The 57,671-nt window shown below is 56.3% G+C and carries 45 protein-coding genes, 1 tRNA gene and 1 pseudogene (1 of these 47 running past the window's edge); 26 read left to right on the top strand and 21 right to left on the bottom strand.

Annotated elements, in window-relative coordinates:
• On the bottom strand, positions 1-2,866 hold the 5' portion of the coding sequence (locus A5774_RS08540) for a DEAD/DEAH box helicase (RefSeq protein ID WP_064834366.1). The gene continues 83 nt to the left of window position 1, outside the view; 2,866 of the gene's 2,949 nt are visible here — the first part of the coding sequence; its start codon is at positions 2,864-2,866; its stop codon lies off the left edge, out of view.
• Positions 2,867-3,119: 253 nt separating this feature from the next.
• Here A5774_RS08540 and A5774_RS08535 point away from each other — a divergent pair, with 253 nt between their 5' ends.
• Positions 3,120-3,803: a hypothetical protein gene (locus tag A5774_RS08535; RefSeq protein ID WP_064834365.1), complete on the top strand. Its 684-nt coding sequence runs from the start codon at positions 3,120-3,122 to the stop codon at positions 3,801-3,803.
• Positions 3,804-3,965: 162 nt separating this feature from the next.
• Here A5774_RS08535 and A5774_RS08530 read toward each other — a convergent pair whose 3' ends face one another.
• Positions 3,966-5,681 carry a DUF885 domain-containing protein gene (locus A5774_RS08530; protein WP_064834364.1) on the bottom strand — a complete coding sequence of 572 codons (1,716 nt, stop codon included), beginning with the start codon at positions 5,679-5,681 and terminating at the stop codon, positions 3,966-3,968.
• A 211-nt stretch (positions 5,682-5,892) separates the two neighbouring features.
• Here A5774_RS08530 and A5774_RS08525 point away from each other — a divergent pair, with 211 nt between their 5' ends.
• The gene (locus tag A5774_RS08525) at positions 5,893-7,140 is read left to right on the top strand and encodes an ROK family protein (protein ID WP_021352841.1); all 1,248 of its coding nucleotides are present in this window, start codon (positions 5,893-5,895) and stop codon (positions 7,138-7,140) included.
• A 56-nt stretch (positions 7,141-7,196) separates the two neighbouring features.
• Here A5774_RS08525 and A5774_RS08520 read toward each other — a convergent pair whose 3' ends face one another.
• From A5774_RS08520 to A5774_RS08510, 3 genes are read right to left on the bottom strand one after another with little or no spacing between them, the layout of a single operon-like run.
• Complete coding sequence (locus A5774_RS08520; protein ID WP_064834358.1) at positions 7,197-7,715, bottom strand: gamma carbonic anhydrase family protein; 519 nt, start codon at positions 7,713-7,715, stop codon at positions 7,197-7,199.
• Between the two features lie 39 nt (positions 7,716-7,754).
• Positions 7,755-8,375 carry an HAD family hydrolase gene (locus A5774_RS08515; protein ID WP_082936176.1) on the bottom strand — a complete coding sequence of 207 codons (621 nt, stop codon included), beginning with the start codon at positions 8,373-8,375 and terminating at the stop codon, positions 7,755-7,757.
• Between the two features lie 46 nt (positions 8,376-8,421).
• A complete protein-coding gene (locus A5774_RS08510; RefSeq protein ID WP_082936175.1) occupies positions 8,422-8,847 on the bottom strand; it encodes a hypothetical protein in 426 nt (141 codons plus the stop codon).
• 403 nt (positions 8,848-9,250) lie between these two features.
• On the opposite strand from A5774_RS08510, the gene A5774_RS08505 reads away from it, so the two are divergent.
• From A5774_RS08505 to A5774_RS08485, 5 genes are all read left to right on the top strand, one after another.
• Positions 9,251-11,161: an HtaA domain-containing protein gene (locus A5774_RS08505; protein ID WP_082936178.1), complete on the top strand. Its 1,911-nt coding sequence runs from the start codon at positions 9,251-9,253 to the stop codon at positions 11,159-11,161.
• A 153-nt stretch (positions 11,162-11,314) separates the two neighbouring features.
• A complete protein-coding gene (locus A5774_RS08500; protein ID WP_027018376.1) occupies positions 11,315-12,373 on the top strand; it encodes a hemin ABC transporter substrate-binding protein in 1,059 nt (352 codons plus the stop codon).
• Positions 12,354-13,484 carry an iron ABC transporter permease gene (locus A5774_RS08495; protein WP_023018601.1) on the top strand — a complete coding sequence of 377 codons (1,131 nt, stop codon included), beginning with the start codon at positions 12,354-12,356 and terminating at the stop codon, positions 13,482-13,484. The genes A5774_RS08500 and A5774_RS08495 overlap by 20 nt, the downstream gene beginning before the upstream one ends.
• Positions 13,484-14,299, top strand: coding sequence for a heme ABC transporter ATP-binding protein (locus A5774_RS08490; protein WP_064834352.1), 816 nt, complete (start codon positions 13,484-13,486; stop codon positions 14,297-14,299). The genes A5774_RS08495 and A5774_RS08490 overlap by 1 nt, the downstream gene beginning before the upstream one ends.
• Before the next feature lie 197 nt (positions 14,300-14,496).
• Positions 14,497-15,723 (top strand): HtaA domain-containing protein, encoded by a 1,227-nt coding sequence (locus A5774_RS08485; RefSeq protein WP_064834350.1) that lies wholly within the window; start codon positions 14,497-14,499, stop codon positions 15,721-15,723.
• 221 nt (positions 15,724-15,944) lie between these two features.
• On the opposite strand, the gene A5774_RS08480 is transcribed toward A5774_RS08485, so the two are convergent.
• From A5774_RS08480 to nrdI, 4 genes are all read right to left on the bottom strand, one after another.
• Positions 15,945-17,435, bottom strand: a complete 1,491-nt coding sequence (locus A5774_RS08480; RefSeq protein WP_156519597.1) for a hypothetical protein — start codon at positions 17,433-17,435, stop codon at positions 15,945-15,947.
• Between the two features lie 260 nt (positions 17,436-17,695).
• Positions 17,696-19,954 (bottom strand): HtaA domain-containing protein, encoded by a 2,259-nt coding sequence (locus A5774_RS08475; RefSeq protein WP_064834348.1) that lies wholly within the window; start codon positions 19,952-19,954, stop codon positions 17,696-17,698.
• 196 nt (positions 19,955-20,150) lie between these two features.
• Positions 20,151-21,155: a class 1b ribonucleoside-diphosphate reductase subunit beta gene (nrdF, locus tag A5774_RS08470; RefSeq protein WP_021352852.1), complete on the bottom strand. Its 1,005-nt coding sequence runs from the start codon at positions 21,153-21,155 to the stop codon at positions 20,151-20,153.
• 3 nt (positions 21,156-21,158) lie between these two features.
• Positions 21,159-21,617, bottom strand: a complete 459-nt coding sequence (gene nrdI, locus A5774_RS08465; RefSeq protein ID WP_021352853.1) for a class Ib ribonucleoside-diphosphate reductase assembly flavoprotein NrdI — start codon at positions 21,615-21,617, stop codon at positions 21,159-21,161.
• Between the two features lie 691 nt (positions 21,618-22,308).
• Here nrdI and A5774_RS08460 point away from each other — a divergent pair.
• Positions 22,309-23,553 (top strand): triacylglycerol lipase, encoded by a 1,245-nt coding sequence (locus A5774_RS08460; RefSeq protein WP_231892398.1) that lies wholly within the window; start codon positions 22,309-22,311, stop codon positions 23,551-23,553.
• A 66-nt stretch (positions 23,554-23,619) separates the two neighbouring features.
• On the opposite strand, the gene A5774_RS08455 is transcribed toward A5774_RS08460, so the two are convergent.
• The 3 genes from A5774_RS08455 to bioB all read right to left on the bottom strand — a co-directional run bounded on the left by A5774_RS08455 (position 23,620) and on the right by bioB (position 25,989).
• Positions 23,620-24,585 carry a Sir2 family NAD-dependent protein deacetylase gene (locus A5774_RS08455; RefSeq protein WP_156519596.1) on the bottom strand — a complete coding sequence of 322 codons (966 nt, stop codon included), beginning with the start codon at positions 24,583-24,585 and terminating at the stop codon, positions 23,620-23,622.
• An 87-nt stretch (positions 24,586-24,672) separates the two neighbouring features.
• Positions 24,673-24,921, bottom strand: a complete 249-nt coding sequence (locus A5774_RS08450) for a hypothetical protein (protein WP_369707187.1) — start codon at positions 24,919-24,921, stop codon at positions 24,673-24,675.
• Positions 24,922-25,008: 87 nt separating this feature from the next.
• Positions 25,009-25,989: a biotin synthase BioB gene (gene bioB, locus A5774_RS08445; protein WP_023018607.1), complete on the bottom strand. Its 981-nt coding sequence runs from the start codon at positions 25,987-25,989 to the stop codon at positions 25,009-25,011.
• Positions 25,990-26,109: 120 nt separating this feature from the next.
• On the opposite strand from bioB, the gene A5774_RS08440 reads away from it, so the two are divergent.
• The gene (locus tag A5774_RS08440; protein WP_082936173.1) at positions 26,110-26,889 is read left to right on the top strand and encodes a PaaI family thioesterase; all 780 of its coding nucleotides are present in this window, start codon (positions 26,110-26,112) and stop codon (positions 26,887-26,889) included.
• Positions 26,890-26,925: 36 nt separating this feature from the next.
• A complete protein-coding gene (locus A5774_RS08435; RefSeq protein WP_064834347.1) occupies positions 26,926-28,266 on the top strand; it encodes a M20/M25/M40 family metallo-hydrolase in 1,341 nt (446 codons plus the stop codon).
• Between the two features lie 7 nt (positions 28,267-28,273).
• On the opposite strand, the gene A5774_RS08430 is transcribed toward A5774_RS08435, so the two are convergent.
• From A5774_RS08430 to A5774_RS08415, 4 genes are all read right to left on the bottom strand, one after another.
• Positions 28,274-29,320 (bottom strand): iron ABC transporter permease, encoded by a 1,047-nt coding sequence (locus A5774_RS08430; protein ID WP_064834345.1) that lies wholly within the window; start codon positions 29,318-29,320, stop codon positions 28,274-28,276.
• A gap of 2 nt (positions 29,321-29,322) precedes the next feature.
• Positions 29,323-30,414, bottom strand: a complete 1,092-nt coding sequence (locus A5774_RS08425; protein WP_064834343.1) for a hemin ABC transporter substrate-binding protein — start codon at positions 30,412-30,414, stop codon at positions 29,323-29,325.
• 1 nt (position 30,415) lies between these two features.
• Entirely contained in the window at positions 30,416-31,099 is a 684-nt protein-coding gene (locus tag A5774_RS08420) for a heme oxygenase (biliverdin-producing) (RefSeq protein WP_064834341.1), read from the bottom strand.
• Positions 31,100-31,405: 306 nt separating this feature from the next.
• A tRNA-Leu gene (locus A5774_RS08415) sits at positions 31,406-31,490 on the bottom strand.
• Between the two features lie 305 nt (positions 31,491-31,795).
• On the opposite strand from A5774_RS08415, the gene A5774_RS08410 reads away from it, so the two are divergent.
• From A5774_RS08410 to A5774_RS08360, 11 genes are all read left to right on the top strand, one after another.
• Positions 31,796-32,701 (top strand): DUF3662 and FHA domain-containing protein, encoded by a 906-nt coding sequence (locus A5774_RS08410; protein ID WP_023018613.1) that lies wholly within the window; start codon positions 31,796-31,798, stop codon positions 32,699-32,701.
• 29 nt (positions 32,702-32,730) lie between these two features.
• Entirely contained in the window at positions 32,731-33,198 is a 468-nt protein-coding gene (locus A5774_RS08405; protein ID WP_023018614.1) for an FHA domain-containing protein, read from the top strand.
• The gene (locus tag A5774_RS08400) at positions 33,199-34,794 is read left to right on the top strand and encodes a PP2C family serine/threonine-protein phosphatase (protein WP_064834339.1); all 1,596 of its coding nucleotides are present in this window, start codon (positions 33,199-33,201) and stop codon (positions 34,792-34,794) included.
• Complete coding sequence (locus tag A5774_RS08395) at positions 34,795-36,303, top strand: FtsW/RodA/SpoVE family cell cycle protein (RefSeq protein ID WP_082936172.1); 1,509 nt, start codon at positions 34,795-34,797, stop codon at positions 36,301-36,303. It begins immediately after the preceding gene.
• Positions 36,300-37,727, top strand: a complete 1,428-nt coding sequence (locus tag A5774_RS08390; RefSeq protein WP_023018617.1) for a penicillin-binding transpeptidase domain-containing protein — start codon at positions 36,300-36,302, stop codon at positions 37,725-37,727. The genes A5774_RS08395 and A5774_RS08390 overlap by 4 nt, the downstream gene beginning before the upstream one ends.
• 3 nt (positions 37,728-37,730) lie before the next feature.
• On the top strand, positions 37,731-39,551 hold the full coding sequence (locus A5774_RS08385) for a serine/threonine-protein kinase (protein ID WP_021352474.1): 1,821 nt from the start codon (positions 37,731-37,733) through the stop codon (positions 39,549-39,551).
• Positions 39,552-39,553: 2 nt separating this feature from the next.
• Entirely contained in the window at positions 39,554-41,617 is a 2,064-nt protein-coding gene (gene pknB, locus A5774_RS08380) for a Stk1 family PASTA domain-containing Ser/Thr kinase (RefSeq protein WP_064834337.1), read from the top strand.
• 116 nt (positions 41,618-41,733) lie between these two features.
• Entirely contained in the window at positions 41,734-42,006 is a 273-nt protein-coding gene (gene crgA / locus A5774_RS08375; protein WP_064834335.1) for a cell division protein CrgA, read from the top strand.
• A 185-nt stretch (positions 42,007-42,191) separates the two neighbouring features.
• On the top strand, positions 42,192-42,575 hold the full coding sequence (locus A5774_RS08370) for a hypothetical protein (RefSeq protein WP_027018169.1): 384 nt from the start codon (positions 42,192-42,194) through the stop codon (positions 42,573-42,575).
• A 69-nt stretch (positions 42,576-42,644) separates the two neighbouring features.
• A complete protein-coding gene (locus A5774_RS08365; protein ID WP_064834333.1) occupies positions 42,645-43,169 on the top strand; it encodes an RNA polymerase sigma factor in 525 nt (174 codons plus the stop codon).
• Positions 43,169-44,356: a hypothetical protein gene (locus A5774_RS08360; protein ID WP_064834331.1), complete on the top strand. Its 1,188-nt coding sequence runs from the start codon at positions 43,169-43,171 to the stop codon at positions 44,354-44,356. The genes A5774_RS08365 and A5774_RS08360 overlap by 1 nt, the downstream gene beginning before the upstream one ends.
• A 690-nt stretch (positions 44,357-45,046) precedes the next feature.
• On the opposite strand, the gene A5774_RS08355 is transcribed toward A5774_RS08360, so the two are convergent.
• Positions 45,047-45,577 carry a peptidylprolyl isomerase gene (locus A5774_RS08355; RefSeq protein ID WP_023018627.1) on the bottom strand — a complete coding sequence of 177 codons (531 nt, stop codon included), beginning with the start codon at positions 45,575-45,577 and terminating at the stop codon, positions 45,047-45,049.
• Between the two features lie 172 nt (positions 45,578-45,749).
• Here A5774_RS08355 and A5774_RS08350 point away from each other — a divergent pair, with 172 nt between their 5' ends.
• Complete coding sequence (locus A5774_RS08350; RefSeq protein ID WP_197490277.1) at positions 45,750-46,844, top strand: YihY/virulence factor BrkB family protein; 1,095 nt, start codon at positions 45,750-45,752, stop codon at positions 46,842-46,844.
• 73 nt (positions 46,845-46,917) lie between these two features.
• On the opposite strand, the gene metE is transcribed toward A5774_RS08350, so the two are convergent.
• Both metE and A5774_RS08340 read right to left on the bottom strand, forming a co-directional pair.
• The gene (gene metE / locus A5774_RS08345) at positions 46,918-49,215 is read right to left on the bottom strand and encodes a 5-methyltetrahydropteroyltriglutamate--homocysteine S-methyltransferase (protein ID WP_064834327.1); all 2,298 of its coding nucleotides are present in this window, start codon (positions 49,213-49,215) and stop codon (positions 46,918-46,920) included.
• 127 nt (positions 49,216-49,342) lie between these two features.
• Positions 49,343-50,326 (bottom strand): methylenetetrahydrofolate reductase, encoded by a 984-nt coding sequence (locus A5774_RS08340; RefSeq protein ID WP_064834325.1) that lies wholly within the window; start codon positions 50,324-50,326, stop codon positions 49,343-49,345.
• A 332-nt stretch (positions 50,327-50,658) separates the two neighbouring features.
• Between A5774_RS08340 and A5774_RS08330 the strand changes: the two genes are divergently transcribed.
• The 3 genes from A5774_RS08330 (at position 50,659) to A5774_RS08320 (ending at position 53,267) form a co-directional block, all read left to right on the top strand.
• On the top strand, positions 50,659-51,624 hold the full coding sequence (locus tag A5774_RS08330) for a hypothetical protein (protein ID WP_064834321.1): 966 nt from the start codon (positions 50,659-50,661) through the stop codon (positions 51,622-51,624).
• Between the two features lie 254 nt (positions 51,625-51,878).
• A complete protein-coding gene (locus A5774_RS08325; RefSeq protein WP_021352486.1) occupies positions 51,879-52,115 on the top strand; it encodes a hypothetical protein in 237 nt (78 codons plus the stop codon).
• A 9-nt stretch (positions 52,116-52,124) separates the two neighbouring features.
• Positions 52,125-53,267, top strand: coding sequence for a glycosyltransferase family 4 protein (locus A5774_RS08320; RefSeq protein WP_064834319.1), 1,143 nt, complete (start codon positions 52,125-52,127; stop codon positions 53,265-53,267).
• 35 nt (positions 53,268-53,302) lie between these two features.
• Here A5774_RS08320 and A5774_RS08315 read toward each other — a convergent pair whose 3' ends face one another.
• Positions 53,303-54,529: an ATP-binding protein gene (locus tag A5774_RS08315; protein WP_231892396.1), complete on the bottom strand. Its 1,227-nt coding sequence runs from the start codon at positions 54,527-54,529 to the stop codon at positions 53,303-53,305.
• Positions 54,530-55,381: 852 nt separating this feature from the next.
• On the opposite strand from A5774_RS08315, the pseudogene A5774_RS08310 reads away from it, so the two are divergent.
• Positions 55,382-56,284: pseudogene (locus A5774_RS08310) on the top strand (IS3 family transposase); the annotation flags it as partial.
• An 86-nt stretch (positions 56,285-56,370) separates the two neighbouring features.
• On the opposite strand, the gene A5774_RS12010 reads toward A5774_RS08310, so the two are convergent.
• Positions 56,371-56,589, bottom strand: a complete 219-nt coding sequence (locus tag A5774_RS12010; protein ID WP_369815549.1) for a PLDc N-terminal domain-containing protein — start codon at positions 56,587-56,589, stop codon at positions 56,371-56,373.
• Positions 56,590-57,671: the final 1,082 nt, after the last annotated feature.

The following is a 57,671-nucleotide window of genomic DNA, read 5'->3' as shown; positions in this document are numbered from 1 at the left end:
CAACCAGAATGAGTGGGCGGATCAGCTCCCGATCCGGGGCGAGCGTAGCCACCAGGGCTTTTTCTTGGCCAATGACGGTGGCTGCCTGGCGCACCCGGGAAGAATTCTGCAAATTCTGCTTCTGCTGCTCCCAGTTATGCGCACGCTCCAGCCAATAGTCAATGTGCTGCTGAGCATGCTGGCGGGCACCATCCAACATCGGCTGCAACGTGCCAGTAGCAGTGGCAACCGACTGGGCAATGAGCTCGTGAGCGTTTTCCGGAACCCGCACATTGTCGGAGTTGATGGCATCGGTGGTCAGGCCGATCTCATGCAACCACGCAATGGGATCAGCAATGGTTTGGGCGAATAGGCCATCAGCCACGGTGACAAACGCCCGGGAGACCACCTGGCCACGCTTATTGGTCAACGTAGCCATCACCAGCACGGTCGGGCCGTCGACATCGCCTTCGATGGCAGTAATCTCACCCACGGTCAGTGACGTAAGCGCACGATCAGTAGCCCAATCCGTCACCGGGTGTAGCGGGCCCAAATAATGGGCTTTCGGCCAGGTGGAGCCATCATCACCCGTGCGGGCCTTCTCCAGCAGCTGCTCACCCAGCGCGCGAGTAGTAGCCAACTGAAACTTCTCGCGCACGCTGCGGGCAGTCAAGTAATCCTGTGGGAGGATACCCAGGCGGCGCTGCAGATCCGCCGGTGGGGTGAGCTCCGCGACGTCGTTATTGTGCAGGACGAAGCCGGTGCCGTTGTCATTGATGGGCTTTTCTGGCGCATCATGGAAGGCCTCCCGCAGCGCATCTTTCAGGTAGTCGATTTCCGAACGATACAAGCTGGCACGCTGCACAATGGTGCTGGTGGTCGTGTGGGCGTCAGCGTCGACAAGACTATCGAAAACAGCATCGGGGTTCTCGGAGCCGTCGGCAAGCCCAAGATCGAATCCAGCCAGCAACTGGTCCAACAGATCCGACTCATTCTCTGGCTCAGTATCCGTGATCTGCTCGGTGGATTTCACCACATCATCAAAACCAGCAGTGCGCTGCAAAACCTTGCGGATCTCTTCTTCCTCACCCGAGACCGAGTGCTTACCCATCAAAGACGCGACATCGCCGAGAGCACTGTGGGCCTCGTGTTCACGTTCAATGAGGCGCTGCAGAACGTGCAGCTCACCCACGTCGCCCCCCTTAGCTGGGTCCAGAAGCAATGCGGTGATCTGCGGCGGTTCAGTTTGGCCATAACGATCCACGCGGCCGTTACGCTGCTGAATGCGGATCAGCGACCACGGGATGTCGTAATGCACCATGTCATGGCACAAGGTATGCAGGTTCACGCCCTCAGAGGCAACATCACCCGTGACCAAGATGCGCAGTTTGGAATCGGTGCGTTTGAAATCATCGACCAAGCGCATCTGCTCTTGATCCGACAGGCCACCGTGCATGACCTCCACGGCTGCGGCAGGCATCTTGAGGTCTTTACGCAAGTTTTCCTGCAGCCAGTGCAACGTGGCCACACGCTCAGAAAAGACCACCACGCGGGTGTTTTTGCGGGGACCAACGCCGATTTCTTGCAGATAATTGACCAGCGCGGCGTACTTGTTGGAGTTCTGGCGGGTGATCTTATTGTTGAGCTCGCCGAGGCGCTCGAGGGCAGCGCGCTGCACGTGATCAGCTGGAGCCACATTTTTCAGGCGATTGGCAATAGTTTCCTGCAAAGCCGCTGGCGACGAAAGGAAGGCTTTTACCAGAGTCCACGGGAACAGCCGGTCTTTGGCCGGATTAGCGCCATGCTGCGGGTTAATCCAGTGTGAGTCAAGTTCGTGGGCCACAGCGTTTTCTTCGGCGGAAGCTTCCACCGGGACGTTTTTGGGCTCGGCGCGTTCTGCCCACTTAGTGCCCACAACGTTGGCGACTTCCTCGCTGTGACGGTGGCGTCGGATAATCAGGCGTTTAATGGCGTCGGTATCAAGCTCGCCAGCTGGGGAAACAGCAGTGGGATCAAGCAGGCGCAGGATCTCCTTGAACGATTCCGGATCACCATTGTGTGGCGTCGCCGAGGCCAGAAGCAGGGCTTCTGTAGTGGGTGCAAGGGTGCGAGCGAGTTCATTATTTTGCGTACCAACGTTAGTAGCGTTGTGAATCTCGTCCATCACCACCGCATCCCAACGGACTTTTTCCAACTGCGCACGATACTTCGGGCTTTTCAGCGTATCCATGGAAACGATAACCCGCGGAAAATACGTGAACGGGTTGCGGCTAGCAGGTAATTTCTGGCGAACCTTCTGGATACCATACGAGTCCAGGCGGACCAGCGGAATGGCGAAACGCGACCAGAGCTCCTGCTGGAATTGTTCCATGATGTGCTTCGGGGTAACCACGAGGATGCGCTCACCGCGGCCACGGCGGATAAGCTCGGCGAGGATCATGCCAATCTCCAGCGTCTTACCCAGGCCGACGGCATCGGCAATGAGCACGCGAGGGCGCAGGTTGTCGTCGGAAAGTGCCTTTTGTACCGCTGAGAGCTGATAGTCGAGCGGATCCATGAGCATCTCGCGGGCTACGGAAAGCTCTTTTTGATACAGCGGAATCGGGGTCTGGCGCAGGGTAGTCTCCAGCCAGAGGCGGCTGGTGCGAAAGCGTGGAGACTTGTCCGGCACCACCTCGACCCGGGAAGGGTCAACGACCTCGATGGTGTCGAGAGCGGTGTAAAAACTGGCGGTGGTATCACGCACAAACTCCGACAGACCACGGACTTTAAGCATATAGCCGTCGACGGACTGGGCGACGCCGGTGATCAGCCAGAGCTCATCGCGGACCTTGACGGTCAGGCCCGGCGCGAAAGAAGAATCCTGCTTATCCACTGCGGAGATCATAAGGACAGGATAGTGGGGGGCAAAAATACTACCGCCCACAGGGCCACGGGTGAAGACCAAAATTGGTTTTCGCGATTCAACTAGTTATTCTGAAAGCAATATGACAGGTTCGTTTCCCGGTCCGGGAATGCGAACCTTGGTCTCTTGATCGGAAATATAAGAATAAAGCATTAAAGAACTAAATCTGGGGGCGCGTCAAAATACTGTTGACTGCATTTATTCAAGAACAATACAACTATATTGAGGAGGGAAAATGGCAAATCAAATGCATCCTTCCTTAATTCGATTATATAAAAATGCGGCTGCACGGGATTCCTTCTTATACCTCGATGAATCGTACTCTGTCCCAGATGAGTATGAAAGCGGATCTTTTTATATTTTAACAGTAGTAAAGCTTACCTTTAATGACCTGACAGGAACTCGTAGAGTCCTTCGCGATATTGCAGGAAAGAATCACTGGCATACGACAGACGAACTTCGTACCTCCGAAGGTAAGGCCCGTACCATTGAAATGTTGAAACAATTTAATTCCTGGGGTGACACACACTTAATTTCTGTTGAGATTCCCCTCCATAACTCACGGGATCTCGAAAGAGCACGAGGAAATTGTCTACGCGCTCTCTTAACTCATGTTTATTTGAAGGACGATGATGAACCTCCCAAAGGGCTCATTTTTGAAAAACGTTTAAGAAATAAAGACGACGATCGAGATCGACGACTAATCAAGAAATTGAAAAATGAAAAAATTGTACCCCGTGATATTGGCACTGCCTGGGTAAGCCCAGCCGATGAATGTTTATTATGGACTCCAGATATAACGTACATGGCTTATCGTCGCCAGATTACACATAAAGAAATAAACGAAACTGGCAGCTACTTCAACGCGTATTTGGAAGAGTTCTCCACAATTATCCAGGCGCCACACTTCGACAGATAAAAAGGCCCGCACCTGCCAGTAGCTACAGTGCGGGCCGAGCCGAAGTTCATCTAATGATGAAGATCGGCTCCACATTCGCTATTATAGCACTCTGCTTCGGAATCGACCACCCGGCATTTTAGCTGCCTACGAAACAGCCAAACCCGGACAAACCCACCGAACCTAGTCCAGGATCTGCTCCCGCAGAATCGACATCGGGATCGAGCCATAGCTCAACGCCTCCGCGTGGAACTGCGGCACACTCATGCCCTGCGCCACCGCAGCATCGCGCAAATCCGACCACATGCGTTGACCCAACGCATACGACGGCGCCTGCCCCGGCCAACCCAGGTAGCGATCCAGTTCAAACGACAACGTGGCCTCATCTAACGCGCAATTATCACGCAAGAAGTTCTTGGCGTAGCACACATCCCAGTGCCCCGGACCGTCCGGCACCTTCTTGCCCAGGTGCACGCCGATATCCAGCACCACACGGGCCGCACGCAGACGCTGCGCATCCAACATGCCCAGGCGGAAGCCCGGATCATCCATATAGCCCAACTTCGCCATCAGCTGTTCGGCATACAACGCCCAGCCCTCACCATGACCGGAGTTCCAGCAGGCCACACGACGCCACAGGTTCAAGTTGTCCCGCTCCATCAGCGTCTGCCCCAACTGCAGGTGGTGGCCCGGCACGCCCTCGTGGTAGACCGTCGTCAATTCCTGCCAGGTGTGGAAGGTGGTGGTCTCCTTCGGCACCGACCACCACATGCGGCCCGGACGCGCGAAATCATCAGACGGTGGGGTGTAGAAAATACCACCAGTACCAGCCGGATCAATCTTGCACTCGATGGTGCGCACCGGCTCCGGAATATCAAACTCCGTGCCGTGCAACGCGGTAATTGCGGCGTCGGCCTTCTCCTGCATCCACTCAACCAACGCGTCGGTGCCACGCAAAAGGTACTTCGGATCCTGATTCAGCCGACGGAAAACCTCACGACAATCCGTCTCGTCGTCATAAATCTGCGCCGCAGTCTTGCGCTGCGCCTCGCTGATTTCTCGCAACTGCTCCAGGCCCCACTGGTAGGCCTCATCCAAATCCACGCTGTCGCCAACGAAAAGCCGCGAAAAACGCTCGTAGCGGTCACGGCCTACCCCATCACGGGAACTGGACTGCGGCACCACTTCCAGCGTCAACCAATCCGCAAACTCACCAAAAGCAGCCTTAGCGTCAACCACTTCCTGGCTATGCGGGTCCAGGCCCAGCCCCTCCAACAGCGAGCCTGGCTGCGCCAGATCCTCACACTGGTTCACCACGGCATCCACCTGGCGATACTTCGGCGAGTGCCCATGCGCGCAGGCGTCCTTCAGCGATTCGCGGTAACCATCCAAGCTGTTGCGCACCAAGCTCAACCGCGAGCGCAGATTATCCAGATCCTCGGTGGACTCATTGGGCATGAACACCAAGGTGTCGCGGATGGTCTGTACTGGCGAAGCGATATTGTTCAGCGCCGCCTCAGTCTCACCAGCATGGTGCAGATCCAACTCCAACAACAGCCGGTCGCGCAGCACGTTCGCGGTGACGTAATCGACTTCGTCGAAATCGTCGTCGTCATCCGACTCATCGGTGGCTTCGTCGAGTGCGTTGACGTCCTCGATCATCTCGCGGGTGCGATCAGCTACGGCCTCGTAATACTCAGGGGAGAAATCCTCCAGCTTGTCGTCGTAGCCCGCAATGCCCCACGCGGTGGCTTCGGTGGGGGAAAGTTCTGCTAAGTCATAGACAAAATTCTCGCAGGAAGCATCCAGCAAGGACGGCGGACGCGGCTCGGTGCGGTCCTTGGTCCACTGCTGCCCGGCGCGGTTTTCGCGCACGTCTGCGGTCGATTCGCTACTCATAGCAGGTGAGTCTAAACCCATTTGCCTGTAAGTTTCCACCCAGCCCGGTGTTAGTCGTCCCACCGTATACCGTCGGTTTTTACAACTGCCCCAGCAGTCACAGTAGCCACAGTAGTACCTGCTTGCCGACGTTTGCCCGGCCGCCACACACGCGGGTTTTTATGCAGGTCGTCGCCGGTACCGCCAGGGGTTCATAGTATTCTTAATAGCCATGGAGGAACCAGGAACAGCGACTGGAAAAGCAGCTGCCCACAGCAACGGCACACCGCCAGAGTCTTTCCAGCACCCCCAGGCATTCGGCCAGCCCACCACCCCTGCTGCAAAATGCCTGTATGTAATCCGCCAGAAGTCTGTGATTAGCCGGGCAGACCTGATTACCGCCACCGGTTTGTCTCAGCCGACGATCACACGCGCGATCACCACGTTGCTCAATGAAGGCTATGTGGTTGCTCGTGATGATCTCGCCCGTTCGCATGGCCGCGGTCGCCCAACGACACCGGTGGAGCTCGCGAAGCCGTTGTGGATGCTCGCCGGTATTGCGGTGGGCACGAAAGAAACTTTCCTGTCAGTGTTCGACATTCGCGGCCGTACCATCCGCGAGTCCACCATTGACACTCCCGTCGCCGAGCTGACCGAGAGCGACTTCATCCAGCACATCATGGCCGGGTTGCACCGTTTGGTCACCGGTTTGGAGCACACGTTGTTATCGGTGGGTGTGACCACCTCTGGCCAGGTCAGCCGCGACGGCGTGGTTAGCGCGCCAAACTTGGGTTGGGAGCAGGTCGACGTTGCTGCTTCCTTGCGTTATCAGTTCTCTGTGCCGGTTTCGGTGTCCTCGGCGGTGCCGGCGATCCTTGGTTCCGAGATGCAGGCTGGTGATTTGCTGGTTTCCGATGATTCCGAGCGCACGTTGGTGCTGTTCGCCGACGACTCCATCGGCGCAGCCTATACCAACCCTTCCGGCGTACACCCCATCGACGTGTTACCGCCGATCAGCAACACAGAGTTGGATATTTCTGCCGAAGCCCCGGAAAAAACCCTGATCACCCACTATATTCTACAACAGATTGCAGGCCTTTCCCCGGCCACGGAAAGTGCTTCTTCTGCGCCAGCCGAGTACTCCCCACAGACTCTTGCCGACGCCGTCGCCATCGCGGACTCGGACACCGCAGTGCGTAAAATCCTGGATGCCCGCGCCAGCGCACTAGCGAAACTCACGGTGGATCTGGTGAAAGAGCACAAGATTTCCACGGTGGTAGTGGCGGGCTCGGCCTTCGTGGATGATCCACTCGCTCCGAAGATCTTTGCCGCTACCGTCCGCGAGATCATGACTAAGGAGAAAGCCCCGAAGATGCGCATGGTGCCTACTCACGAAGAAGTCGTGCGCTCCATTACGCGTGCGGCGGCACTGGATCAGATGTTGCGTGAACCGCTGAAGCTGGTGCGCAGCGACGATTAGTCGTACGTGGGTTCAACAGGCTGCATGGGATCAGTGGGCTTAGTTGACTCAGTGGGCTAGCCGTTGAGTTCTTTGTGCGCGGCGGCGGTTTCCACGTATTTTGCTGCGTGCGGGATGAATGCCTGAGATTCTTCGTCGGAAAGCTCACGACGCACCTTCGCTGGCACCCCAGCGGCCAAGACTTTATCCCCGATTTCCGCGCCTTCCAGCACCACCGCCCCAGCAGCAATCAGCGCGCCGGCACCAATCACTGAGCGCGAAAGCAGCGCGGATTTCATGCCGATCAGCGTTCCATTGCCCACGTGCGCTCCATGCACGAGCGCCATGTGGCCGATGGTGACGTCGTCGCCAAGCACGCAATCGGCATCGGCGTCGACGTGCAACACCGAATTGTCCTGGATATTAGTGCGAGCGCCGACTTTGATGCGGTTGGAATCTGCGCGCAACACACAGCCATAAAACACAGAAGCCTGCGGACCAATTTCTACATCGCCGATCAAGGTGGCATTCGGGGCGACGAAAGCAGATTCGTGCACGCGCGGAGTTTTGCCATTAAAAGGAAGGATCAAAGCCATGCCACCATGCTAATGCGATAGTGCTTGCCGACGGCATGTTTAACGTGAAACTTGGTCCACCAATTCACACAGTTGCCCGACGCCCAAATACAGCCGGGCGCACATCCCAAGCTCCGCCGCAGCAGCCAGATGGCCCTCGTTCGTGCTGATAAACATGGTCTCGCGCACGCTGCCCCCGATCGCGTCGGCAGCAACTTCCAACATGCGTTCGTCGGGAAGCGCCACCCCGATATCGCAGGAGAGCACCAGGGCATCGAGCTCTGCGAACTGCGGGTGCTGGCTGCGCAAGTTCTGCGCCTGGCTCAATGGACAATTAGCGGTGCCACCAACGGACATGCCGGCGTCCAGCAGGCTATCGATGCAGCCCCACACCTCGGTATCCAGATGGTTGGACGGGTTGGTATCGGCGGCAATGGCCTCGGCAATATCGCAATCGTCCAGGCCTACGCGGGCGATCATTTGCTGCCAAAACCGCTGATCGCCCAGGTCACCGCTGAAATAGGCTGGGCGGAGACCTGCGAATACCTGCCAGAATTTCTGCGCTTGCTCCGAGGCCACGTCATAGATACCTGCAGCCTGCAGCAATGCTCGGTCGCGCGCGTCACGCGGGGTACGCACCAGCGTACCTGGCAAGTCCACCAGCAGTTTCATCTGTGCCATACCCGCCCAGTATAGAGCGGGAAGAATCCACGCGCCGTGGGGTTGGCTAGTGCATGGTGTCCGGTCCTGGGTTCTGCGAGTGCTGATTCACCGGCGCCCACTGCACGCCTTGTTCGCTGCGCAGGCGGCGGTTCCACACCGGGTTGGCACCAGGCATAAACCAGATCAGCACCCCGGAGATCGCGGCAATCAGCGCCCCGCCGAGCACAGAATAATCGTGTGGGATCCACCAGAATCCGGCCATCGTCATCGCGATGATCACCAGCCAAATCAATGGAATATAGAGGTTTAGATTCAGGCGACTGGCCGTGCGGTATTCACTCCAATCTTCAGCCGGGAAGCGATTTCTGGCTTCGGAGCGAATACGACGGGCCGTCTTTTGCGATAGCGCCACGACAGCAAACAGCAGCAGAGCCAAGCCAACGCCAGCGATGAGCAACTCCCCGTTCACGCAGCCATAGATCAACACCATGCAGGCAACAACTAAGGTTAATCTTTCCACACCAGTGAGGGGTAAACCATTAGTAGGATTCACATCCGGATAAAGACTGCGAAAAGAGCTGGCAGTGGGGGCATTCACGGGTTTTCTCCTGAATAAAATACAAAGACATGGCCAATTGGTTTTAGCCTAGCCTATTATTTCTTAGGTTTTCCAGGTATTCTACAGATGCACAAAATTCGGGAAGCTCTGCTAGAAGAATATCTGCAGGACAACCCCACATTTCACACAGTTTTACCGCCGCGTCTATTCACCACTGCCTGCGCGGAAATCCTGCCCGGAACCGCGCGGTACCTGAAAGACACCTGCATGAGTTTAGGAGTCCACAGTGTCTCAGCAGTCGACGTCTCGACTACGCACGCTTTCCCGCCGCGCTATAGCCAGTAGCTTTGCCTTATCTTTAGGCTCGCTCAGCGCGCTGGCTGTAGCATTCACCCCCACCGCTCATGCGGCAGAACAATGCAGTTTCAACTGGGGCATCAAGCAGTCCTACCGCAACTACATCCAGGGCCCAGTAGCGAAAGGCGGCTGGGGAGCAGACGGCATCGGTTTTAGCGGCAGCGAGACCGGCCCGGACGGTGCCTTCGTATTCTCCCCGAAAAAGACCGAGGCCAACGGCAACAGTGTCACCTTCAACTTCAACGGCACGCTAAAGTTCAATGGCCACGGACACCACGGCAAAACTAATATCGACCTGCTGGATATGACGCTTTCAGACTGGAAGGTTCGCGCCGAAGGCAACCGGGCAGACATCATCGTCGACTACGTTTCCTATGAATCCGACATGGTCGACACCAGCAAACGCGGCCCGCAAATCACCGGCGACGACGTCGCCATCGCCACCATCAACCTGAACACCCCGGTCGAATCCGGCGCCAGTGAGGTCAACCTGGCCGGCACCACCAACCTGACCGCCGAAGGTCAAAAGCTGTTCTTGGCCTATGACGCAGGCCAAGAAATGGATCCGACCTCCGGGGCCATTAAAACCGACGGTAGCTGCGATTCCGGTGGTAATTCTGGTGGCTCAGGTTCCGGTGGTAACAAGCGCACGCTAAACACCATCAAGGGCAATTTCACTGGTTTCAACAAAGAAATCATGTCCATGCTGCAAGAATCCAACGACACCCTGAACGCCTTCACCACGTTCATGGGCAACAGCCAGGCGTTCTTGGATGAATACGAGTCTTATCAGAAACGCTTCGGCGGCGGCTCCGGCACCAGCGGCACGGGGAACAACAGTGGCGGCACGACTTCCGGTGGCAGCAGATCGGGCGGCGGTAACTCGAATTCCGCTCAGTCTCAATCCGGTGGCGCTGGTGGCAACAGTGGCACCGGTGGTACGGGTGGCGGAACTACCTCTGGTGGTGGTGCCAACAATGCAGCTGGCGCTGGTGGAGGAACCGGCAACGTGGCTGGTGGCAACACGGGCGAAGCAGGCACAGGCGGTGCGGGCGAACAATGCCATGCCACCGGGGTCACCTCTTCCACCCTGGGTTGGGGTTTGAAGAAGTCTTTCCGCTCGTACATCACCGGTTCTATCGCCAAGGGATCCTGGACGCTGCAGGGTAGCGACTACGTCGACGGCCAGTACCGCTTCAGCGGTAACACCGGCAACGTAGATACTGGCGCGAAAACTGGCAGCATCCGGCACAACGGCGCGGTGCAATTCGATGGCCACCACGGCGTGCTGGATTTGAATGTCTCGAACCCAGAGGTCACGTTCAACGGCAACTCCGGCAAACTGCTTGCCGACGTCCGCTCGTCCACCATGGAAGGCGAAAAACTCAACTTCGGCCGCGTAGCGGTCGCAGATCTGCAGTTCGACTCGCTCAATGTGGATGCCAACAAGGCCAGTGGTAAAGCTCGAGTGTTCCTGACCGATACCGGTGCAAAGGCCTTCGCCGGTTTCTACGAGCCCGGCCTGGAATTGGATCCGCTGAACTTTGATGCCCAGCTCGGCGGTGCGGGCGACTGCTCTGCAGCCGGAGGCGCTTCTGGTTCTGGCACCGCGGGCGGTGCCGCTGGTTCCGGCGGTGCTGGGGGCACCGGCAAGGTCGCTGGTGGCGGTGGCACCGGTGACGTCGCAGGCGGTGCTGATAATCCGCTGTCTGGGGAAGGCCAGACCACCGGCTACGAAAACGGTTCCGGAAACTTCAAAATTAAATCCGCTGGCGCCAACAACTCTGGCCTGGGCGAAAACCCAAGCACCTACATTCTGTTGTTCTTAGCCGGCTTGATCGTCGCTGGTGGTTCCATGAGCCACCTGGTCATGCGCAACCCGGCCTAAGCCCCTCCCCGCGTCTATCCCACGCCTGTCCTGTGACTATCGCACGACTGCGCAACAACTCCCAATGACTCCCCAAGCTCCCATACCGCACCCCGAAAGGATAAGCCCGTGCTGACCACCACTCCTGTGCTGCCGAAAACCAGCGCCCGAAGCATGCTCACGGCGATCATACTGGCTGCCTCGCTCGTACTCACCGCCTGCGGCATCCAGGGAGAATACGCCCACACCGGCGATTCCCAGCTCCGCGAGCAACTACCCGCAGCAGGAGATCTCAACGATCCACGCTCATTCACCGGTGTCACCCACGTCGACGATTTCGAGGACGTCGTTCCGGTCGTGGACAACCCCGAACCACAACTACCGGTGGAGTTGACCGACGCTGACGGCTACGACGTCGTCGTCGAGGATGTCTCCCGCATCCTAGCGCTGGACTTGTACGGCACGTACACCAAAACCCTGACTGGCCTGGGCCTAGCGGACAATATCGTCGGCCGCACGGTCTCTTCCACGGAAGACATCATGGCGGATAAGCCCGTCGTCACCGAAGGTGGCCACAACATCAACGTCGAGGCTGTCCTGGAGCTACAGCCGTCGATCGTGATCGTGGATCACTCCATTGGCCCACGGGATGCTATCGATCAGATCCGCAATGCGGGTGTGACCACCGTGGTCATGGAGCCGACCCGCACCATTGATTCCATTGCAGAAGACATCACCACCCTGGGCGGAGTTGTCGGTTTGCCGGATGAGGCAGAGCAACTCGCCCAACGCAGCGTCGACGAGCTGGAAAAGGATCTCGCGGCCATTCAAGAGCTCGTCCCAGAAGATCCGATGCGCATCGCGTTTTTGTACGCCCGCGGCACAGCTGGCGTGTTCTTCATCATGGGTGAGGGCACCGGCGCGAAAGACCTCATCGAAGGCGTCGGCGGTATCGACCTAGCAACCGAGCACAACCTGTCCTATGTGGAACCAGCGAATGCGGAATCGCTCGCGAAGATCAACCCGGAACTCATCATCATGATGACCAAGGGGCTCGAATCCACCGGCGGCATCGAAGGCCTCATGGAACGGCCGGGTATCGCACAAACCATCGCCGGACAGAAACAACGTATTGTTACACTTCCCGACGGCCAATCCCTGGCCTTCGGCCCGATGACCGGACAAACCCTCTTGCGTCTAGCACAGGCGATTTATGACCCAGAACAGCAATAAGACCACCACTGCCCCGTCGGCTGCGCGTGCGGCCACGACGGCGCGCCACCGCCGAGAAAACCCCCGGGCACCCCAGCAACACCACGATGTCTTCGCTCAACGCCACCGTTTGCGTGTGGGCACCTTCGTCGCACTGATCGTGCTGCTGGTGGGTTCTGTGCTCTTGTCGACGGCGCTGGGCCAGTACTACCTGTCCTTGCCGGATCTGCTCAGCATTTTGACCTCCGGGCCACGTGCAGAAACTGATATTGCCGCCAGCGTGGTGTGGGACATTCGCCTGCCGCGAATCTTCCTAGGCTTTTTGGTCGGCGCCGCTTTAGGTGTAGCTGGCTGTTTAATGCAGGCGGTGTTCGCTAACCCACTGGCAGAGCCCAGCATCGTCGGCGTAACCTCAGGTGCCGGTGTCGGTGCGGCCCTGGTCATCGTGTTTGAGGTCAGTTTTTTAGGTACGTTCACCGTGCCTGCCGCAGCTTTTCTCACCTCACTGATCGTCACTGCAATCATTTATCGCCTGGCGCATAACCGTGGCAAAGTGGCCGTCGTCAACTTGATTTTGACCGGCATTGCCGTCAATGCGGTGTGTGGCGCCTTGATTTCTTTCATGGTGTATCTGGCGCCGACGACCAGCCGCGAGCAGATCATTTTCTGGCAGATGGGTTCGCTCAACGGTTCCCAGTGGAAGCATGTCTGGGTGGTTTTGCCGATCGTCGTCGTCGGTTTTGCCATCGCCTCGCGTTTGGGCGCCCAGCTTGATGTGTTGGCTTTGGGTGAAAAAGCTGCCGGGCACACGGGCATCAACGTCGCAGCATTGCGCATGGTCGCTATCGTCGCTTCGGCGGTGCTGACGGCTGCGGCGGTGTCTTTCGCCGGCCTGATTGGTTTCGTCGGTTTGATCGTGCCGCACGTGTTGCGCACCATTGTCGGCCCGGAAAATAAGATTCTGCTGCCAGCTTCGGCGCTGGCCGGTGCGTTGTTGATTGCGCTTGCCGACGTCGCCGCCCGGACCCTGATCCCGTTTGCGGATCTGCCGATCGGTATTTTCACCGCACTGGTTGGCGGGCCAACCTTCTTCATCCTCTTGCGTAGGATGATGCGGAAAGGATCTGTCTAGTGAGTATCGTCGAAATTTCTCAGCTAAGCGTAGAGGTTGGTCAGAAGACCCTGCTGCGCGATATCAGTGTGCACGCGGAAGCTGGGCAGGTCACCGGCCTGATTGGGCCGAATGGTGCGGGCAAGTCCACGCTATTGGCTGCGATGTGCGGCGATCTCGAGACGTCGACTGGCACCATCAGTTTGGCTGGCGTGAACCCAGCGCAGGCATCCCCGAAAGAGCTGGCGCTGATCCGTGCGGTGATGCTGCAGGATGTTTCGGTTTCTTTTGAGTTCTTAGTACGCGATGTGGTGGCTATGGGCCGTCGTCCATGGGCGAAAAAGGTGGAGCCACACGTCGACGAGCAGATCATCGATGCCGCGCTTGCAGCCACAGACACAGTGCATCTTGCTGGGCGCGATATTGCGACGCTTTCTGGTGGCGAGCGGGCCCGGGTGGCATTGGCGCGGGTGTTGGCGCAGCAGACACCGATCGTGTTTTTGGATGAACCGACGGCCGCACTGGACATCAGCCACCAGGAGCAGGTGTTGGCATTGGTGAAGAATTTGGCACGTGAGGCCAATATTGCGGTGTTTGTGGTCATGCATGATTTGAATGCGGCCGCGGCTTATTGCGATCGGATTATTTGTCTTGCCGACGGCGCCATCGCTGCTATGGGGGAGGTTTCTGAGGTATATACCGACGAGATTTTATCTTCTGTCTACCAGTGGCCGATCGAGGTGACCTCGCATAATGGACAATACTTGGTGAGCCCAGCACGCCAGTACCCTACCCCCGAGCAGGACGATTTGGTGCGGTTATTGGGTACCCGTTAAACGCTTGTCGACGGTAGGCGTGGCGCTGTGGCCAGCGCTTATCGTCGTTATGTATATGGACCGAAACCCTCAGCTACGGGCACCCTAAATTGATTACCCCCACAAGTCACACCTTACCTAAACACTCTATTGTGAACCTCCCCTAAATCTTTTAAACTTTTCCTTGTCTAAATTGGTCATTTCTTCGAGGAGAATACATGAAGAATAAATTTTCCCTGGGAGCTTCCCTCTGTGTTGGTCTAGCAGTCATCGGCGGCGCTCTGACGCCAGCAGCCTATGCCCAGGATGCCCAGGGTAACGCCGCTAATACCTGCCAGAACCCAGGCGTTGAAATCGTTGACGGTAAAATTCATTGGGGCATTAAAGAATCCTTCCGTAACTACATCAACGGGCCGATCGCTAGAGGTTCTTGGACCGCTGCAGGCGCAGTCGAACAAGACAGCACCGAGAAACAAGCTCAACGCCAAAAAGATTTTCAGTTCCACTTTGACGTGGACCCACAGGCTTCCAAAATCGAGCTCGACAACGCTGGCAACGTTGCTAATTCCGAGATTCGGACCAAAGATTCCACTCTAACCTTCGAAGGCCACCATGGCGCTTTGTACACGCAGATGAAATCGCCTTATGTGAAAACCGAAGGAACAACGGTGAAGCCAGGCACAGGTTACGTCGGTTATTACGTTGAAGGCAAAAGCATGACCGAATACAAGCCGGAAGATCGCATCGAGGCGAATCAACGCACCGGCGAAGGAGAGTTCGGCCAGGGTACAACCACCGGTTGGACTCGCGATAACAACACTCTGACGATGTCCGGCACCAACCTTCGCTATACCCCACAACCAGGAACAGATTCCTACAAAGGCATTCTCCAAGGTGTCGATCTCATCTTCATGGGAATCTACAACGACGACTATAAGCCAGAGCTCGATGACGTCCGAGTGGATCTGAACGTCAAAAACACCTGCTTGGACAAGGTTGAAGACAACACCGCTCCCGAGGCGAACCAGCCACAGGAAGGCACTACCCCTCCTGCACAAGACCCTGCACAGCCTCCTGTAAAACCAGAAAAGCCCAACGACAAACAGCCGAGCGAGAAGCAACCAAACGATAAGCAGGAAGAAGGCACAAAACCTGGAGACAAGCAGCAGGATAAGAAGCAACCACCTGCAGATAAGAAACCTGGCGAGAACACCACTCCAGGCAAAGAAGAAGCAAAGCCAGAGGCTCCTGGTTCCTCGCTGGGTGCTGACTTCAGCAGCAACCCTGCTGATAACAAGGGCCTGAGCAAGCTGCAGCAGTTCTTCAACGTTGCTCTTGGTCTAGCAACTTTCGCTGGCATGGCCACGATGATCGGCAACCTGTTCCACAAGGTATTCGGCCCACAGTTTCAGCATTTCCTGAATAATTTGCCATTCAAGATCTAAAACTGCGGAAACCTCCTGGCTCAGCATAACTAAGCAATCCTGAACGGTACGCATTCGGCGGGTAAGCCCTTTAACAGGGTTTACCCGCCTTTTGCATGTTTGCACAAAATGATAAATCCGGGGCCTGAATACAGACCCCGGATAAGCGACACTGCCGGCTAACGACGGCAGATCACGACACCAAGTAGTTCACAACAACCTTGCAGTGCTTTAGTCATACTTTAGAACTGCAGCAATGAACGCAGCGAACCGAAGATGTGTTGCAAGATCTTGAATACGGTTCCGCCCAAGGCACCGAAGAATCCACCGTTTTCAAAATACTTCGCGATGGTATCGAAGAAGGATCCCTCACCATTGCTGGATCCGGCGTCATTCTGCTGTGCAGAAGAAGTCTGGACGCCAGCATCACCAGTACTCGAACCTGTTTGCGTCTTCTTATTGGTTTCTGCGACCGATTTCTCTACCTCAGCCAGCTTCTGCGAGACCTTCTCCACCTCTTGTTTGGTGGCTGCAAGCTCAGTCTGCGCAGCCTGCTTCGCCTGCTCCGCGTCGGCAAGCTTCTGCTCGAGTTCCTGCTTTGCGGCCTGTTCTTTCTCCAGCTCAGCGGTCACTTCAGCAACCTTAGATTCCTGCGCTTCACCAGATTCTTTGGCTTTGACGTACTCGCTCTGCAGCTTCGCAATCAACTCAGCCTGGCTTTCAACCTGAGCTGCCAGCTCAGCAGATTTTTGCTGCGTCTCAGCCGCGGTTGCCTCCAGCTCCGCCAACTTGGCCTTTGCAGCTTCTGCATTGGTGACATATTCGGGAACGCTGATTCCTGCACCGACAGCGAATGGCTCCGAGACAGTCTTGCCGAGGGGTTCCCATTTGCCACCACTCTGACGGTTGGCTTCAACCTCAGCGATATATACACCTGGGTCAGAATCCGCGAAAGTGTATTCCCGGGCTACGCCAGAGTTGACGTCATACTGCCGAGTTTTTTTGAAAATACGATCACAACTGGTGATACACTGCAATGTCGTGCGCCAGCGCATATTCGGCAGATTGTGCTCAAACTCCCAATTCAGCTTGACGTTATTCCGTGCGTCGACCTCTGCCTTCAAGTTCGTGGGAGCAGCGATCTTGTCGATCTTCGGAGCATCCGGAATTTTAATATTGATGCCGCGGTCAAAGTAACGTTCAGTCAACACTGGGCCGTGTGCGGCTGCAACGCCGACGGTGTATGTCTTACCAGGCTGGAAAGTCTCTGGTGGAACTACAATTTCTTTTTCCCATTCCCCGTCTTTCATCTCTGCACGGGTAATCCAACGCTCGACCAAGCCATCGCCCTGGCCCGAGATGCCCAGGCACTTGTTCAGCTTCCACTTCGCGTTATCAATGATGATGAGATAAACACCGTGCCGTGACGCGGGTTCGGTATTTGCATCGTAGCCTTTGCCCTTGAATTGGAATTTCGTTTCCTGTGTAGGGTCAATTGGCTCTGGCGAGTAGGTGACGTCCAGTTGCACATTGGATTTCCGCTGGTCCAATGTTTCTGGAACTTTACATCCGTGGTTTACGTCCGGCACGGAAGCTGGCTGTGCTGACTGTGGGGCTACCGCATCTGGGGTTTCGGCTGGTGCGGCTGTAGCAGCAGCGCCTGCACCCAACATGATGGATGAGGCTGTCAAGGCAGAAAGAACGATCCGTCCTGCCCGGAAATTGGCTCGCAAAGTAGTTCCTTTCTGAAAGGATTTTGATAGAGGAATGCGCAAAGCGCACAAATTAATCATAGTATTTTAAGCTACGCCTAACAATACTAACCAACACACATTATTATTTAGGCTGCCTATAAGCAAAATGTCGGGAGGCGAAAAGAAAAAGGGCGCCGATGCTTTTCGACGCCCCGGCCAGAATTACTACCTACTCAAAGGTGGCGCAAAACTAGCCTGCATGCGCGCACCTAAAGCGCCACATACATTTGACTTATGCGTTAAGAGGAAAACCAAACGCGTGGCAGCGAGAATAGCCAGTTGAAGAACTTGGCGATCTTCTCAAGGCCATTCGAGAACAGTCCAGAAATACGCTCCCAAATAGACTGCGACTTCTTGTCGTCCTTAGATTTCTTGGAATCAGCAGGCTTTTCTTTCTGCTCAGGCTCGGTGGTGGATTCTGCAGCGGAATCTTCACCAGGCTTAGCTTCCGTGGCCTGCTCGCCTGCTGGCTTGGCTTCCTCAGAAGGCTTGCTCGGCTCAGCTGGTTTCTTCTCGTCAGCCCCAGCTTGTCCTTCCGCTTCAGCTCCTGGCTTTTGTGGATTTTCTGGGGTTTCCGGCTTTTCCGGCTCTGTAGGCGCTGGTGGCTCTACCTGTTCAGTGTGGTCGCCGACCTGTGGATCAGTGGAATCCAGACGCAGGATGACGGCGTTTTCAAGATAGGTCTCGTTGTTCGTCTCGATGGAATAAGCGAATACCTTATCTTTCCACTGCAACAGGTTGCGGTGCTTTTTCGCGGTATCTTTTTGGTTCGGCAGTGAGATATTCTCAATGATTTCCCGGGTTTCTGGATTAACCCAGCTCAACTGCGAAGTTGCCTCATTAGTAACCAGCGCTTTGTCACCCACGAACGCAACCTCAGACACTTTCTTCAGGTCACCAACCACACCACGCTCAGACTGCGGTTTTAACACGCCATCTTCATACCGGAAGAACTGCATCCCAGAATTGTGGTGGTCTTGGCTATAAAAAGCTACGTTATTGCCATCAGTCGCCATCTCGGTGGCGTAATTCGCGCCATTTCTCGGCGTTCCTAGCTCGGTACCGCCGTCGACAAGGTTCGCCGTACCGTCCGGGTGAATCAGCAGCGGTGGCACACGATAGCTTCCACTTTCCAAATTGACTGCACTGGCAGGCAAATAGAGTATATTACCATCCGGCATCACACTCATCTGGGTAGGAAGTGCAATATTCCCGATTTCACCATAAAGATCCCGGTTAAACCCCTTACCGTAAAGGAAAAGCTCTTCATCATGTGCCTTTACGACGTCCTGCGGCGCAGTTAGTGTCGCAGTTGTTTTTTCACCAGAAGCCGTGACCCAGGTCAGCGTCGAGTCATTATCGTTTGTGCCGCGTGCGATAATTCCTACGCGATCGTTGGCAGCATCGTAAGCAATACCGGCAGGCTCGACACCTATGCTTTCAGCAACGATCATCGGATCAGACCAGCCCTCTGCAGACGCGGTTGCAGCCTTCAGGGTCTGCCCTTCGACCCAGTAAATCCGATTGCCAGCTCCCTCGGTATAAAGCTGAGATTCATTATATGGAAGAGGTCGTTGCAATTCTCCCAACGACTGCATCGTTGCAGGATCAATGAGCTCCAGCACTGAGTGGTTGGCACCTTTCCGCGTCGCAAGCACCACATAATCTTGCAGCCTAATCATGGTGTCTTCGTTAGCTTCGTGTGCAGAAACAAATTTGCCACCAATGGTCAGTGGTGCCGAGTCATTACCCGGACGGGCGCCCTTACCCTCATATTCGAAGCTCAACGGAGCCAGCGGGCCACCCAAATCATAGAAGTTCGAGAAAGTGCGCACACCATCTTCAGTCAGCGAGGTGTTGATGCCTTCCCAAGAGACCTTGCCATCTTTTTCTTCGAACTTGGCGGTCTTAGTCCAAGCATTCGCAATCTTGGCATCTTCTTTTTCGAAGATTTCGCCGCTTGGATACTGCTTAGAACGCACATCAGCTTCCACGTAGGAGCCTTCTGGGCTCAACACGATGGTGGGATCTTTGATGGTCAGCTCCAACGAGCAATTGCCACGCTGCGCTGGCTTACCCTCACAGTACTTGAAGTATTCGATGCTGCCTTCGAATTCCGCCCGGGTGATGTGAGTCGCGTCCTCGAAGCTCGCGTTTTTCAAGTTGAACTTGTAGTACTGCTCAACGGTGTCGCTTTCCGACGATGGCGTCGTGGTGCCGTTGGAATAGATCTTCGTGGCACCGTCACCGACGTTGGTTGCACCCAAGGAATAGCGCAGGAACGAATCGCGCAATGCCCAGTTCAAGCTACCTTTACCGTTTTCCGGGATCATGTTTTCAGTAGCGCCGTTTTCGGTAGCAACATTCTGTGCTTGTTCAGCACCGATTGCCGGTTGCCCTGTCTGCGCCCCGGCAATCGGGGTTAAAGCAGGTACCAAACTGAACAGTCCCAGCGCGATACCCACCGAGCTAATCCGGCGGGATTTTTTAGCTGCCACAATCATCTCCTCGAAATACAATAGCTTGCACTTACATAACCGAGGAAAGGTTAACCTAGAGCTGAAAATTAAGTAAGGGTTAACTATAAAGAATACCCCCAGACACCCCCACAAAATAGGGGCACCTGAGGGTGTAGTTGCTACTCAAGGCGAGTAACAGGCACTTATCAAAACGAATTCAACTTTCAGGAAGTTATCAGAAATCCCAGTCGTCGTCTTCGGTTTCTTCGGCCTTACCAATGACATACGAAGACCCAGAACCAGAAAAGAAATCGTGGTTTTCATCCGAGCCCGGAGTGAGCGCGGCCAGGATCTCTGGTTTCACCGTGGCCTCTTCGGCACTGAACCGCTGGGGCAGCCCCAGATTCATCAGCGCCTTATTAGCGTTGTAGCGGATGAACTTCACAACCTCGTCGTAAAGACCCAAAGGACGGTAAAGCTCCTCCGAATAGCTCAGCTCCAGTTCATAGAGTTCGTCGAGAAGCACATAGACGAAATCTTTGATTTCCGTCTGCGACACCTCGTCGTAGGTTTCTAAACCACGCTGGAATTTATAGCCCGAGTAGTAGCCGTGCACAGCCTTATCGCGCAAAATGAGCCGAACCATATCAGCAGTATTGGTCAGCTTGCCGCGGGCTGCGAAATACAGCGGCAGGTAGAACCCGGCATACAGGGAGAACGACGACAGCAGCGTGGCAGCCGCCTTGCGCTTGAGAGTGCTATCACCGTAGTAGTGCTTGAGCACGGCTTTCGACCGGGCCTGCAACACGTCGTTATCCACGGCCCACTTATAGGCCGCATCGATTTCTGTGGTGTTCGAGAGCGTGGAAAACACGGAAGAATAAGACTTCGCATGCACCGCCTGCATGAAAGCAATATTGGTATAGACAGCTTCTTCGTGTTCGGTGCGCGCATCCTGAATCTGGCTCACCTCGCCAACCGACGCCTGCACGGTATCCAGCATGGTCAAACCGGTGAACACCTTCATTGTCAGCTCGCGCTCAATCTCACTGAGATTACGCCAATCAGAATGATCATTAGACAGCGGCACCTTTTCCGGCAACCAGAAATTCGAGGTCAGACGGTTCCACACCTCCAAGTCCTTCTCGTCCTGGGTCCGGTTCCAGTTCACCGGCCGTAGGCGCACCTTGGGGTCGTCGCGAAACGCCGTTGGAGTGGCGGAATAGTCATAGATGGTCATTAATTACTGCTCCTTCCAGAATTTATCCAGGCCTTCGCGCACAACTGCAGCGTCGCGGTCTGTGCCCAACAGCTCATAGTGATAGAGCTCGGGAACCTGGCATTTAGATGAGATGATTGCTCCGGCAATACAAAAATCGGAGCCGAAATTGGTGTTTCCCGACGTAATGACACCGCGGATGAAACCACGGTTAATTTCGTCGTTAAGAAACGCAATAACCTGCTTGGGTACGGCACGACGACGATCGCCGCCGCCATAGGTCGGGGTGACCAGGACAAACGGGCGTGAAACCCGGATCATGCCCTCTTTTCGTGGGTGCACGGGGATGCGTACTGCAGGACGGCCTAGTTTTTGAACGAACCGGTGCGTGTTTTCAGAAACACTGGAGAAATACACCAGGTCTGGCGATTCCTCCGGGGCGAGTTCGGCGAAAGTTAGTGGCACTTTCGCTGTGGAAGCCACAAGAAAACCTCCTCGAAGTAGATATATAAGTATTTGCTTACTAGGCTTTTGGGTTACGAAAGAAGTATTACAGACTGCCGACGCGTGCCACAAAAGCCCAGGATTGGCTATCTTGAAGGTTCGGCAATCACTGGTCGTGCTACTTGACAGTGCTATTTACCCGAATCTTGTGTCTTTTTTGCAAATAGGCCTGTTAAAAGCGGCCTTTTTCGTCCACTATTTGCAAAAAGGCACAATACGCCGGTCGACGCCCCAACCAGACACACTTTTGCTACTTAACCCCAGCTTGTCGCATACCCCCACTTTGTCGCATATCCCTCACATATCCCGAGAATCACAAATAAAGCGGGTTGTACGACAAAAAGGAACAACCGCCGACTCTCGCCGACGGTTGTTCCTATTCCCATGACTGATTATTTTAGATGGTTGAGCCGGAGCTTGCTCCTCCATCACCCCTTGAGGTAATCCTCACTTTAGGCGTCGAAGTTAGGGTTGTCAACCCTAGTAGTAAATCTTTCATTCTTTTTATTCATCGACCCTGTACAAAAGATTGATACCAGCACATCGTCGCTGTTCAGCGGGCTGCAACATCACGTCTACTGTTTCCAATCTTCCGGAACGCATCCCGAACAAAACAACCTACGCTCTACAATGGGGCTCATCTTCGATCCGAGGAAGTTGGACATTCGCCATGACAGACAGGAAGCGCGGCGCGAAACGCAGCAGGAAACACGGCACGGAACAGAACACTGGGCAGAGCACGGAATCGTTCACCGAATCCGTCAGCAGCTCGCTCACCCGCCTGAAAAACTCGCTGCGCAGGCACCTAAGCCAACAGTGGACGGAACTGACCTCACCGTCGTTCAGCGTGCCCGCCTCCAAACTCCCCGAACCACTAGCGCATCACGCCACGGAAGTCAGCACCAGCACAATCCCAGAAAGCGTCGTTGCCGAAATCGCAGAATCGCTGAACCTGCGTGGCAAACACGACCACCATCACGCCGCCACCGACCAAGAATCAGAAAACGCTCCAGAACCAGAGGACGGCTCGCAAACCGCGGAAAAATCCGATTACAACTTCGATAGCTCCCGCCACCTGCCGCTCGGCGCACGCTTTAAGCCACGAGGCGTCTTCGAAGACGACTGGTCCGCCCGCCCCAGCTCAGAAAAACCATGGCCGATCATCCTGATCCACGGCACCGTCGATACGAAAGGCGTGTGGCAAGAACTCGGCACCGAACTGCGTGCCGACGGCTGGTGCGTGTTCGCCCCGGACTACGGCAAGCGCGGCACCGCCGCCATGGAAGAATCCGCGGTGCAGCTCGGGGCCTATATCGAGGCGGTACGCACCATCACCGGAGCCGAACAAGTCATCCTCATCGGACATTCCCAAGGCGGGCTGCTGGCCCGCTACTGGATGCGCACCAGTGGCCAAGCCCGCTACGTCAAACACCTGGTCAGTCTCGGCGCACCGAACCACGGCACCACCATGGGCGGAATCTTAAGCCCACTGGTGACCAACAATCTGACAGAAAACATCATGCACTCGCTCATCCAGCACTGGTTCGGGCCAGTTGGGTTTCAGCAGATCACCGGATCGGAAATCTTTGCGGTCTTCAACAACGGTGCCGACGACCGCGACGGCGACGGCAACAGCGATGACAGCAGTGGCACCAACACACACGGCAGCGGCGAGCTAGAAGACGGCGTCGACTACACCTGCATCGCCAGCCGGCAAGACACCGTCGTCCAGCCACCAGAAACCTGCTTTCTCAACGGTCCAGCACATCAAGTACGCAACGTCTGGGTGCAAGACATCATCCCGCGCGCCAATGTGCAACACCAGGACCTGCCCATGAACAAACACGTCCGGGCGATCATCCGCACCGGGCTGAAAAAGGGCGCCAACGAGGAAAACCTAAAACACAAAACCTAAAGCGCAAAACCCAAAACACAGAGCCTAAAACCCGAAGCCTAGAGCACGGAGTCTACAGCACGGCGCCTAAAGCCCAAGCGCATCCAACAAATCATCAAACGCCGGGCCCACCTGTGTGCGCCATAGCACATCCACGCGGGCATCGGCACGGCCCGGCCCACCATTGATCACCGCCACCGGGCGGCCCGAAGCCAGCATGTCCAGCACAAACCGGTAACCGCTCATCACCGCCAGCGACGAACCCGCCACGATTAACGACGCCGATTCCGCCGCCATCGCTCGCGCCTGCTGCTTGCGCGCCTCCGGTACAGCCTCACCGAAATACACCACATCCGGTTTCAAACGCGCCGAATCACACCGCAAGCAACCCACCATCTGAAACTGCTGCACCGCAGACTGCGGCAAATCCACATCACCATCCGGATTCACCTTTGTGACCTGCGATAATAACGTTTCCAAATATCCCGGATTCGCCGCTTCCAAGCGCGCATCCAACCCGTCGCGGTGCTCACGCAACCCGCAATCCAAACACGAAACCGTATCCAAATTCCCATGCAGCGCGACCACGTTATGCTGCCCGGCCTCGGCATGCAGCCCGTCCACGTTTTGCGTCAGCACCCCGCGGACAAACCCGGCACGTTCAAGTTCCACCAACGCATAATGCGTGCGGTTGGGTACGGCCCGGTCCAGCTGTCGCCAGCCGATGAAACTGCGCGCCCAATACCTGTGCGAGGCGGCCCGATCGTGGCAAAATTCCTGGTAAGTCATCGGCCGGTGTGTGTTCATCTTGCCTTTGGGCCCGCGATAATCCGGGATCCCAGAATCAGTAGACACCCCTGCCCCGGTCAGCACCATGGCTGGGCCTAGGTGAAGCTGGTCGACGATCTTGTCGACGACGTCCGGGTAGGGGTGTGGGGTGCCGGTTTCTTCCACCACCCGCTGCATGGAGCGGACCGCGCCCCGGTGGGCGCGGTTGATGGCTTCGGAAACGAAGGCTGGTTGCGGGCGGAAATCCTGCGATAGTGAACTCACGCCCGCCAGTCTAGGGGCTAGTGCTGGGGGCTGGAGCACCTGCACATAATTAACGGCTAATTTATCTAGGGCTGAGATCAGCCGCCGTTAACCAGCGCCCAACCTGCGGCGTAGTTGGGCTTCGAAGATCCATTCGGAATCGACCAGCCCGTGCCGGGAGCATTCCGCGTGCCAGCCGTCGGGGCGGATCTGGACTTTCATCCGCCGTCCGCACAACTGGCAGAACCGGGGAGCATCGTAGCCTGCTTGCTGGGAAGGACTGAGTCGGATTTCCTCGCCGCTAGCGATCTCCGTGCCAGTGTTCGGGTGAAAGACTGGCTCGTCGTCGCTGCACATTGCCACCGCGAGCGGGGAGTTTTTCGTCTGCAGCGCGGGATCTTTTGCTCGTGCCATGGTGTTTGTGCCTACAACTCTATTTTCGGCCTACAGCGCCTTGATTGGTAGGTCGATGCGGTTCAGGGTTTCCAGATCGGTTTCGATGCGCTCGCCGAGCGTCGTCAAGTAATTACCGGCGATGATCGCATTAATGCCGCCGAGCAGGCCCTTTTCGAAGCCTTCGGTGCCCAAGGACAGCTCACGGCCGCCGGCGAAGCGGATGACTGTGCGTGGCATGGCCAGGCGGAACATGGCGACAGCGCGCAGGGCTTCGCCGAGCGGAACCAGTGGATAATCCGCAAACGGGGTGCCTGGGCGTGGGTCCAGGAAGTTCATCGGGACTTCACGTGGCTCGATTTCGGCCAGCTGCGCGGCGAATTCGGCACGCTGTTCCAGGCTTTCCCCCATGCCGATGATGCCGCCCGAGCAGACCTCTAGCCCAGCGTCGCGCACGTTTTGCAGGGTTTCGCGGCGTTCTTCCCACGTGTGGGTGGTGACGACGTTCGGGAAGTGGGAACGTGCGGTTTCCAGGTTGTGGTTATAGCGAGTCGCGCCGGCGGCCTTGAAACGCTCCACTTGCTCACGGGTGACGGTGCCTAGCGAGCAAGAAATTTCGATATCTACTTCTTCTTTAATGCGCGGGATGGCACGCTCCACCTGACGCACAAGGTTTTCGTCCGGGCCCTTTACGGCCGCAACGATGCAAAATTCTGTGGCGCCGACCTTTTGGTTGCGCTTGGCTGCTTCGATGAGCTCGTTAATATTCAGCAGTACCGCACGCACAGGGGATTCAAACAAACCTGACTGAGAGCAGAAGTGGCAGTCTTCTGGGCAACCACCGGTTTTCAGCGAGATAATGCCTTCGACTTCCACATCAGGCCCGCACCATTTCAGGCGGGTTTGGTGGGCAACATCGGCGATTTCTTTCAGAGTTTCATCATCAACCTGCAACACCTGCAGGAGTTCGTCTTGGGTCAGGCCAATGCCTTGTTCCAGTGCTTTTTCCCGGGCGATATCAACAATGCTCATGCCGTTATCCTAATCACAGCACTTAAACACCGTTCAATTAACACACCACCCCAGCCATCGAATCCACCCCCAATTGTGTCCTAGAACAACTCCAGGACAACTTGCGTAAGCTAGAAAGCTGTGAAATTAAAAAATATCATCAGCCCGCAAAACCGCACCACAAAACCACTTTCGTTACAGAAACGATTAGTAAAACGCATGATGTCGAGCCCGGACAGCCTGCGCCGCATATTAAATCTCTGGCCACCCCTGCGAGCTTCCGGCATCCGCATCACAGAAATAACTGCCGACGCCTCTTACGCCAAAATTGTTTGGAACCGCACCTGGAAAAACGTCAACATGCACGGCGTCGCCTTCGGCGGCACGTTATTTTCCATGGCCGATGTCATGATCGGCACCCTGTTGCAGCGCCGTTTAGGCTCTGGCTTTGAGGTCTGGACCCGTTCGGCCTCCTTCCAATACCTCAAACCTGGCCGCAACGGCGTCAATATTGAAGTGGAGCTTTCCGACGAACTCGTCGAATGGGTCCTGCACACCATCGAAGAAGACGGCTACTGCAATGTGCCGTATAGCTGCATGTTGAAAAACCCGGATGGCGAAGTTGCCTCCATTAGCCACCAAGAATTGCACGCCCGCCCACGCGGCGGAGGTAAACGCACCGCACGGCCGAAGCATGCCAGCAAACCCCGCGGATACATCCTGGAGCACATGGCCACCGCGATCGCTTGGGCCGCCTTTAGCGAAACCCCGGAAACACTCACCACGCTGCTCAGCAGCATGCGTCGTATGCCGAGCCAGGCTGAACAGTTACGCCACGTCTGCGCAAAAGCCAAAGAAGAAGCTGGCTGGGACGACGCACAGCTGCACAAATTTGGCGTTCCCGGTGAGTACCTGAACTAGCAGCATCTCCCATGCCGCTGCACTACCCTGGTGCTTATGAGCCTTTACGACGACACCTTCACCCTGCTGCAGGAGCTCATCCGCAACGGCTGCGTCAATGACCTCACCGCTGATTCTGGCGCTGAGGAACGTAACGTTGCCACCCTGGAAAGGTTTTTCGCCGATACCCCCGGCATCCGCACCGAGAAATTCGAGCCGCACCCCACGCGCACTTCCCTCGCGGTCACAGTGGAAGGCTCCGATCCGAACGCCGAACCGCTGACCTTGCTCGGCCACATCGATGTCGTGCCTGTCGACGAGCCAAAATGGACCACCCAGCCGTTTGCCGGTGAAGTCATCGACGGTTTTATTTATGGCCGTGGCGCGATGGACATGCTGTTCATTACCGCAACCATGGCCGCCGTCACCCGTGACATCGCCCGGCGCGGGCAACCTGCCGGAACCTTGACTTTCGTGGCGCTTGCCGACGAAGAAGCCCGCGGTGGTTTCGGGGCCAAGTGGATTTCCGAACACCAGCCCGAAGCCTTTTCTTGGAAGAACTGCCTTTCCGAAACCGGCGGTTCCCATTTACCGGTGCGTGATGGCTCGGACGCCATCGTCATTAACGTTGGTGAAAAAGGTGCCGGCCAGCGGCGCGTGCGTATCAGTGGTGATGCCGGGCATGGGTCCACGCCCTATGGCAAGGATTTTGCCGTCGTCAAGATTGCTGAGGTGGCGCGCCGCATCGCCAACATCAACCCGCCAATGCTGGACAGTGAGACCTGGCAAGGGTTCGTGCGCGCGTTTCGCTTCGATGAGGCTACCGAGAAAGCACTGCTCACAGGCGCTTCAGAAGAGGCCTACGAAGCTTTCGGCGACCTTGCTGGTTATGCGCACGCGTTTTCCCACACCACTATTTCGCAGACGGTGCTGCGCGCAGGCGGTGCCATCAATGTGCTGCCTTCCGATGCTTACCTAGAGATGGACATTCGCCCGCTACCTGGGCAAACCCAAGAAGATATCGACGAGCTTCTCCGCGAAGGTTTGGGCGATCTTGCCGACGACGTCACCATCGAGCACTTGATCGTCGAACCGGCTTCGGAATCACCAGCCGAGGGCCCGCTGTGGGAGGCCATTGTGCAGACCATCGGCGAGTTCTTCCCAGGTGTTCCCGTCATTCCGGTATTAGCCACCGGAGGCTCTGACCTGCGCTTTGCCCGCCGGTTGGGTGGGGTCGGTTATGGCTTTGCGCTGCACGCGCCCGAACGCACGATGTTTGAGGCAAACCGGCAGCTGCATTCGCACGACGAATGCTTGGCTGTGGAGGACTTGGAACTGACCGTGCGCGCTTATTCGTCGCTGGTCACGAAATTCGTCGGAGCACCACGTACTGCTTAGCGCGGCGTTATACCGCGCCCCGGCGCATCATCGCGCGCAACAGAATGAAAAATGTTGGCCCGCCCACCAGCGCGGTAAAAATACCAATCGGCAGGTCGGCAAAATCGATGATGCTGCGCGCGGCGGTATCTGCCAGCACAATCAGCGCCGCTCCACCGAGGGCAGAAGCTGGCAGTAACACCACATTCGACGGGCCAGCCACCGTGCGAATGATATGTGGAACCACCAAACCCACAAAACCAATCAGGCCGGCATACGATACCGCCCCAGCCGTCAGAAGCGTGGCTAAGAGCAACGCCAGCACCCGCAACCGCGCGACATCAATACCCACGTGACCAGCTGCACGATCACCCAGCGCCAACACATCCAGCTTGCCAACGAGAAGCAGCGCAACCGCGATACCCGCACCAATCAACACCGCCACCACAGAAATATGTGCCCACTTGGCACCGGAGAGCGAACCCATCTGCCAAAACACCACCTGCTCGCGGGAGCTGGTCGGGGCAATGAATATAAAAAATGAAATGAGAGCGCCTGCGACCGCGTTGACCGCAATCCCAACCAAAACCAGGTTGATCACCCGGATGCGCCCGGCAAAACGCGCAAGTTGATACACCATCCACGTGGTTAACAGCCCGCTCAAGAATGCGAATACGGGAACCGTCGTAGCCCCAAACCAGCTAATGCCCAGCACAATCGCGAGCGCAGCCCCTACCCCAGCTCCTGCTGTTACACCGATGACGGACGGTTCTGCCAAGGGGTTGGCGAACACCGCCTGCATCAACGCGCCACCGACACCGAGCGCGGCGCCCACCAAAAGCCCAAGTACCAGGCGCGGCAACCGGATCTGCCAAATCACAGACTCGTCCATGGCACTCACCCCTAGCGGGCCAACAGCCAGGATTCGTGGCAGTTCGCCGATAGGGATTGTGTACTGTCCGATGACCAATGAAGCAATAGTTCCGGAAACCAAGGCGAAAACGAGCACAATAAACAACAGCACCCGGTTGCGATTTCGGGCGCGGAGAACCTGTTGGGTGCGTTGCCTGTCCATAACTATTCGTTATGATAGATCGCTCGCGCAGCCTCCAAGAGCAACTGGCCCGATTGTGGGCCAAAAGCTAACGCTTGCCCGTCGGGAAGCGCAATCACACGTTGTTTTTGTCCCGCGATAGTTTGCGCCACGCCGGGTCGTTCCAGCAGTCCCTCAATGTCGCCGACAGACTCGAGGCTGCCGGACATCATGATGTAGACCTCCGGGTTTAATTCCGCGAGTGCCTCTGGGCTGGCCGGCGACGGTGCACCAATATCATTCGCCGTAGCCACATCGATGCCACCGATTCCTTCGATCAAATCATTGGTCCCGGAATCACGCCCCAAAATATAAAACACGCCATTAGCGCCACGGGCATATAAAAAGGCGATGCGCAACGGCTCATCCGGGGCGATCTGCGCGATAGCGGCTTTCGCATCCGCCAGTTCTTCCTCACTACGCTGGGCGAGCGCGACACCTTCGTCGGCAAGTCCCAAGACTTCGCCCAGCCTTCGGATCTGCGCACCCATTTTTTCCAAACTGTGGTCATCTTCTACCACCACAGTGGTAACCCCGGCTTCCCGCACCTGGTCAATCACCTCACTGGGGCCAATGGAGTGATTAATCACCAGGACGCTCGGGCGCAACTCCAAAATTGCCTCGGCGTTCAACGCGTGCGCACCATGGGTAACCACCGGCAAATCCTGCAGCGATTCTTCTTGCGAAGCCACAGTCCGGCCGACGAGATTATCTGCCAACCCCAAACCACGCACAGTTTTGGTGAAAGTACCGTAGAAATCGAGCGCCAAAATGCGAGATACATCCTCCACGACGACATCGTAACCGTCCGCATCGGTCAGGCTCACAGGAAGCTGCGGCTCGGGTGAGTTGGTTACAGGAACCACTTCTTCCAGGTCAGAAACAATATTTCCGCCCCGGAAGTCGCGCGGATCGGCATCAGCACCATGCTCAACGACGTCTTTTTTCAAGTTCTGATGTGCCGAAGGCTCATCCCACGATGCACATGCCGAAACCCCCAACCCAGTCACTGCTAACAAAACAGTGCAGGTGGGGGCTAAGATCCAACCTCGTTTTTGGGGCCTTATCCAGGGCATATTAGCTTTCTGCTGGGAAGCGACGCGACAGCGCCGCAAACAATTCAAAGTTACAGCGGAATGCGGCGACCGCTTCTTCCAAAAGATCTCTACGCTGTTGGTCCGTCAACTGCAAAGAATCCAGGGTGGCGCGGTAGGCATCGCGATAAGGCTTGATCTTACCGACGGCAGAGAAATCATAGAAGCTGAGCTCCTGCTCCCCCATGCCATAGTGGCGCTGCAGCATACGCGAAATAACCTGGCCACCAGAGACATCGCCCAAATAACGCACATAATGGTGCGCCAGAACGCGGACTTCGTTGCCAGGCAGATCCATCTTTTCGATGCGCTCTACGTAGGCGGCGGTAGCCGGCATCACGCGAACCTGCTCACCCCAGTGCGGGCCCACCATGCTGACCAAATCTGAATCCAATGCCATACGGCGCTCCAGGCGTGGATCGGCATAGCAGGCACCAATTGGGCTAGAGGCGACGGTGCGGACCGCATGCTCGAGGGCGTCGTAAATAAACCACATTTGCGCATGATATTCAGCAACTGCCTCGCGGCTAAGTTTGCCTTTCAATAGGCGGTCCATGAAGTCAGAGGTTTCTGCATCTTCATGGGCTGCCATCGTGTGCTCACGCAGCTGCTTGGACAGTGGCTGCTGTTCGGTGTGTTCAAAAAGCGCAGTGGTTGCAGTAGTCATTGTGGTGTGTCCCTTTCTCATCAGACCCCGACCAGCCCGTCGCGGTCTGAGTCTCACCTTATTAAGATAGCCCTATCCTAACCACGCCCACACGGCTTAGACAAGGATTTGCACTCCTAATTGCAAGATTTCGACCAAAAGTATGATCAGTCGGATAACCCCGGTTCAACCCCGGACTACACAAAGGACTTAACGACGGACTCCACGGCGAGCCCCGCCGCGAACTCCACGGAGAACACACCCCCGCAACGCAAAAACCCAGACCATCGCGTGCATTGTGCAACTCGATAATCTGGGATGAAATCGTGCCCGGGGCGGGACTTGAACCCGCACGTCCTATAAGGACACTGGCACCTGAAGCCAGCGCGTCTGCCAATTCCGCCACCCGGGCTGGGTGTCCATGAGACCAAACACTTAGTACTAGATGCACAGTGCTTGATTTGGCGACTTAATGAAGATAACACGATATTTGCATTAATTAGCAAATTAGCTGTTCATGAGCGGTTTTTCTGCACAGCAAAATTTCGAAAAAACCACCAACCACACCGTACTGGCTTACGGTTTTTGACCTAGAACACTTTATACTGGGACACACTTGGTTTTCAGATATCTTCCAACAATCACGCACAACCGCAAGATTGACTGGGAGAAAACGCCCAGGCCCAGTAGCTAGATTCAGAAAGGAGGGCTCGCGCAATGGCACTTATGTCACGGTTTGCCAAGCTCGACAGCGCCATGCAGCGCGGCCTCGATAACGGCATTGCCCTGATCTTCGGTGGCAAAGTCGTCCCGGCAGAGATTGAAGAGCTTCTCAAACAAGAAGCACAAGACAACCTTTCCGCCACCGCCCGCGGCTTTGTTCCCAATGTGTATACAGTGGGTGTCTCATCAAAGGACCTGGAGAATCTCTCACGGGATCGGCAGCTGCCCATCAGTCTGGCCGACCAACTGGCGCGTTTCCTACGCAACGAAGGAATGGAAACCTTTGGCCCTGTGATCGTGCGCATCGCCGAAGAATCCGGCTTACGCACAGGTCAACTTCGGGTCTCATCTTTCTCTGATGCGCAGCCGGTGGAGCATTCCGGCTTCGACGCCATCATCACCCATGACGATAATCCCGAAAACGACGGCGCTGGCGAACAAACCAGCAGCCGACAGGAGGAATCCCCTGCCATGACTAGTTCCCCGTATTCCGCTGGATCAGGACAACCAGCCGGCCACGACGCCACGACAACGATGTTCCGTAGTGAAGACGTCGACAAGCAAAACCGGGCGCAGCAGGATCGGCAGCCAGAAGAAGAAACCACCCGCGTTTCTTTGTTGCTGCAGGATGGTTCTTCGCGCAGCTACTTGGTGGAAGAAGGCTCCAATATCATCGGCCGCAGCAATGATGCCGACCTGCGCATTCCAGATACTGGCGTGTCACGCCAGCACGCAGAAATTAGCTGGGATGGCCACGACGCAATCCTGGTGGATCTACAGTCGACCAATGGCACAACTGTGAATGACACACCAATCGAAAATTGGCTTCTAGCTGACGGAGACGTCATCACTGTGGGACACTCTCATATTGAAGTCCGCATTACTTACCCCAATTCTTAACCTCGACTCCTAGCGAAGGAAGGGCCACCATGGATTCAGTCCTCGTGTTTGGGCTACGCATCGGCCTGTTAGTGCTGTTGTGGCTATTCATTCTGGTGGCGCTTAACGCCATGCGCCGCGACGCCAAGTTTGCTTCGGCAGGCACCGCCCCGAAAACCGCAAGCAACACCGGTTTCGCGGCACCGGTTCCACGTTCGCGCAAGCCAGCCGCCCAAATCACGGTAGTCGAAGGTCCACTGCGTGGCTCACACATGCAGATCTCTTCCCTGGAAGAATTCACCGTCGGCCGGGCACCAGATTGTGATTTCGTCGTCGGTGATGATTACGCTTCTTCGCGTCATGCCCGGCTCTTCCGTCGTGGCAGCGAATGGTTCATCGAGGATTTGGACTCCCGAAACGGCACCTTTGTCTCTGGCGCCCGTATTGACCAGCCAGAACGCATCGCCGTGGGAACTGAGATTAAACTGGGGCGTTCACTATTGAGGCTGGTGCCATAGATGTCTCCATCGCAGAATTCACTGAAACTTAACTACACCGCGGCCTCGGACCGCGGTCTTGTTCGTACTAACAACGAAGATTCCGCTTTCGCTGGCCGGAATCTTTTGGTGCTTGCCGACGGCATGGGTGGCCACGCCGCCGGTGAGGTTGCTTCCCAGCTGCTGGTCACCACGATGCAGCGCCTGGACCGTGACCCAGGCGAAAACGACATGCTGGCTTTGCTGGGCACGGCTGCCGACGACGCTAATACCGCCATCGCCGATACCGTGCGACAGCGGCCCGAAACTCAGGGCATGGGTACCACGTGCACCGCCCTGATGTTCAATGGCACCACGTTTGGCATGTGCCATGTGGGTGATTCGCGTGGCTACCGCCTGCGTGGGGGCAAGCTGGAACAAATCACTATCGACGACACTTACGTGCAGTCCCTAGTGGATTCCGGCAGTTTGAAACCTGAGGATGTATCCACACACCCGCAAAAATCGTTGATTCTGAAGGCTTATACCGGCCGCCCGGTAGATCCGACGCTGCGCATGATCGACGCCCAACCTGGTGACCGGCTGCTGTTGTGCTCGGATGGGCTTTCCGACCCCGTCACTGCCGATACCATCGAACAAACCCTCAAAGAGGGCACCCCGGAACAGGCTGCCAGCAAACTGATTGACCTGGCGCTGCGTTCTGGTGGCCCAGACAATGTCACCGTCGTAGTAGCTGATGTTTTAGCTGGTGACGACGAATCCACCACCATTCCGGCAGCTCCAGTGAGCGCCGGCGCTTTGGCATTGCCCGAAGCAGAACGCGCCCACCCGAATACCGCGGCCGGGCGCGCAGCAGCGTTGAACCGCCGCCCACAGGTGGTGGAGCCGAAGGCGCAGGCCGCCGGTGCGCACAACCATGGAACTGGCGCCAACGCAGGTAACGGTTCTGGACCTGGGAATGTGGCTGGAGCTGGAACTGGTTCCGGAGCTTGGGCTGGCGGTAGCGCTGGGGCCGCTGAGAACAGCGCACACGATAATGCCAGCAAACGCGGACGCAATTGGACATTGGCCATCGTCGTGCTCGTCTTGCTCGCCGGCCTGATCGGTGGCGGCTGGTGGGTGTATGCATCTTCGCAGGACAAGTATTACATCGCCACAAATGATTCCGATGAGCTAATCATCGAACGCGGGGTGGATTATTCGCTGTTCGGTAAGGACCTGCACGAGCCATACCAGCGGGTGTGTCTCACCAAAGATGATGAGGTTCGCACGACCGACCTGGGTGAAAAACCCAGCAATGATTGCCACCCATTTTCGCTGACTGACCTGCCAGGTTCCGTGCGTGGATCCATCACGCACCTGGATTCAGGTTCCTATTCGGAGGTCACCGACCAGCTACAGCGTCTATCCGATAAAGCTTTGCCTGTATGCGTAAACCGTGCCGAAACCGACAACAACGGCAAGAACAGCGAGGGCAAGAACAACGACGACAACAGCGGCAACAGCGGCGCGAATAAAGACACAGACAAAGACACAAACAAAGACGCCGCAAATGCGGAATCTGCCGATGACGGTGGTCTGTCCACCCCCGGCGTGAACTGCAGGGAGGTGTCCTAAATGTCCCGGATTTTCATTCGTAGCACAGAACTGGGTTTGCTCATCGTCGCAGCGATTGCCTTCGCCGCGACCTTGGCGAGCTTTGAGCTGTCCCAAGGATCAACGCTGTCGGTGACGTTCCTGTATCTGGTGGGAGCGTTCATCGGCGTGTTTACCGTCGCACACATCGCACTCACGATCTGGGCGCCCTACGCAGATCAGATCATGTTGCCGGTGGTCAGCCTGCTCAATGGTCTGGGTCTGATTATGGTTTATCGCATCGACACCGCCAAAGATCTGGGCTTGGCAAACAGGCAGGTCATGTGGTCGGTTATCGGCGTAGCGCTGCTGATTGCCGTGCTGATCATCGTGCGCGACCACAAAGTGCTCACCCGCTATTCCTATTTGCTGGGGGCACTAGGTTTGGTTCTGCTGGCACTGCCCTTGGTATGGCCCACCTCGATCAACGCGGATGCCCGCATCTGGATTCAGATCGGTAGCTTCACCCTGCAACCAGGCGAATTCTCCAAAATTCTGCTGCTGATGTTTTTCGCGCAGCTTTTGGTGCAAAAACGGGCCCTGTTTACCGTCGCGGGTTACCGTTTCTTCGGCATCTCCTTCCCGCGTCTACGCGACCTCGCCCCAATCTTGCTGGTCTGGGCCATCGCGATTTTGATCATGGCGGTTTCCAACGATTTCGGCCCAGTTCTCCTGTTGTTCAGCACCGTGTTGGGCATGTTGTTCATGGCTACCGGCCGCTGGTCTTGGCTGATCATTGGTTTGGGCCTCACCGCCCTGGGCGGTGCTTTTGTGTACTCCCTTTCGGCAAAGATCCAGGACCGTTTTTCTGCATTCCGAAACCCGCTGGACGACGTCGACGGCACCGGATTCCAGCTCTCCCAGTCCTTGTTCGGCATGTCCTGGGGCGGAGTCACCGGTACCGGGTTGGGCGAAGGACACCCGGATATCATTCCCGTTGTATGGACAGACTTCATCCTCGCCGCCATTGGTGAAGAACTCGGCCTGATCGGTCTCACAGGCGTACTTATCCTGTTTGCCCTGCTCGTCTCGCGCGGGTTTAACACTTCCCTGAAGGTCCGTGACTCCTACGGTAAATTGTTGGCCGCTGGGCTTTCGCTGACGATGGCTATCCAAATCTTTGTTGTCGTCGGTGGCATCACTGCCCTGTTACCGATGACGGGGCTGACTACCCCATTCATGTCTGCAGGTGGCTCTTCCCTGATGGCTAACTACGTGCTGTTGGCACTGCTGCTGCGCATCTCTAATTCTGCGCGTCGTCCAGCAGACGAAGCCTCCGGAAATAATGCAAACGCCGACGGCGGGCACGCACAACCAGCAGCAAATGCGGCGCCTGGTATGGAGCACACCGGCGTCTTCGATATGCAGCAAGCTCAATACGCTCAATATTCTGCACAGCCACAACATCCACAGAATTCACAACGTCCACGCCGTTGGCAGCGTTCCCAAAGTTCACAGCGTTCCCAGCGTTCCCAGGAGGCGAAACGATGAACCGTTCCATTCGCCTAGTCGCCGTATTTGCGATCATTCTGACAATCATCCTGCTGGTTAACCTGACCATCGTGCAGGCCTTCCAGGAAGACAAGTACGCCAACCACCCAGCGAACCAGCGTGGCTTCTACGACTCCCAAACCATCGCACGCGGCCAAATCTCTGCCGGCGGGCAAGTCTTGGCCGAGTCGTTGCCGAACGCAGATGAAACTTACTCCCGTAACTATCCAACCAACCCACCGGCATTCAGCAATATCGTCGGCTATCTGTCGGATCAATTCGGCGCTTCGCAGTTGGAACAGTCCCACAATGAGATCCTCAACGGCACTGACCCTTCTTTGCTGAGCACCAATTGGCGCGATGTGATCACCGGCAAGCAACCAAACGGCGCCAACCTGGAGTTGACCATCAACCCAGAAATGCAGCAATTTGCTTACCAGCAGCTGGCCGAACTGGGCTACCAAGGTGCCTCCGTCGCTATTCAGCCGTCGACAGGCGCGGTAAAAGCCATGGCTTCCACCCCAAGCTTCGACCAAAACGCGTTACTCGGTGACGGCGCAGAAAATTCCTGGGCAGAGTTGACCAGCACGGACGGAAACCCGCTGTTGAACCACGCCACCCAAGAAACGCTGCCACCGGGTTCCATCTTCAAGATCATCACCACCGCTGCGGGTATCGAAGCTGGTTACGGTCCAGAATCAACACTGACCGGCGCACCGTCAATCACATTGCCGAATACAACCACAGAGCTGACGAACTACGCCGGTCAAGCGTGTGCCGGTTCGGATGCGGTGAGTTTGCTGACTGCATTCCAGTACTCCTGCAACACAGCCTTCGTTGAAATGGGTATCGACATCGGCGACGAAGCACTGCGCAACACCGCGCAAGCCTTCGGCGTGGGCGAAAACTACGATCTCGGAATTCCCACCTCACCGGGCGCACTCGGCGACCTACCAGACCCGGCTGCGCTAGGACAGTCCTCGATTGGTCAGCGCGATGTCACCATGTCCGCATTACAGGCAGCCGTGATGGCAGCAACCATCGCGAACAACGGTGAGCGGATGAAGCCTTACGTCGTCGACAAGATCACCAGTTCCAACCTGCGTGATATCACTACGACAAAACCGCACTCACTAAACCGCGCGATCCCGGAAGAAACCGCAGCAACCATCGAACAAATGATGCTGGCTTCGGAGCAACACACCCTCGGCGCCTCCGCTCCCGATGTGGCGTCCAAGACGGGTACCGCAGAACACGCAGAAGGCTCCGCCCCGCACACCTGGTATGTGGCATACCTGCCGGATGCAGACTTGGCGGTGGCTGTCGTCGTCAAGAACGGTGGCGGCCAAGGCGAAGGTGCTACCGGTGGCTCTGTTGCCGCACCGCTGGGCCGGGCTCTGCTCGACTTTGGCAGGGGGCAATAATTTATGGCTGATGTGAACAACCGCGAAAGCATTCAGACTCTGGTTGGCGATGCCTATGAGCTGCAATGGGTCATAGGCCACGGCGGCATGTCCACGGTATGGCTTGCCGACGACCACGCGAACGACCGCGAAGTGGCGATCAAGATTCTGCGCCCAGAGTTTTCCGACAACAACGAGTTTTTGGATCGCTTCCGCAACGAGGCCGATGCCGCGCGTTGCATTGAATCCGACAATGTGGTCGCCACCTACGACTATGGTGAAGTCACAGAAGATAATGGCCACACGTTCTGCTTCATCGTCATGGAATACGTTCGCGGTGAATCGCTAGCCGATCTTTTGCAACGCGAAGGCAACCTGGATGAATCACTCGCGCTCGACGTGCTGGAACAAGCCGCACACGGCCTGTCCATTATCCACCGCATGGGTTTGGTGCACCGCGATATCAAACCGGGCAACCTCCTCATTACACAAAACGGCCGGGTGAAGATCGCCGATTTTGGTATCGCGAAAGCCGCCGAGGCCGTGCCGCTAACCCGCACCGGCATGGTGGTGGGTACCGCGCAGTATGTTTCCCCCGAACAGGCGCAAGGCCATTCCGTCACCCCAGCATCGGATGTGTATTCCCTGGGTGTTGTGGGCTACGAGATGTTAGCCGGAAAGCGCCCATTCCACGGAGATTCTTCCGTTTCGGTAGCACTGGCGCACATCAACCAAGCACCAGAAGCCTTGTCGACGCAAGTCAGTGCCCCGGCGCGCGAATTGATTGGTATTGCGCTGCGCAAAGATGCCTATACCCGTTTTGCTGACGGCAACGAATTCGCGGTAGCCGCATCCAAGGTGCGCTTGGGGCAACGCCCACCGGCACCAAAATCGGCCGCCTTGGCGACGGTCGCGCAAGAACCGGCCCCTTCGGCTTCGACGCAACAACTGAGCCGGGTAACGAACGCGCGCACCGCCAGCCCATCAACTGCGCGTCCGCGTACCCCGCAGCCTGTGCCTGCTCCAGCTGGCCACGTAGCGCAGGTGCAACAACCTGCAGTGGGGCACCCTTATACCGGTGCTGGCCAAGCCGCAGTGGCTCCGGTAATACAGCCCGTGCACCAAAAGAAAAATTCGAGTGCCGGAGCTGGTTTTGGCTGTGGCATGTTCGTTGCCGTCGTGATCGCTGGTATTGCCGCTCTTGCCCTGTGGTTCATGGCAACTTACAGCAACGCTCTCGACGGCATCTTGGACCGCAGCCCAGCATCATCAACGCAACCGAGTGAGACCGAGCCGGTCATCGTGACTGAATGGGTTAATCCCCCGGCAAACCAGGGTGGTTCTGGTGGTTCTGGTGGCGGCCAGGGCTCGGGTGGTTCCGGCGGCGCTGGTGGTTCTGGTGGTACGGGTGCCGGGCAAGGTTCCGGTAGTACTGGCGGTTCCGGCAATGGCGCTGGCACTAGTAACGGCGGTAACGCACCACAGGCGCCAAATCAACAGCCCGGTGGCCAAGGCCAGCAAGGCGGACAAACCGGCGGCGACGCTGGAAATGATGCCAATGAAAACGCTACCGACGCCACCTCTGGTATCGGCCAACGCGGCGGCCAAACCGGACAGTCGGGACAGTCGGGACAGTCAGGCCAGTCCCATTCTGGCCAGTCCGGCCAGTCCGGGCACGGTGCCGGCGCTGGTGTCGGGCACGGTGCTAACCAGGGCCAGTCTGGAAACAGGAACCCAGGCAACGCTGGCAATACTGGGAACGCTGGCAACGTCGGCGCCGCAGCTGGCAACCAGCAATCTGGTGGATCCCGCCCACTGGGCGCGGCTGAGCAGGAGACGGAATAACAATGAATTACAGCTTGGCGCAGCGCTATGAACTAGGCGAGATCATCGGCAGCGGTGGCATGTCTGATGTATACGCGGCGCAGGATACTTTGTTGGGACGCGACGTCGCAGTCAAGATGCTGCGTTCCGAGATGGCGCGGGATATGAACTTCCGCGAACGTTTCCGCCGGGAAGCACGCAACTCGTCGAAGCTGAACCACCCGAATATCGTGGCAGTCTATGACACCGGCGAAGAAACCATCGACGGTATCGGCATTCCATACATCGTGATGGAGCGCATCCACGGTAATACGCTACGGGATCTGCTGCGCAATGACGGGCCAATGAGCCCGCAAGAGGCCGCCGAGATTCTGCAGCCGGTGTGCTCTGCATTGCAAGCCAGTCATGACGCTGGCATCATCCACCGCGATATTAAACCAGCAAATATTATGCTCACCAACACCGGAATGGTGAAGGTGATGGATTTCGGCATCGCCCGTGCCTTGGATGATTCCACGTCGGCAATGACGCAGACATCCGCAGTCATCGGTACCGCGCAATACCTTTCGCCGGAGCAGGCTCGTGGCAAGAATGCGGATGCGCGCTCAGATGTATACGCGCTGGGTTGCGTGCTGTACGAGGCAATCACCGGCGGCACCCCGTTCCAGGGCGAAACTCCGTTTGCCGTGGCCTACCAACACGTGCAAGAAGACGTCACCCCGCCGTCGGAACGCATGCCAGAGATAGACTTGGCCCCAACCGCGTTACTAAACGTCGATGCCGTGGTGATGACCTCCATGGCGAAGCACCCAGGCGATCGCTATCAATCTGCCGCCGAGATGGGCCAGGATCTCGAGCTTTTGTCCCGTGGCTCCGTGACTCAGGCGGCCCGCGCGCATGTGGCACCGTCGCAGGAGCAATTCCCAACCCAAACCGTCGGTTATCCAGAAACTCATGCTGCACAACCGCAGCAGGCGTACCCAGAAACCGCGATGGCCGGTGCGCCAGGTCCAGCTAGTGCAGCTGGTACGGCCGCCGGAGCAGCGCGAGCACTACCAGCCAATGCCCCGGGCGCGCACACGGCACCTCCAACGGCGACAACGGCGAAACCGTCAAGCCATTTACGCTGGTTAGTCGCGTTTATTGTGATTGCGCTGCTGGTGATTGGCGCTGGCTATGCCTGGAGTGTGCTCAACGACCGGGACTCGCGCAGACAGTCGAATAACCTCGCGCAATCCGAGACCGTGTCAGTGCCGAATATCATTGGATTGGAACGCAACGAGGCCATCGCGAAGCTTGAAGAGGTTGGCCTGCGCCCAGAAATCGTCGACGCGCCAGATCCAGAGGTTCCAGAACACCACGTCGTGCGCACCAATCCGAGTGTGGGTTCGCAATTGCAACGCAACACCACGGTGACCGTGACGGTGTCGACGGGTAAAGAAGACACCCAGGTTCCGCGTCTGGTGAATATGACCCCACAGGAAGCATCAGCCGCACTGGCCGAAGTTGGTCTAGAACTAGAGCCGGAGGTTGACGAGGAGTTTTCAGATTCCATCGAGCAGGGCCGGATCACCCGCCATGAACCAGCAGCTGGCGCTAATTTGCCGAAAGGTTCCAGGGTGCGAGTAACCATTTCCCGGGGCCCGGAGATCGTCGACGTGCGAGTGCCAAGCTTAACTGGCATGAAATGGAGTCAAGCTCGCGAGACACTGGAATCTTTGGGCTTCGTGCCAAAACCACAGTTTGTGGATTCACTTGAGCCAGCCGATCGCGTGCTCAGTGTGGATGGTGCTGGCCAGATGCGCCCAGAGGGTTCCGATGTGCGCGTCGAAGTATCCAATGGCTTGTTGACGACTATGCCGGATATCACGCGGAAAAACCGCAGCCAAGCATTAAACGCCCTGCGTGATGCAGGCTGGGAAGCAAGTGAGTCGAAGTTACTTACCGGTGAACCAGTCGACACTGCCGTGGTCACCGACCAAGGCTTGATTGCAGTTACTAGCCCGTCGCCAGGCGAGACGATTCGCAAGGACCAGGAAATTAACGTCCGCTTCTACGAATTCAATCTGCGCGCCCTGGTGCCGTAACGGAAAACTGCACGCCCCCTACAGCGTCGTCGTCCTGCTTATTAGGAGGCGGCGCTGTTAAACTAAACAGCATTAAACTATCCCTAACCCAACGACGATTTTGATGAAGGTGCATCATGCCTAAGGCAAAGGTCTCACAATCTAGCAACCAGTTCTCCGGCCAGTCCTCCAGCGCCAGCCGCACCCCGGTCAAGATCAATACCGGCGGCACCCCGAAGTGGTACAAGGGCTTGATGTTTTTCTTCATCCTGGCTGGGTTGCTGTACCTCGTGATCAACTACCTGGCTGGCCCGTCGATTCCGTTCATGCGGGACTTGCAGGCCTGGAACTACGGCATTGGCTTTGGCCTGTTCATCCTTGGTCTGTTGATGACCATGGGGTGGCGCTAGTCTTCCAAGCCAACCAACCCAACCAGCCTGACTACCCAAACCACTTTGCGCTACTAGCCCTGCTAGCCCTGCCACCAGTAAAAACAGGGCTAGCAAAACTTTTTCTCGCCACATGTAATAACTCCGGGTTTAGGAACACATACAAGACGTAAGCACTTCAAGCCCGTGAGTTAAGGAGAAACAACATGAAAACTCGTGGCACTGCTATCACTGCCGGAATCATCGGAACCGTAGCTATTGCCGGTGGCGGCATCGCACTGGCAACCTCCGCTCAGGAGCCATTCAGCGAAAATGCTTTTGAGGTCACCGGCCAGAACGAAAACTTGGATGTCACCGTCGACGGCATTGTGCAGCCAGGCGAAGAGCTTCTCATCGCAGCTACCTGCCCAGGCCAAGACGTCCGGGCAGATCTGGACACCAGCTTCGGCGAGTCGACCACTATGTCTCCGGGTGCGGACGTCGGCAAGCTCATCGGTTACGTCACCGTCCCGGCAGATTTCACTGACGAAGACGCCACCGCTACCATCACTTGTTCGTCGGGCGTAACAGATACCGTCGCTATCAATTAGGCAATAGCCTTCCCAATATCCGCAGCCCGCATAATCCCCGCATCCCCACCCGCGCAGTAGGAATTATTTGTGACCAGCGATTCCAGGTCGTCGCAAGATCAGGCGACCTTCACCACTATCTACCGGGAACACTACCCGCAGATTTTGGCCTACCTTCGCCGACGCGTTGCGGCTGCGGTCGCGGAGGAATACTGCGCGGATGTTTTCGGACGCGCGTGGGCGAATTTTTCATCACTGCAAGACCCGCAGCGCCCCTTGCCGTGGCTGTATGGCATCGCCGGCAATGTGGTCAAGGAATATTACCGCGGCAAGTCCGCCCGCCAGGACCGCGTAGAAGAAGAGGCGGAGCTTGACCAGATTGCTGCCGACGACTTCAGCCAGGTCGCTGATTTGTCGCTCGATATCAACCGCGCATTAAACGCACTGTCTTTTGCGGATCGCGACATCATCGCCCTGCATGCGTGGGAGCAGTTGAGCATTCCGGATATCGCTGCCAGTTTAGGTATCACCGAAAATAACGCGCGCGTGAAACTGCACCGTGCACGCACCAGACTCAAAGAAGTGTTGGAACCAGAAAACTTAGGTCGGTCATAATGACACATTTTGATGACGAGCTCACCCGGCAACTTGCCGACGCCAACCCGGTCCGTAACCCCGAGCTGAACGAGTTGGAACGACGCCGCAGCGAAAAACACCTGCAGGCGATTCTGGGAGACGCCCGCGCTGGTCTTGGGTCGCGCGCTGGCTCTGGCTTTGGAGCTGGCCGTAGCAACAGCGGCCGCTGGTTGCTGGGTGCTGCCGCTGCCGCTGCCGTCAGCGCTATCGCGCTGGGTACCGGCTTGTTGCCAAACCTGTTCAACGGGCAGGAAGCTACCGCCACAGCCGAAGAAATCCTGGCCACTGCCGGTGAATCTTCCCTACACGCTGCCGATGCCACTGACATTGCGGTCACCGCCCAGGAATACCTGGAGCGCACCGATCGCTTAGGCGAAGAGTTCGTTTCTACCGCGTACGAAGTTTCCGCCGATGGGCAGGTGCGAACCTCCACGGCGCAAAGCAACAATGCGCCGGCCGAATTACAGAATGCAGACCGCAACCTATCCGTGGATCCAGTGCAGCTACAAGCCACCGGCGCGGATACTGAAAGCCTGCGCGCACTTGCAGATTCTTTGGATGATTCCACTGCACGTGGCGTTTTGAAGTTGCTGTTACACCCGGCTTTATCCAGTGCACAGCAAAAAGTGTTATATGAGCTGATGGCCTCACTAGACGGCAATGACTTGGCTGGTGTGGAGCAATCCACGACCGGCGGTGACGACGAAGTAGTAACCGTGATCCGCGACGTGGATCAGCTCAGTTTTTCGGTGATTCCGGCAACCGGACAGTTAGTGCGCGTACATGGTTTAGTAGGGCCGGGGATCACCACGGAGGTTTCTGCCACCGCAATCGTGGATTGTGTACACGTCACTGGGTTGGAAGGCCCCGAGATGATTTCGACCGCCTGCGCGGACAATAACTATTACGTGGAAGATCTCGAATGGGAAAACTGGGGCGCTGACACCGCTACTGCCACCGGCACCGCGTGGATAAACAATTGTGATCCGCTGTGCGCCGATGGTGAATTTGCAACCTTCCCGGTGCGTCTAACTTTGGATAACCGCGAGGAATGTGGCTACAACGCCCGGATTTATTCCCGCATGCTCCTGGAATACCCGGAGAACCCGGACCGTAACGAGGAATTTTCTATCGGCTGTGCACAACCCACCGAACCAGCCCACTAATTACAGATGCCGGTGTCTGCCGTTTCCTATACCTCGTTGCTAAACCAGACCACGCACTAACCCCGACGCCCTAACCCCAACCACGCCCTAGCCCCGACGCCATCCGCGGCGTACGATGCCATCCCCATGGTGTCCACAACTTGTGAATTGTTGTGGATAACCATGGGGATTTTTCTACTAGCTGACCACAACTTGTCGACAAAGTTATCCACAATCTGTGGACTAATTTGTGAAAAACGTACATTGTGGACAAACTTCAGGTCATTATTTCACTGGCTGTGAACAAAGCCGTGCAGTGAATTCTGCAATTCTGTGCCTCTAGCTGCCTAAATAACATTCAAGTGAAACTTGAGGCTGTAAATTACAATCATGGTTTTCCACATTATCCACAAGACTTGTGGATAACTTCCCGGGGTTTCTTCACAATGAATACCGGTGGATAACTTCGTGGATAACCGAATTACATTGTTGATAACTCTGATTGCTAACTCTGTTTTGGCCGAAGCTTGTGTTGCTTCTGCTTACTGTTCTGTCTGTTCTGCCTACGCTGTCAACATTGTCAACATTGTCAACATTGTCAGTGTTGTCTGTTTTCTGTGCTTAGGCATAGAAAAACCCGGGGCCAACACACGGTGTGTGCCAGCCCCGGGTAACGAAGTACAAGCAGTAAAAAGCAGCGAAAGCTAGAGCTTATGCTTCCTCGGAAATTTCCACGGACTCGATGACGACGTCGTCATGCGGACGATCCATGCGGTCGGTGGAAACCTTAGCGATCTTGTCGACGACCTTCTGCGAATCCTTATCGGTGACCTCACCAAAGATTGTGTGTGCACCGGTCAGGTGTGGGGTTTTGCCGACAGTGATGAAGAACTGCGAACCGTTGGTGCCTGGGCCAGCGTTCGCCATGGCCAGCAGGTATGGACGGTCGAAAGAAAGCTCTGGGTGGAATTCATCGCGGAACTGGTAGCCCGGGCCACCACGACCGGTGCCAGTTGGGTCGCCGCCCTGAATCATGAATCCGTCGATGATGCGGTGGAAGATGGCCCCGTCGTAGAACGGACCTTCCTGGCCACCCTGTGCGTTCTGGGTGGAGTATTCCTGGGTTCCCTTGGCCAGGCCGACGAAGTTTTCGACGGTCACTGGTGCGTGATTGCCGAACAGCTCAATCACGATATCGCCATGATTAGTATGCAAAGTTGCCTTGGCAGTGGATTTACTCATGCCCACCACTATAGACGACAGAGCGCTGCAGCTGGTCGCACTGGCAGCCCTCTACCGGGTTTTTTGCCCTAAAGCTCTTATCCGTTCCCGCCCCGCTGCCACCACTCACAGTGGCTTTTCAGTACACTACGGTGGTCCCCTAAGCCCCCAACATCGTAAGGACGCTACCACCATGGCCGGCGCCCACCGCGCAGAACCCGTCACTCCCCCGCCACGGCCGCAACTGACCCGTGTCGGCTGGTGGTATACGATCCGCCGCATCGTGGTGCAATCATTGCGGCTACAAATCCCGGACATGGGCGCAGGGCTCACCTATTTCACGCTGCTGGCACTGGCACCGACGTTGCTGGTGTTTTATGGCATCGGTGTGCTCATCATGGCGAATAACCGCGATCTCCTGGAAAACCTGCTGTGGGATTTCCTGGGCGGAATTTTGCCGGTCAACCAAACCGAAACCGTGCTCAACACCGTCGATACTGTTTTATCCAGCACGTCGACAAACCTACTCGGCCTGCTCGCCGGTGTGGTCTTAGCCGCGATCTCTTCGTCCGCCTACGTGCGCGCCTTCGCTAGGTTCTCCACCCGCGTGTACGGCGATATCGACGGCCGCCCGCTCCTACACGTCTGGTCATCCATGGCCTTGTTATCCGTAGCCATGATTTTGGGCGTGTGCCTGATCTTCTTGGCGCTCGTCGTCAATGTCACCGTGGTGGAAACACTGATCCACCCCATCGCCGGGCCACTGGGCATCTATGAAGAAATTGAATTTCTCACCACCGCCATCTTGCCCATTTGGGCGTGGGTGCGCTGGCCAGTCATCGTGATCATGGCCGCGGGTCTTATTTCCGTGCTGTATTACTATGCGCCGAACGTGCGCCCGTACCGGTCCAAGTGGCGGATCTTCACACTTGGGGCATTCGTCGCCCTGGTACTGATCTTCCTCACCGGCGGTGGGCTCTACGTGTATTTCGTGCACCTATCGTCGCTGAATTCCTATGGTGCGCTGGGCTCGATCGTGACGTTTTTCTTCGGCTGCTGGATTGCGAATACAAGCTTGGTCTTCGGCGTCGTCATTGATGCAGAGGTCGAACGCACCCGCCAAATCCGTGAAGGCATCTTGGATAATGATCCCACCGATAACACTCGGTTAGCCGAACAAGCACCACACCTAGAGCACCGTTCGACAAAACAGCAAGAAAAAATGGAGCGCGTCCTCAGCTCGCTGGAAAATGATGCCCAGCAGCTCAAGGACGCGCCCCAAGATTAAGCGGTAGCGTCTCAGGCCAGCTGTCAGCACCGCCCGATTGTGCTTGGCGACGCCGACGCTAGCCAACTCACTATTAGTTCAGCGATTCCACCACGTTGTTGCGCGCGGTAACCATGTTGCGCAGCGACTCTTCGGTCTCTTCGTAACCACGGGTCTTCAAACCACAGTCCGGGTTGATCCACAGGCGCTTCTCGTCGACGTTCTTCAGCGCCGCGCGGATCAGCTCTTCCATCTCTTCCACCGAAGGGATGCGTGGCGAGTGGATATCGTAGATGCCTGGTCCGATCTCGCTGGTGAAGGAATCGTTGAGATCCTCCAGCAACTCCATGCGGGAACGAGCAGCCTCGATGGAGGTCACGTCAGCATCCAGTGCGGCAACCGCGTCGATGATCTGGCCGAATTCGGAGTAGCACAGGTGGGTGTGGATCTGGGTCTTTGGCTTCGCTTCCAGCGAGACCAAACGGAAGGCACGTACGGCCCAATCCAGGTAGGAAGCGCGGTCGGATTCGCGCAGTGGCAACAGCTCGCGCAGGGCTGGCTCGTCGATCTGGATGATGTCGATGCCAGCTTCTTCCAGGTCAGCGACTTCGTCGGCAAGCGCGACACCGATCTGGTCGGCGGAGACGGACTGGTGGACGTCGTCACGAATGAACGACCACGCCAGGATGGTCACCGGGCCAGTCAGCATGCCCTTGACGTGCTTGTCGGACAGCGACTGCGCGTACTTGGCCCACTCGGTGGTCATGGCCTCCGGGCGGGAGACGTCACCAACGACGATTGGAGGACGGGTGCAGCGGGAACCGTAGGACTGTACCCAGCCGTTTTCGGTGACGACGAAGCCGTCGAGAAGCTCCGCGAAGTACTGCACCATGTCGTTGCGCTCTGGCTCGCCGTGTACCAGCACGTCGATGCCCAGGTCTTCCTGCAGCTTGATCACGGAAGCGATCTCGCCGCGCAGCTCTTCGACGTACTGTTCGTCGGTGAGCTTGCCGGCGCGGTGATCGGCGCGGGCACCACGGATCTGCTTGGTCTGTGGGAAGGAACCGATGGTGGTGGTCGGCAACTTCGGCAGACCCAGTTCCTCTTGGATCTCGGTGCGCTCGGCGAACTTCGGCTCACGAGCAACCTGGCCTTCTGGCAGCTTGGCGACGCGCTGGGCGACGGCCTCATTGTGCGTGCGCTCGGATTCCTTGCGGGTGCGCAGGGCGCGCTCGGAGCGGGCGAAAGTCTGCTCAACCTCATCGCGCTTGCCGTCCAGGGCTGCGGCGATGGCGACGACCTCGGAGATCTTCTCGTCAGCGAAGGAGAACCAGCCAGCGACGTCGACAGGCAGGTTCTTTTCTGCCTCGACGGTGTGTGGCACGTGCTGCAGCGATACGGAGGTGGTGACGTGCTTGGTGCCGAGTTCTTCGGCGGTTTCGACCAGCGCGTTGAGCTCACCGGCCCAGACGTTGCGGCCATCAACCACACCGGCCACCAGGGTGGTCTGTGGTGACTTGGCGACGGCTTCTTTGATGCGGCCCAGGTAGTTCGAATCCAGCGCCTGGGTTGGGCGAGAAACATCCACCTGGAAGGCCTCTGGGGCGGCGGCCAGCAACTTGTCCAGGCCAGCCTGCAGCGAACCGTAAGGGGTGGTCAGGTACACCTGCGGGCGGTTGTCGTTGCCCAGCAGCTCAGTCCAGATGGCACCAGCGCGGTCAGCAAGTTCAGCATCGGAGATTCCGGTGTGATCGGCAACCAGGGCTGGTTCTGCAACCTGTACCCATTCCACGCCGGCTTCCTTCAGTACCGCGAACACCTTTGCGTAGGATTTCGCGAGGTCATCCAGGCGATCCAACGGGTTGGTGGTGCCATCGGCGGCCTTGGATAGAGCCAGCACGGTGACTGGTCCCACCAGGTATGGGCGGATGGTGTGTCCGGCTTCGCGGGCTTCGTCGACAAGCTTCAGCAGGCGCTGCGGGCGGGCGGTGAAGGCCTGGTCAGCGCTGATTTCTGGCACGATGTAGTGGTAGTTGGTGTCGAACCACTTGGTCATTTCCAACGGGGCGGTATCAGCGTTACCGCGAGCCAGGGTGAATTCCTCGTCCAGGCTAACTTCTTCGGCGTCGCCGCCTAGAGCACCGACGGTCAGTGCGGTTTCCAGCACCTGATCGTAATACGCGACGTCGGCTGGGATGGCGTAGTCGTCGGCAAGACCCAGATCCTTCAGACGGGCATAAGTATCTACGCGCAGCGAGTGCGCGGCGGATTCGAAAGTTGGGCGGTCGATGCGGCCGGCCCAGTAAGACTCAAGAGCACGCTTGAGCTCGCGGTTAGCGCCAACGCGAGGGTAGCCCTCGATGGTTTTTGTTGGGAATGGTGTCTGCGACATGGGAGTGTCGGGTCCTTCCTGGAGACAAGAAAAACAGTGTGATTTCTGTTTATGCGGTTTTATTGCTTATGAATTCTGGTTATGAAGTTATGGGTTCTGTAGGGGTGCGGCGGGCCTAGCCAGAGAATTAGCCGGGCGCGGTTGGGCTGGGCGCGGTTGGCGGGCGAATCCCGACCGCGTCCAGGAGCTCTTGGGTGACCTCCGCGTTGTTGTGGGTGTAGATGTGCAGGCTGCCGACATCGTTGTCCACCATCGCTTGCACGAGTTCGGCGGTGATCGCGATGCCCTCGGCGCGCTCATCCCGGGCGCTTTCTAGCCGACGCACCAGGTGCTCCGGTACCGGCAGGCTGGAAAATTCCGCCATGCGGCGCAGGCGGCGCACACTGGTAATCGGCATGATTCCCGGGATCTGCGGAATACGAATGCCCGCCAGTTCTGCACGACGACGGAACTTTAAGAAATCTTCGGCTTCGAAAAACAGCTGGCTGATGGCCAGATCGGCGCCGTTGCGTTGTTTGGACAGCAGCACGTCGAAGTTTTCGTCGTCGGTGCGTGCCTGGTAGTGGCCGTTCGGGTAGCTAGCCACGGCAACGGCCAAGCGTCCGGCAGCGAAGCGGGCTGCCTGTTGGCCTTCAACTTCGCGGATTAGGCGCACGAGTTCGTCGGCATACTGCAAGTGATCTGCGGGTAGTTTGACCTCGCCTTCTGGCAGGTCGCCGCGTAGGGCTAATAAGCCACGCACACCGGAATCGATGAGACGGTTGATCCACGCGACCATCTCTTGCTTCGTGCCTGCAGTACACGCGAGGTGCGCCAAGGTGCGCATGTTGGTTTCGCGGTCGATGCGGGAGATGAACTTCGCGGTGCCGTCCAACCAGCCGGAACGGCACGAGCTGGTAACCGAGATATAGTCCGGCCGATAGGATTGCAGCGTTTCCAACAAGTGAGAGATTTTCTTCTCGTCGGCGTCGTGGCGCGGTGGAATGACCTCAAAGGACAGTGCGGTGCGTTCGGATCTGGTACGCGGTTCCGTGTTTTCTGCGTTATCCGGGTTATCCGGGTTATCGCTGGAATCATCCAACGGCGCAGAGGCAGATACTCGTGGGGCCATTGCTGGTCACCTCCTTCCGGCTGATTGCGTCTTGATTGTGAACCAAGCTGTCTAGTGTTGGCATCAATCTAATGCTTGTGCAGCTAACAAGGAAGAATCCGGAAAGGTGTTACCATTCGGCGGGCCGTTCATGCTGGAAAAACAGGCCAGGAGCCAGCTGAATATAATTCGTCGCCAAACAGAAAAAATGAACCAAGCTGTCTATGGTATTACCATTAAGATGTGCTGGAAACACTTTATTTTCGCTGTTATCTCCCACATCACCTTCCACAGCAACTATCCTGGAACTATCTAGCTAGTGACAACCATGTAATTAACGAGGTGAACGAACCATGGGTTCTGCAAACGTCAACCTGCGCATCGCGCGCAACCTCAGCTCAACCGGCTGGGAAAAATTCAAGGATTACCGCGACAAGAAGTCCCAAGAAGCATTCGACTTCCTGGAAAGCGCGGCAAAAACCGTGGATAAAACTGCAGAAAAGCACTTCCCGGAAGCACGCAAAGAAGCTGGCAAACTGACCAAAGCTGCGCACGCCCGCTTGGATAAAAGCCTGGAAAGCCTGCAAGGAACCGGCCGTGAACTTGCCGACGGCAACGTATCCGAAACCGTAGAAAATGTCCGCGAGGCCGCCAGCGAGAATTTCTCCAAGGCCACCAAAAAAGCCCAGAAGCAGGCCAAGAAATTGCGCAAAAAAGCCGACAAAAAGCTGGGCCGGAAAAACCGGAAGCGCCTGTCCCGCGCAGAGAAAAAAGCCAATGCTGCTGCGCAGAAGGTCAAGGACAAAGCAGCCAAGAAACTAGATAAAAAGACCAAGTCTCAATCCCGCGGCTTTGGTTTCTACGCCTTGTGGGCCGCTGTTCTCGCCGCGGTCGTTGGTGTTATCGCCTATGTGCTGAACAAGCGCAACTCCGGCGCGCAAGAACAGCCACCAAAGGCTAGCGATTACAGTTCGAATACCACCAGCACGCTGGTGTACTCCTCGACCAGCGAAGATGACCTGGAAGCACCAAATGCAGATGCTTCCGAGGAAAACAAGAAGGCAGAAAAGAAAGCCGGCGAGTTGGCCGAGGATCCAGCCGAGCGTGACGAGGAACTGCTGGCAGACATCGACGAACAGCTGGCCAAGAATCTCTCCCAGGGTGCTGCAGAAAACCTGGCTGCTTCCGAAGCCACCCGCGCTGTGGCTCACGACGATGCCGACGCTGCCGAAAAAGCAGCGCAGATCGACGAACAGCTGAAAGACAAGTTGGATTCCGAGTCTGGACCTGAATCCGGTTCTGAGTCCGGCGACAAATAATCGTCGGCAAGCTGGGTGCCCCAAGCCCGGCGTCGGCAAGATATTCTGGCCAGTTCAGCGCAGCGATTCACCGACGGGGCGTCGGCAAGCGGCGTCGTAAAGAGACATATGCCATAAAGTCGTTACGTGAGCTAAGCCATCTGCTTCGATAGGGTTTGTGGTGCAAGGGAATTATCAACACCACAGGCCCTATTTCTATGGCCACATTTTGTTTGGCCACGGCCCATCGTCGGCCGGTTATAGGACAGAGCGGTGTGAAAGACGAGGAGGAAATTGCTTTGGGCGTGCAAGAACTGTCAGTGAAACTCGACAACGGCGCAACCTACTATTTCCCCGCCGGAATTGCCCCAGGTGAGCAAGGCAACCGCATTGAGATGCTGCGCGAGGCCATCGAAAACGATTCCGTGTTTCAGAGCGTCGATATTAACGGCAACGAGCGCACCATTTATGGCAGCGAAGTGAAAAACTATCACTTGAGCGACGCGCTATAACCACCGACTATGCCGAAAACACTGCTGGTCACCAATGATTTCCCTCCGGTAATCGGGGGGATTGAATCATATCTACGGGATTTTGTTTCCCTGCTGGACCCCAACGAGATCATCGTTTTTGCGCCCACACGGGATAAAGCTGCCTGCGAGAGCTACGATGCGCAGCTGGATTATCCCGTGATTCGCTGGCCACACCGCCTGTTACTGCCGACGCCGCGTTCGGCAAAGAAACTCCGCGAAATCATCCGCACCCACGACATCGACACCGTGTGGTTTGGTGCGGCCGCTCCCCTGGCCTTGTTGGCAAAGACCGCGAAGCAGGCTGGCGCCAAGAAGGTCATTTCCACCACGCACGGCCATGAGGTCGGCTGGTCCATGATCCCGGGGGCACGCCAGGCGCTGCGCGTGATCGGCAACAACTCTGACGTGCTGACGTATATCTCGTCCTACACGCGCCGTCGGCTGGAAAAACCCTTCGGTAACCGCCCGCGGTGGGTGCATCTGCCTTCCGGGGTCAACGCGGATAATTTCGGGGTGGCGAGCCCACAACGGCAAGTGGAGGCGAAGCAAGCCTTTGGCATTGCCGCGTCCGCGCCGACGATCGTGTGCATTTCGCGTTTCGTCCCACGCAAGGGCCAGGACAAGCTATTGCGGGCGTTTCCGGTGTTGCGTTGTCAATTCCCGGATGTGCAGCTGATTTTGGTGGGCCGCGGGCGTTCGTATCGGCGCCTGGAAAGGCTGCGAAAGAAATACGCTCCCGATGCTCTGTTGCTGAACAACACGGATTATCAGCAGAACCAGGTGCGTGTCGACGATGCGTTGGCTGCCGCGGATGTGTTCGCCATGCCTGCCCGCACTCGCGCGGGAGGACTGTCCGTGGAAGGGCTCGGCATCGTGTATTTGGAAGCACAGGCGTGCGGCATTCCGGTGGTCGCGGGCAGCTCCGGCGGGGCGCCGGAAACCATCACCGACGAGACCGGCGTGGTAGTCAACGGGCACCGAGTGAGCAGCATTGTGCGTGGCCTACAAGGCTTACTTGCCGACGCCCAGCTGCGCTCTGAGATGGGTGCTGCGGGCAGGGCGCACGTCGTCAAGAATTGGAACTGGGATTTGCTGGGTGCGCGGCTGAAACAGGAACTGCGCGAGATTTAGGCACTGCGGGAGCTTTAAGCCGTCCGTTTAACTGCCTAGCGCCCGAGTGCACCAATGGCGATGACGTTGACGCCATCAGGCCGACGGTATGACATTCCACCGCCGGTCACGACCAGAAATTCAGCGGGCTCAGGCATCACCGCGGCGAATTTCTGCAGACTCGCCGCCGCACCGTTGACCACATTGGGATGGTGCCCGAGTTTGATCTCCACAAGCACTGTTCGCCCAGCGAGCGTCGTAATCGCATCAACTTCGGTGCCATCCCCGAGGCGAGCGTGATAGACCGGCTCGTTCGTCAGCGCGCATAATTCATGAACCACCAGCGATTCAAAAAGCTGACTGAAAAATTCGAAGTCGTGTAAAAGATCGTCCGGCTGTTTTTGTAGCGCAGCAACTGCTAACGCTGGGTCTGCAAAGTGCCGTTTGGCTGCTTTGCGTAGTGGGGTACGTGAGCGCAGGGATTGTGACCACGCCGGTTGGTCTTGTCTGATGAAAATACGCTCGAGAGAATCCAAGTAGTCAATCGCAGTTTCTCTGTGCAATTCAGCATCTGTGGCGATTGCAGTCGTCGACATTTCAGTTCCAATCCCACGAGCCAGAGATCGCATTACCCGCAGAACCCGAGCTGGGTTACGCTTCACCTTGTCCGGTGTGGAAATGTCGAGCTCCACGATGGTCCGTACATAATCACGCAGGTTTGCTTGTGCATCCGCAACACTGAGACGCAAAAAGCCTGGCCACCCGCCTCGGCAAATCCTTTCCGCAAGATCATGGATAGTTAGTTCCGTCTTGCCGACGCGCGGTGCCTCGCCCTTCACCATGTTGAGCAGTGAAGCTTGTCCAGTGGATTCTCCCGATTCTGCCAGTGTCATGGTGTGCATTGTTAAGCGAGAGAATCTTCCGGCTCCAGAATGGCCTTGCACCGCTTCGGCTGGGGCGGTCGATCCTGTCAAAATAAATTGTCCGGGCTGCCCACGCCCATCAATTTCGTGGCGTACTACATCCCATAATTTTGGTTGTGCCTGCCATTCGTCCAAAACTCTCGGCGTCGGCCCTTGTAATACAAGAGCCGGATCTACCCCCATTGAAATCTCCACATCAGGATCGATGTCTACTTTGATTTCGCTCTCGGCATGGTGACGGGCGGTCGCAGTCTTGCCACAACCCTTCGGTCCCTCAATCAACAAGGCTCCAGTGCGCCGCAACGACTGCTCCACAAAAACATCCGCTATCCGCGGAATATAGTCCTGAGACAACACCACTATTTCACCATCCGACAGTTTGAGGCGATTCTAACCGACACTTTGAGGAACTCGTGTCTGAATTCGCGCGTGATTGAGTCCATGTTTCACGTGAAACATTGTTTATCGCGATACCGGTGGATTGGTGGAACGACGCCATGCTTCATCAGAACCTTGACTACCGCACGCCAACAGAGGTTGAAGCAGAGTTTTGCAGCCGACAACCGGCTCGAGAAATAATGGAAATTAAGGCACATGCCTAGGAACAAAACCCAGGGCACTTCAAACTTCAAGCACAAAAATTGATACTATTTTTTATTCCCCTTATCTTTCCGCAAAAGCATCAAAGATACAGTTACCGAATAGGTAAAGAGAAAAATGATAATAACTGTGTGCATACTTACCCCTTAGCCTCAGACTTTCTTAGTCGCAGCAGCCTGCGGAACCAAACCCAAACCGCCAACAAATGCCAGAAAAATGGAGAGTAAAAACTTTCCGCGTATTTCAGCTTGCACATCTCCTCCAAAAATGCATTCGTAAGATGCGAGCCCCTTTTTAAGGAAGCAACCTCATCGTAAAACAGTAGATTGTAAGCTGCAACACAATTTTTCGACTTTTTACTTATTCCCCTTATATGGGGTGAGTATGACCGCCATCTAACCTAAGTAAGGGCATTTTGCGTTAGTTTCCGCATCCCCAGCGGTGGCTTACCCCGACCGATTCTCGGATTACTTATAAACTAAACCCCGCACACAAACTAACAGACACTCTCAAACCGAAGGGACGACCGAAAGGCAGCACCAGCTCGACACCGCTGACCGCAGAAGATCGGCTACGCCGCGAGGTAGAGAAACTACAGGCAGAAAATGCGTACTTAAAAAAATTGCAGGACTTGAACAACCAGCGACGAGACTAAAGGTCGAGGCTATCGTCACCCTCAAGTCAGACCACCGCCTAGAAGACCTGCTGGTTGCGGCATGTCTTGCCCGGTCAACATTTTTCTATCACCAACAACGCCTCACCATGGTTGATAAGCATGCCCAGCTCAAACAGGCTATCTGTGAGATCTTCGAGCGGATGAACCGTCGTTATGGTTACCGGCGAGTGCATGCCCAGCTACGCAGACAAGGATGGGTCGTCAACCATAAGCTGGTCTACAAGCTCATGGACCAACTGGGGCTTAAGTCCAAGGTCAGGGCGAAAAAGAAGTACAACTCGTACAAAGGCACAGTCAGTGACATCGCAGCCAATGTAGTGAATCGATGTTTCACCCCTGATCGGCCAAATACGGTGTGGGTAAGCGATGTCACGGAGTTTCGCGTTGCTGGCACCAAAGTCTACCTATCGCCAATTATGGACTTATGTGATCGTTCAATCGTGTCCTACAGCGTTTCAACCTCACCGAATACGGCGTTTACCTCGCAGTCTTTGCGTGATGCCATCGCGCAAGAATCACCAGATCACCGATTGCTTGTGCACACCGATCAGGGGTTCCAGTACCAGCATTCGAGTTGGCGCACACTCATTACAGGTATTGGTGGCACACAGTCGATGTCAAGGAAGGGAAACTGTTACGACAACGCGGTGATGGAAAACTTCTTCGGGCACCTGAAAACCGAGATGTACCACGGAGAAGTCTTCGACACCGTCGCAGAGTTCAACCAGGCGATCGACGAGTACATCCAGTGGTACAACACCGAACGCATCCAACAACGACTCAAGGGCCTGACCCCGATGCAATATCGAAATCAAACCCTTGAAGCCCTAACCGCCTAGAATTAAACCAGTCCAACTTTCGGGGGCCAGTTCACTTTTCACTTATGCACCCATATCGCCACACCTATGTACGATTTAACGACCACCTAAAAGAAATTTTTTTCCTCCAGGGTGTCGCTTTCATATCTAGTCGGGGATTCCCCTTCGTGCTTTTTCTGCTGAGTGGAGTACAGAAGAAAAGCGATAGGTCCGAGGATCGGAAGAATGATTATGACACCAAGCCATATAAGTGCAGAAAGAGCGCTCATTTTCTTTTTGAACAGTACGATAATGCTTATCACCCAAAGAAGGAAGATAGCTAGCATGACTGTGGTTGTTGCAAAATCATAGAGCGTAATCATCAGGCCCCGCTTTTCTGTAGATAGTAATGGTCTACATGGTTGGGTTAATAGACACTTTCCGACCTGTGATTTTAAGCGTCAAAGCAATTGTTTTCGTGGAAAACACTTTACCTACCTGAAGGGTGGCACGCATCTGAGCCTTTGCCGGAGTTCCTGTCTTTTTATCTTCCCAACCTTGGATAATGGACACATTAGTGCTCTGGACAGTGTGCCCAAACGCTTTCCATACTGTAGGTTCCCATACTCGGCGAATAATTCCTCGTCCATTCGGGTCGTGTGGGAGTGATACATCGGCTCGGAAAGAGTATTTAAATGCGATGCCACTATATTGAATAAGACAGTGGTCCCAGCGTTCCCAGCCATTGTTGTACCAGTACCTGTGGCAGCCTTCACTACCAACGATTGAACGCGCTTGAATCCCGGCGTGACCATCTCCCGCAACGGACTCTCCATCCCCGATGGAAGTATAGGCGATAGATCCGTCAGGGAATTTTAGCACTTGGACTTCGTTATCTTTTGAGGATTTAGATACCTAAATAGGTTCCACATCAGGATTGTCTGCATCAGGCAGTTCTCCTTGGCGAATTTTTTCGACTATCGCTTCTTGGTCCTCGTTACTGATTCCACGCGAAGTCATTTCATCGCGTATGTCTTGAATGTCTTGTTCTGACGGAAGAAGGGACTCATTGGCTTGGGTGGATAAGTTGTGCTTGAGCTCTGGTGGTGTGTAATTTTCGGCTGCCGCAATTGGCGCGACTGAGATGACTGAAGCGAAGACAGAAAAAGCTACTACTTTTCCAATTTTATTTTTCCAGATTGCCAGATTGCCATAGCGTGTCCTTTAGGGAGGAGATAGTTGAGCTAAAGAGAAGTAGCGGGAAGCAAATGAGCAAATCGCTATTCCCATGTTTTACTTTAATATAAGGTTTCAAGTGTACTAGGTTTTGTTCCTAGGCATTTACCTTATTTTGAAGTGTCCCAGGTTTTGTTCCGTCTGAGTAGATGGGAAAATTTGGACCATGCCCAAAAAATTTGACCAGGATGCC

This window comes from Corynebacterium sp. EPI-003-04-2554_SCH2473622, assembly GCF_001665955.1.
GTDB lineage: Bacteria > Actinomycetota > Actinomycetes > Mycobacteriales > Mycobacteriaceae > Corynebacterium > Corynebacterium pseudodiphtheriticum.
The sequence above is the reverse complement of the archived record's forward strand: the minus strand, read 5'-3'. Positions and strand labels throughout refer to the sequence as shown.

Coding starts and splice junctions, on each gene's coding strand:
- A5774_RS08535 (WP_064834365.1), top strand. CDS start 3,120: ATGGCAAATCAAATGCATCCTTCCTTAATTCGATTATATAAAAATGCG.
- A5774_RS08530 (WP_064834364.1), bottom strand. CDS start 5,681: ATGAGTAGCGAATCGACCGCAGACGTGCGCGAAAACCGCGCCGGGCAG.
- A5774_RS08525 (WP_021352841.1), top strand. CDS start 5,893: ATGGAGGAACCAGGAACAGCGACTGGAAAAGCAGCTGCCCACAGCAAC.
- A5774_RS08520 (WP_064834358.1), bottom strand. CDS start 7,715: ATGGCTTTGATCCTTCCTTTTAATGGCAAAACTCCGCGCGTGCACGAA.
- A5774_RS08515 (WP_082936176.1), bottom strand. CDS start 8,375: ATGGCACAGATGAAACTGCTGGTGGACTTGCCAGGTACGCTGGTGCGT.
- A5774_RS08510 (WP_082936175.1), bottom strand. CDS start 8,847: ATGGTGTTGATCTATGGCTGCGTGAACGGGGAGTTGCTCATCGCTGGC.
- A5774_RS08500 (WP_027018376.1), top strand. CDS start 11,315: ATGCTCACGGCGATCATACTGGCTGCCTCGCTCGTACTCACCGCCTGC.
- A5774_RS08495 (WP_023018601.1), top strand. CDS start 12,354: ATGACCCAGAACAGCAATAAGACCACCACTGCCCCGTCGGCTGCGCGT.
- A5774_RS08485 (WP_064834350.1), top strand. CDS start 14,497: ATGAAGAATAAATTTTCCCTGGGAGCTTCCCTCTGTGTTGGTCTAGCA.
- nrdF (WP_021352852.1), bottom strand. CDS start 21,155: ATGACCATCTATGACTATTCCGCCACTCCAACGGCGTTTCGCGACGAC.
- A5774_RS08460 (WP_231892398.1), top strand. CDS start 22,309: ATGACAGACAGGAAGCGCGGCGCGAAACGCAGCAGGAAACACGGCACG.
- A5774_RS08450 (WP_369707187.1), bottom strand. CDS start 24,921: ATGTGCAGCGACGACGAGCCAGTCTTTCACCCGAACACTGGCACGGAG.
- bioB (WP_023018607.1), bottom strand. CDS start 25,989: ATGAGCATTGTTGATATCGCCCGGGAAAAAGCACTGGAACAAGGCATT.
- A5774_RS08435 (WP_064834347.1), top strand. CDS start 26,926: ATGAGCCTTTACGACGACACCTTCACCCTGCTGCAGGAGCTCATCCGC.
- A5774_RS08430 (WP_064834345.1), bottom strand. CDS start 29,320: ATGGACAGGCAACGCACCCAACAGGTTCTCCGCGCCCGAAATCGCAAC.
- A5774_RS08425 (WP_064834343.1), bottom strand. CDS start 30,414: ATGCCCTGGATAAGGCCCCAAAAACGAGGTTGGATCTTAGCCCCCACC.
- A5774_RS08420 (WP_064834341.1), bottom strand. CDS start 31,099: ATGACTACTGCAACCACTGCGCTTTTTGAACACACCGAACAGCAGCCA.
- A5774_RS08410 (WP_023018613.1), top strand. CDS start 31,796: ATGGCACTTATGTCACGGTTTGCCAAGCTCGACAGCGCCATGCAGCGC.
- A5774_RS08405 (WP_023018614.1), top strand. CDS start 32,731: ATGGATTCAGTCCTCGTGTTTGGGCTACGCATCGGCCTGTTAGTGCTG.
- A5774_RS08400 (WP_064834339.1), top strand. CDS start 33,199: ATGTCTCCATCGCAGAATTCACTGAAACTTAACTACACCGCGGCCTCG.
- A5774_RS08395 (WP_082936172.1), top strand. CDS start 34,795: ATGTCCCGGATTTTCATTCGTAGCACAGAACTGGGTTTGCTCATCGTC.
- A5774_RS08390 (WP_023018617.1), top strand. CDS start 36,300: ATGAACCGTTCCATTCGCCTAGTCGCCGTATTTGCGATCATTCTGACA.
- A5774_RS08385 (WP_021352474.1), top strand. CDS start 37,731: ATGGCTGATGTGAACAACCGCGAAAGCATTCAGACTCTGGTTGGCGAT.
- pknB (WP_064834337.1), top strand. CDS start 39,554: ATGAATTACAGCTTGGCGCAGCGCTATGAACTAGGCGAGATCATCGGC.
- crgA (WP_064834335.1), top strand. CDS start 41,734: ATGCCTAAGGCAAAGGTCTCACAATCTAGCAACCAGTTCTCCGGCCAG.
- A5774_RS08370 (WP_027018169.1), top strand. CDS start 42,192: ATGAAAACTCGTGGCACTGCTATCACTGCCGGAATCATCGGAACCGTA.
- A5774_RS08360 (WP_064834331.1), top strand. CDS start 43,169: ATGACACATTTTGATGACGAGCTCACCCGGCAACTTGCCGACGCCAAC.
- A5774_RS08355 (WP_023018627.1), bottom strand. CDS start 45,577: ATGAGTAAATCCACTGCCAAGGCAACTTTGCATACTAATCATGGCGAT.
- A5774_RS08350 (WP_197490277.1), top strand. CDS start 45,750: ATGGCCGGCGCCCACCGCGCAGAACCCGTCACTCCCCCGCCACGGCCG.
- metE (WP_064834327.1), bottom strand. CDS start 49,215: ATGTCGCAGACACCATTCCCAACAAAAACCATCGAGGGCTACCCTCGC.
- A5774_RS08340 (WP_064834325.1), bottom strand. CDS start 50,326: ATGGCCCCACGAGTATCTGCCTCTGCGCCGTTGGATGATTCCAGCGAT.
- A5774_RS08330 (WP_064834321.1), top strand. CDS start 50,659: ATGGGTTCTGCAAACGTCAACCTGCGCATCGCGCGCAACCTCAGCTCA.
- A5774_RS08320 (WP_064834319.1), top strand. CDS start 52,125: ATGCCGAAAACACTGCTGGTCACCAATGATTTCCCTCCGGTAATCGGG.
- A5774_RS12010 (WP_369815549.1), bottom strand. CDS start 56,589: ATGCTAGCTATCTTCCTTCTTTGGGTGATAAGCATTATCGTACTGTTC.